The organism is Rouxiella sp. Mn2063, assembly GCF_049319665.1.
GTDB lineage: Bacteria > Pseudomonadota > Gammaproteobacteria > Enterobacterales > Enterobacteriaceae > JBMOUD01.
On the sequence record NZ_JBMOUD010000002.1, the window covers coordinates 57,672 to 115,342 of the forward strand.

Annotated in this window: 51 protein-coding genes (2 of these 51 cut by a window edge); 34 read left to right on the plus strand and 17 right to left on the minus strand. The window is 48.0% G+C overall.

Annotated elements, in window-relative coordinates; all coding sequences use genetic code 11:
* The 6 genes from ACL9RG_RS03665 to ACL9RG_RS03690 all read left to right on the plus strand — a co-directional run.
* Window positions 1-859, plus strand: the 3' portion of a protein-coding gene (locus ACL9RG_RS03665; RefSeq protein WP_422791235.1) for a pyridoxamine 5'-phosphate oxidase family protein. Its footprint begins 62 nt before the window's first position; 859 of the gene's 921 nt are visible here — the last part of the coding sequence; the start codon falls outside the window, past its left edge; the stop codon is at window positions 857-859.
* Between the two features lie 393 nt (window positions 860-1,252).
* Window positions 1,253-2,074, plus strand: coding sequence for a transporter substrate-binding domain-containing protein (locus tag ACL9RG_RS03670; RefSeq protein ID WP_422791580.1), 822 nt, complete (start codon window positions 1,253-1,255; stop codon window positions 2,072-2,074).
* A 14-nt stretch (window positions 2,075-2,088) separates the two neighbouring features.
* Entirely contained in the window at window positions 2,089-2,808 is a 720-nt protein-coding gene (locus tag ACL9RG_RS03675; protein WP_422791236.1) for an ABC transporter permease, read from the plus strand.
* A gap of 16 nt (window positions 2,809-2,824) precedes the next feature.
* On the plus strand, window positions 2,825-3,556 hold the full coding sequence (locus ACL9RG_RS03680) for an ABC transporter permease (RefSeq protein ID WP_422791237.1): 732 nt from the start codon (window positions 2,825-2,827) through the stop codon (window positions 3,554-3,556).
* A gap of 2 nt (window positions 3,557-3,558) precedes the next feature.
* On the plus strand, window positions 3,559-4,329 hold the full coding sequence (locus ACL9RG_RS03685) for an ABC transporter ATP-binding protein (RefSeq protein WP_422791238.1): 771 nt from the start codon (window positions 3,559-3,561) through the stop codon (window positions 4,327-4,329).
* Window positions 4,330-4,348: 19 nt separating this feature from the next.
* Window positions 4,349-5,857 carry an HAL/PAL/TAL family ammonia-lyase gene (locus ACL9RG_RS03690; protein ID WP_422791239.1) on the plus strand — a complete coding sequence of 503 codons (1,509 nt, stop codon included), beginning with the start codon at window positions 4,349-4,351 and terminating at the stop codon, window positions 5,855-5,857.
* A 14-nt stretch (window positions 5,858-5,871) separates the two neighbouring features.
* Here ACL9RG_RS03690 and ACL9RG_RS03695 read toward each other — a convergent pair whose 3' ends face one another.
* Window positions 5,872-7,245 carry a hypothetical protein gene (locus ACL9RG_RS03695; RefSeq protein WP_422791240.1) on the minus strand — a complete coding sequence of 458 codons (1,374 nt, stop codon included), beginning with the start codon at window positions 7,243-7,245 and terminating at the stop codon, window positions 5,872-5,874.
* A 469-nt stretch (window positions 7,246-7,714) separates the two neighbouring features.
* Here ACL9RG_RS03695 and pstS point away from each other — a divergent pair, with 469 nt between their 5' ends.
* The 5 genes from pstS (at window position 7,715) to phoU (ending at window position 12,306) form a co-directional block, all read left to right on the plus strand.
* The gene (pstS, locus tag ACL9RG_RS03700) at window positions 7,715-8,755 is read left to right on the plus strand and encodes a phosphate ABC transporter substrate-binding protein PstS (RefSeq protein WP_422791241.1); all 1,041 of its coding nucleotides are present in this window, start codon (window positions 7,715-7,717) and stop codon (window positions 8,753-8,755) included.
* Between the two features lie 99 nt (window positions 8,756-8,854).
* Window positions 8,855-9,811: a phosphate ABC transporter permease PstC gene (gene pstC / locus ACL9RG_RS03705; RefSeq protein WP_422791242.1), complete on the plus strand. Its 957-nt coding sequence runs from the start codon at window positions 8,855-8,857 to the stop codon at window positions 9,809-9,811.
* A gap of 1 nt (window position 9,812) precedes the next feature.
* Window positions 9,813-10,700 carry a phosphate ABC transporter permease PstA gene (pstA, locus tag ACL9RG_RS03710; RefSeq protein ID WP_422791243.1) on the plus strand — a complete coding sequence of 296 codons (888 nt, stop codon included), beginning with the start codon at window positions 9,813-9,815 and terminating at the stop codon, window positions 10,698-10,700.
* An 88-nt stretch (window positions 10,701-10,788) separates the two neighbouring features.
* On the plus strand, window positions 10,789-11,565 hold the full coding sequence (gene pstB / locus ACL9RG_RS03715; RefSeq protein ID WP_422791244.1) for a phosphate ABC transporter ATP-binding protein PstB: 777 nt from the start codon (window positions 10,789-10,791) through the stop codon (window positions 11,563-11,565).
* A 12-nt stretch (window positions 11,566-11,577) separates the two neighbouring features.
* On the plus strand, window positions 11,578-12,306 hold the full coding sequence (phoU, locus tag ACL9RG_RS03720) for a phosphate signaling complex protein PhoU (RefSeq protein WP_422791245.1): 729 nt from the start codon (window positions 11,578-11,580) through the stop codon (window positions 12,304-12,306).
* Window positions 12,307-12,374: 68 nt separating this feature from the next.
* Here phoU and ACL9RG_RS03725 read toward each other — a convergent pair whose 3' ends face one another.
* Complete coding sequence (locus ACL9RG_RS03725; RefSeq protein WP_422791246.1) at window positions 12,375-12,944, minus strand: NADPH-dependent FMN reductase; 570 nt, start codon at window positions 12,942-12,944, stop codon at window positions 12,375-12,377.
* Between the two features lie 229 nt (window positions 12,945-13,173).
* On the minus strand, window positions 13,174-13,896 hold the full coding sequence (locus ACL9RG_RS03730) for a hypothetical protein (RefSeq protein WP_422791247.1): 723 nt from the start codon (window positions 13,894-13,896) through the stop codon (window positions 13,174-13,176).
* 312 nt (window positions 13,897-14,208) lie between these two features.
* Here ACL9RG_RS03730 and ACL9RG_RS03735 point away from each other — a divergent pair, with 312 nt between their 5' ends.
* From ACL9RG_RS03735 to ACL9RG_RS03750, 4 genes are all read left to right on the plus strand, one after another.
* Window positions 14,209-16,125, plus strand: coding sequence for a methyl-accepting chemotaxis protein (locus ACL9RG_RS03735; protein WP_422791248.1), 1,917 nt, complete (start codon window positions 14,209-14,211; stop codon window positions 16,123-16,125).
* Between the two features lie 186 nt (window positions 16,126-16,311).
* Window positions 16,312-17,049 (plus strand): gluconate 2-dehydrogenase subunit 3 family protein, encoded by a 738-nt coding sequence (locus ACL9RG_RS03740; RefSeq protein ID WP_422791249.1) that lies wholly within the window; start codon window positions 16,312-16,314, stop codon window positions 17,047-17,049.
* Window positions 17,049-18,827: a GMC family oxidoreductase gene (locus tag ACL9RG_RS03745; protein ID WP_422791250.1), complete on the plus strand. Its 1,779-nt coding sequence runs from the start codon at window positions 17,049-17,051 to the stop codon at window positions 18,825-18,827. The genes ACL9RG_RS03740 and ACL9RG_RS03745 overlap by 1 nt, the downstream gene beginning before the upstream one ends.
* Before the next feature lie 14 nt (window positions 18,828-18,841).
* Window positions 18,842-20,134, plus strand: a complete 1,293-nt coding sequence (locus ACL9RG_RS03750; RefSeq protein ID WP_422791251.1) for a c-type cytochrome — start codon at window positions 18,842-18,844, stop codon at window positions 20,132-20,134.
* Between the two features lie 98 nt (window positions 20,135-20,232).
* On the opposite strand, the gene fabV is transcribed toward ACL9RG_RS03750, so the two are convergent.
* The 6 genes from fabV to rpmH form a co-directional block, all read right to left on the minus strand.
* On the minus strand, window positions 20,233-21,429 hold the full coding sequence (gene fabV / locus ACL9RG_RS03755; RefSeq protein WP_422791252.1) for an enoyl-ACP reductase FabV: 1,197 nt from the start codon (window positions 21,427-21,429) through the stop codon (window positions 20,233-20,235).
* 114 nt (window positions 21,430-21,543) lie between these two features.
* Window positions 21,544-22,908: a tRNA uridine-5-carboxymethylaminomethyl(34) synthesis GTPase MnmE gene (gene mnmE / locus ACL9RG_RS03760; RefSeq protein ID WP_422791253.1), complete on the minus strand. Its 1,365-nt coding sequence runs from the start codon at window positions 22,906-22,908 to the stop codon at window positions 21,544-21,546.
* 102 nt (window positions 22,909-23,010) lie between these two features.
* Complete coding sequence (yidC, locus tag ACL9RG_RS03765) at window positions 23,011-24,642, minus strand: membrane protein insertase YidC (protein WP_422791254.1); 1,632 nt, start codon at window positions 24,640-24,642, stop codon at window positions 23,011-23,013.
* A gap of 2 nt (window positions 24,643-24,644) precedes the next feature.
* Window positions 24,645-24,902 (minus strand): membrane protein insertion efficiency factor YidD, encoded by a 258-nt coding sequence (gene yidD / locus ACL9RG_RS03770; RefSeq protein ID WP_422791255.1) that lies wholly within the window; start codon window positions 24,900-24,902, stop codon window positions 24,645-24,647.
* Window positions 24,866-25,225, minus strand: coding sequence for a ribonuclease P protein component (gene rnpA / locus ACL9RG_RS03775; RefSeq protein ID WP_422791256.1), 360 nt, complete (start codon window positions 25,223-25,225; stop codon window positions 24,866-24,868). Before rnpA ends, yidD begins: the two co-directional genes overlap by 37 nt.
* A gap of 18 nt (window positions 25,226-25,243) precedes the next feature.
* The gene (gene rpmH, locus ACL9RG_RS03780; protein WP_005976668.1) at window positions 25,244-25,384 is read right to left on the minus strand and encodes a 50S ribosomal protein L34; all 141 of its coding nucleotides are present in this window, start codon (window positions 25,382-25,384) and stop codon (window positions 25,244-25,246) included.
* A 762-nt stretch (window positions 25,385-26,146) separates the two neighbouring features.
* Here rpmH and dnaA point away from each other — a divergent pair.
* From dnaA to ACL9RG_RS03850, 14 genes are all read left to right on the plus strand, one after another.
* Window positions 26,147-27,541 (plus strand): chromosomal replication initiator protein DnaA, encoded by a 1,395-nt coding sequence (dnaA, locus tag ACL9RG_RS03785; protein WP_422791257.1) that lies wholly within the window; start codon window positions 26,147-26,149, stop codon window positions 27,539-27,541.
* A 4-nt stretch (window positions 27,542-27,545) separates the two neighbouring features.
* The gene (dnaN, locus tag ACL9RG_RS03790; protein ID WP_422791258.1) at window positions 27,546-28,646 is read left to right on the plus strand and encodes a DNA polymerase III subunit beta; all 1,101 of its coding nucleotides are present in this window, start codon (window positions 27,546-27,548) and stop codon (window positions 28,644-28,646) included.
* A 150-nt stretch (window positions 28,647-28,796) separates the two neighbouring features.
* Window positions 28,797-29,906: a DNA replication/repair protein RecF gene (gene recF, locus ACL9RG_RS03795; protein WP_422791259.1), complete on the plus strand. Its 1,110-nt coding sequence runs from the start codon at window positions 28,797-28,799 to the stop codon at window positions 29,904-29,906.
* Complete coding sequence (gene gyrB, locus ACL9RG_RS03800) at window positions 29,906-32,320, plus strand: DNA topoisomerase (ATP-hydrolyzing) subunit B (RefSeq protein ID WP_422791260.1); 2,415 nt, start codon at window positions 29,906-29,908, stop codon at window positions 32,318-32,320. The genes recF and gyrB overlap by 1 nt, the downstream gene beginning before the upstream one ends.
* Window positions 32,321-33,812: 1,492 nt before the next feature.
* Window positions 33,813-34,406 carry a type 1 fimbrial major subunit FimA gene (fimA, locus tag ACL9RG_RS03805; protein ID WP_422791261.1) on the plus strand — a complete coding sequence of 198 codons (594 nt, stop codon included), beginning with the start codon at window positions 33,813-33,815 and terminating at the stop codon, window positions 34,404-34,406.
* A 63-nt stretch (window positions 34,407-34,469) separates the two neighbouring features.
* Window positions 34,470-35,171 carry a fimbria/pilus periplasmic chaperone gene (locus tag ACL9RG_RS03810; RefSeq protein WP_422791262.1) on the plus strand — a complete coding sequence of 234 codons (702 nt, stop codon included), beginning with the start codon at window positions 34,470-34,472 and terminating at the stop codon, window positions 35,169-35,171.
* Between the two features lie 180 nt (window positions 35,172-35,351).
* Window positions 35,352-38,006: a fimbrial biogenesis usher protein gene (locus ACL9RG_RS03815; RefSeq protein WP_422791263.1), complete on the plus strand. Its 2,655-nt coding sequence runs from the start codon at window positions 35,352-35,354 to the stop codon at window positions 38,004-38,006.
* A gap of 59 nt (window positions 38,007-38,065) precedes the next feature.
* Window positions 38,066-38,599, plus strand: a complete 534-nt coding sequence (locus ACL9RG_RS03820; RefSeq protein WP_422791264.1) for a hypothetical protein — start codon at window positions 38,066-38,068, stop codon at window positions 38,597-38,599.
* Between the two features lie 33 nt (window positions 38,600-38,632).
* Window positions 38,633-39,172, plus strand: a complete 540-nt coding sequence (locus tag ACL9RG_RS03825; protein WP_422791265.1) for a fimbrial protein — start codon at window positions 38,633-38,635, stop codon at window positions 39,170-39,172.
* A 70-nt stretch (window positions 39,173-39,242) separates the two neighbouring features.
* On the plus strand, window positions 39,243-40,253 hold the full coding sequence (locus ACL9RG_RS03830; protein WP_422791266.1) for a hypothetical protein: 1,011 nt from the start codon (window positions 39,243-39,245) through the stop codon (window positions 40,251-40,253).
* A gap of 483 nt (window positions 40,254-40,736) precedes the next feature.
* Window positions 40,737-41,168, plus strand: a complete 432-nt coding sequence (locus tag ACL9RG_RS03835) for a hypothetical protein (protein ID WP_422791267.1) — start codon at window positions 40,737-40,739, stop codon at window positions 41,166-41,168.
* Complete coding sequence (locus tag ACL9RG_RS03840) at window positions 41,165-43,165, plus strand: FKBP-type peptidyl-prolyl cis-trans isomerase N-terminal domain-containing protein (protein ID WP_422791268.1); 2,001 nt, start codon at window positions 41,165-41,167, stop codon at window positions 43,163-43,165. Before ACL9RG_RS03835 ends, ACL9RG_RS03840 begins: the two co-directional genes overlap by 4 nt.
* 120 nt (window positions 43,166-43,285) lie before the next feature.
* A complete protein-coding gene (gene yidA, locus ACL9RG_RS03845; RefSeq protein WP_422791269.1) occupies window positions 43,286-44,101 on the plus strand; it encodes a sugar-phosphatase in 816 nt (271 codons plus the stop codon).
* Window positions 44,102-44,250: 149 nt separating this feature from the next.
* Window positions 44,251-45,528 carry a DUF3748 domain-containing protein gene (locus tag ACL9RG_RS03850; RefSeq protein ID WP_422791270.1) on the plus strand — a complete coding sequence of 426 codons (1,278 nt, stop codon included), beginning with the start codon at window positions 44,251-44,253 and terminating at the stop codon, window positions 45,526-45,528.
* 21 nt (window positions 45,529-45,549) lie between these two features.
* Here the strand turns inward: ACL9RG_RS03850 and ACL9RG_RS03855 are convergent, their stop codons facing one another.
* The gene (locus ACL9RG_RS03855; RefSeq protein WP_422791271.1) at window positions 45,550-45,903 is read right to left on the minus strand and encodes a YceK/YidQ family lipoprotein; all 354 of its coding nucleotides are present in this window, start codon (window positions 45,901-45,903) and stop codon (window positions 45,550-45,552) included.
* Between the two features lie 416 nt (window positions 45,904-46,319).
* Between ACL9RG_RS03855 and ibpA the strand changes: the two genes are divergently transcribed.
* A complete protein-coding gene (gene ibpA, locus ACL9RG_RS03860; RefSeq protein ID WP_422791272.1) occupies window positions 46,320-46,730 on the plus strand; it encodes a small heat shock chaperone IbpA in 411 nt (136 codons plus the stop codon).
* Between the two features lie 188 nt (window positions 46,731-46,918).
* On the plus strand, window positions 46,919-47,350 hold the full coding sequence (ibpB, locus tag ACL9RG_RS03865; protein WP_422791273.1) for a small heat shock chaperone IbpB: 432 nt from the start codon (window positions 46,919-46,921) through the stop codon (window positions 47,348-47,350).
* 313 nt (window positions 47,351-47,663) lie between these two features.
* On the opposite strand, the gene ACL9RG_RS03870 is transcribed toward ibpB, so the two are convergent.
* From ACL9RG_RS03870 to ACL9RG_RS03900, 7 genes are all read right to left on the minus strand, one after another.
* Complete coding sequence (locus ACL9RG_RS03870; protein WP_422791274.1) at window positions 47,664-48,923, minus strand: valine--pyruvate transaminase; 1,260 nt, start codon at window positions 48,921-48,923, stop codon at window positions 47,664-47,666.
* A gap of 191 nt (window positions 48,924-49,114) precedes the next feature.
* Window positions 49,115-50,092: a glyoxylate/hydroxypyruvate reductase GhrB gene (ghrB, locus tag ACL9RG_RS03875; RefSeq protein ID WP_422791275.1), complete on the minus strand. Its 978-nt coding sequence runs from the start codon at window positions 50,090-50,092 to the stop codon at window positions 49,115-49,117.
* A 40-nt stretch (window positions 50,093-50,132) separates the two neighbouring features.
* Window positions 50,133-50,909 (minus strand): sugar phosphate isomerase/epimerase family protein, encoded by a 777-nt coding sequence (locus tag ACL9RG_RS03880; protein WP_422791277.1) that lies wholly within the window; start codon window positions 50,907-50,909, stop codon window positions 50,133-50,135.
* A gap of 220 nt (window positions 50,910-51,129) precedes the next feature.
* Window positions 51,130-52,164 carry a LacI family DNA-binding transcriptional regulator gene (locus ACL9RG_RS03885; RefSeq protein ID WP_422791278.1) on the minus strand — a complete coding sequence of 345 codons (1,035 nt, stop codon included), beginning with the start codon at window positions 52,162-52,164 and terminating at the stop codon, window positions 51,130-51,132.
* A gap of 136 nt (window positions 52,165-52,300) precedes the next feature.
* Entirely contained in the window at window positions 52,301-52,963 is a 663-nt protein-coding gene (locus ACL9RG_RS03890) for an OmpA family lipoprotein (protein WP_422791279.1), read from the minus strand.
* Window positions 52,964-53,253: 290 nt separating this feature from the next.
* Window positions 53,254-53,751, minus strand: a complete 498-nt coding sequence (locus ACL9RG_RS03895) for an N-acetyltransferase (RefSeq protein WP_422791280.1) — start codon at window positions 53,749-53,751, stop codon at window positions 53,254-53,256.
* Window positions 53,751-54,302 (minus strand): DNA-3-methyladenine glycosylase I, encoded by a 552-nt coding sequence (locus ACL9RG_RS03900; protein ID WP_422791281.1) that lies wholly within the window; start codon window positions 54,300-54,302, stop codon window positions 53,751-53,753. The genes ACL9RG_RS03895 and ACL9RG_RS03900 overlap by 1 nt, the downstream gene beginning before the upstream one ends.
* Before the next feature lie 979 nt (window positions 54,303-55,281).
* Between ACL9RG_RS03900 and ACL9RG_RS03905 the strand changes: the two genes are divergently transcribed.
* The 3 genes from ACL9RG_RS03905 to ACL9RG_RS03915 form a co-directional block, all read left to right on the plus strand.
* Complete coding sequence (locus ACL9RG_RS03905; protein WP_422791282.1) at window positions 55,282-55,926, plus strand: response regulator; 645 nt, start codon at window positions 55,282-55,284, stop codon at window positions 55,924-55,926.
* A 314-nt stretch (window positions 55,927-56,240) separates the two neighbouring features.
* Window positions 56,241-56,939, plus strand: coding sequence for a hypothetical protein (locus ACL9RG_RS03910; protein ID WP_422791283.1), 699 nt, complete (start codon window positions 56,241-56,243; stop codon window positions 56,937-56,939).
* 108 nt (window positions 56,940-57,047) lie between these two features.
* Window positions 57,048-57,671, plus strand: the 5' portion of a protein-coding gene (locus ACL9RG_RS03915) for a LuxR C-terminal-related transcriptional regulator (protein ID WP_422791284.1). Its footprint extends 15 nt past the window's final position; 624 of the gene's 639 nt are visible here — the first part of the coding sequence; it begins with the start codon at window positions 57,048-57,050; the stop codon falls past the right edge of the window.

Genomic DNA, 57,671 nt, shown 5'->3' on the forward strand with positions numbered 1-57,671 from the left:
GGTCGGTGGCAATATCTATTCGGCAATGCCTGACCAGCATCGCGAATTTTTCGCTGGACTGCGCTATGTGTTTGTCGGCACCCTTGATGACGAACAGTGGCCAGTTGCCACCGTATTTAGCGGCCCGCCGGGGTTTATGCGTACGCCTGACGCTGGCCACCTGCGGATTAGCGCCCGCCGTTGGGAGGAGGATCCGGCGCAGGCAGCGCTGGTGCCGGGTCAATCGGTGGGGCTGCTAGGGTTAGATTTTAGCAACCGGCGACGTAACCGTGCCAACGGAGTGATTAGCCGCACTGACAAAAATCGCATTGAAATTGCGGTGAACCAGAGTTTCGGTAATTGCCCCAAATATATTCAGGTTCGTGATTTGTCGGCGGTGGAGCCTGGCCCGGTCACTATTGAACGATTAGCTCATTTGGACGTGGCCGCGAGGGAATTAATCAGCCATGCCGATACCTGTTTTATCGCCAGCAGTTCGCAGGCGGAACTTGCACAGGGTGGCGTCGATATTTCTCATCGCGGTGGGCGGCCGGGATTTGTTTATCTGGCGGGCAATACGTTGTGGATCCCAGATTTTCGTGGCAATCGCTATATGAATACTCTTGGTAATCTATTGATACAGCCACGAGCGGCGATGCTATTTATTGATTTTGAGCGCGGGGATGTTCTGCATCTGCAAGGGACAACGCAAGTGTTGTGGCAGCAAAGCCCTGATAATCAGTGGGTCGAGGGAGCTGAACGCTACTGGCGCTTTGATATTGAACGCGCATGGCGATTCGTTAATGCTTTTCCACTTCGCGCTCAGAACGTCGACTACTCTCCCCATACGCTGGCTACTGGCCTGTGGACACCAGCGTAAAAACTAAAATAGTCTCCCCTAAGTAAAATCTTCGTGGGACGTTCTCGTCCCACCTTGCACACCGATGTTTTTTCTTATTGTCGTGAGCTCGCTTGCGCCGTCCATCTATTGTTTTCACTCGTCATGCACAAATTTTGTGCGTTGCACCAAAGAATTCATGTTTCTACCTGTATATACATCTCGATTTTCATATAGTGGTGATTGCATATAACATTTCCATAACAATAAAAATCATAACCAACTGATTTTAAATCAATAAATATTAATGTTGTTTCGCGAGTTCTGTTGGCATTTTTATTGCATTGGTTGTATAGACAAGTATTTATGATGATGCGGTTTTACGGAGGATGTATGAGAAATGAACACCAACGTACTAAATTAGTGCTACGCAACATGTTAAGCATTGCTCTGGGGCTTGGCCTGGCCTTTTCCGCGACAGCCAAAGAGTGGAAGTCCATCACTATTGCCACTGAAGGGGCTTACCAGCCTTGGAACATCACCTTACCGGGTGGAAAAATCGGTGGTTTTGAACCAGAACTGATGGATAACCTATGCCAACGCATGCAAATCAAATGCACCATCGTAGTGCAGAACTGGGATGGCATGATTGCTGGCCTGCAAGCCGGCAAATTTGATGTGATCATGGATTCCATCGTGATTACGCCAGATCGTGAAAAACAGGTCGATTTCACTATTCCTTATGCGTCGACTCCGGCCACTTTCGTTAGCCTGAAAGGTCAATTGCTGCCGCCGCCGAAAGCGGATGCACCGGCGCTGACTATTTCAGGTACTGCGGATCAAAATAAACAGGCGCTAGCTGCCCTGCGTACTGCGTTAAAAGGCAAAACCATCGGTATTGCTACCGGTAACGTCTATAACGCCTTCCTCGATAAATATTTCAGCGACATCGCGACTATTCGTCAATACAGCACCTCAGCAGATGCTTTCCTGGATTTGCAAACTGAGCGTATCGATGCGGTCTTGGATGATGAAACCATTTCGCAATCGATGATCACCAGCAAAGGCTATGAAAACCTTGATTACATGGGGCCGAAACTCAAAGGCACCGAGCTTGGCGGCGTTGAAGCCTTTGGTGTGAGAAAAAGCGATGCTGACCTGCGCGAGAAGTTGAACGTTGCACTCAAAGCGGCAATTGCCGATGGCACGGTGAAAACGCTGAGTGAGAAGTGGTTTAAAACAGACGTCACACCATAATTAAGGGGTTTGCCATGTTGTCATTATTTGGTTTTGGTGATGATGGTTGGTCATCCATGTTGCTGGCGGCGACGTTAACCACCCTGTTATTAACCGTCAGCGCCTTGCTTATTGGGGCCGTGTTTGGTGGCCTGGTCGCCTCTGCCAAATTATCCTCCAGCCGCATGCTGCGTGGTGTGGCTGAAGGGTATTCAGTGATCTTTCGTGGTATTCCCGAATTGCTGATTATTTATCTGTTTTACTTCGGCAGTTCAGGCGTCTTGACCGAAATTGGTAAATGGTTCGGCGCTGATGGCTTTATTCAGTTGCCGCCATTTTTTGTGGGGGCGCTGGCCATTGGGCTGATTTCTGGTTCCTATCAGGCCGAGGTGTATCGCGCTGCATTACTGGCTATTCCTCGTGGTCAAATTGAAGCAGGGATGGCGGTTGGCATGCCCAAGGGCCTGATCCTACGCCATATCACCATCCCTCAGTTGTTCCGCCTGGCGCTGCCCGGCTTATCCAACGTGTGGCAGATGAGCTTGAAAGATTCCGCGCTTATCTCAGTCACCGGGATTGTTGAGATCATGCGCGCCAGCCAGATGGCTGCCGGTTCAACCCGCCAGTATTTCACCTTCTTTGTGGCTGGTGCGGTGCTTTATCTGGTGCTCACCAGTTTTTCCAATGTCCTCTTTAACCGTGCTGAAGAGCGAATGAACCGTTCGCTCGCTCGTCAGCCGGGTAGCAGCAAATAAGGGCGGGAGAGAGATAATGATTGATATAACCTTTTTGACCAGTACTTTTCTCAAGTTGGCGGCCGCCGTGCCGACCACGCTGGGACTCTTTTTCTGCTCCTTTATCCTCGGTGGGATCTTTGCATTAGGGATTTTGGCGATGCGCCTAAGCCAATGGCGCGTTCTGCGTATGACCGCTAAAGCCTATATTCTGGTATTTCGTGGCTCACCGCTGCTGATTCAGTTATTCCTGATTTACTACGGTTTAGGCCAATTTGCCGTCATTCGCGAAAGCTTTATCTGGCCGGTGATCAAACAACCTTTCTTCTGTGCGATTTTCTCACTGGCGCTGTGTACTGCCTCTTATACGGCAGAAATCTTACGCGGTGCGAGACAGTCAATTCCGCAGGGTCAAATTGAAGCCGGTCTGGCCTGCGGTATGTCGCGCTGGTTATTGCTGCGCCGCATTATTGCGCCCATTACGTTGCGCTATGCGTTACCCGCTTACTCGACCGAAGCCATTCTATTGGTCAAATCTACCGCGCTTGCCAGCTTGGTTACCGTATGGGAAGTCACTGGCGTGGCACAAAAAATTATTCAGGAAACCTACCGCACTCTGGAAGTCTTTATCTGTGCGGCGGTGATTTACCTGCTGATCAACTATGTATTGATCAAAGCTTTCCAACTGCTTGAGCGTTACTTGTCGAAAAATGAAAGACCAACGCCTGCTACCGCTGTTGCTGAACCACAATCTGCTGAGAGGTCTTAACCATGACATCACCTGTTACGCTGTCGATGACGGATATCCGTAAATCCTTTGGTCATAACGAGGTGCTGAAAGGCATCTCTTTGGACGCTCGCAGAGGAGATGTCATTTCTATCCTTGGTGCCAGTGGTTCAGGCAAGAGTACCTTTTTGCGCTGCATTAATTTGCTGGAAACCCCTGATGCCGGCACGGTTTGGGTTGCAGGCGAAAAAATCGAAATGAAACCCCACGTTAATGGCCGCACCGCGGCTGCCGATCCTCAGCAGATTCAGCGCATTCGCGCCCGTTTGGGCATGGTGTTTCAGAGCTTCAACCTGTGGTCGCATATGACGGTGTTGCAAAACGTCATTGAAGGGCCGCTGCACGTGCTTAAACGTCCGCGCCAGGAATGTATCGAGCTGGCAGAAAAACTATTACAGCGCGTCGGCCTTTATGAGCGCCGGGCTTATTATCCATCACAGCTTTCTGGCGGCCAGCAGCAGCGTGTGGCGATTGCCCGTGCATTGGCGATGGAGCCGGAAGTCATGCTGTTCGATGAGCCTACATCAGCATTGGACCCAGAGCTGGTAGGCGAAGTATTAAAAGTGATCCGCAGTCTGGCAGAAGAGGGGCGCACCATGCTGGTGGTAACCCATGAAATGGGCTTCGCTCGTAACGTCTCTAACCGCGTGGTGTTTATGCACCAAGGCAATATTGATTGTCAGGGCGCACCGCAGGATCTCTTTGGCGCGCAGGCGTCCGAACGTTTTAGTCAGTTTATTTCAAGCCATCATTAAGAGAATGGGCATCGATAATATGAAGTCACAAGATATCGTTTGGGCAAGCCAGGCTCCGCGCTGGCAAGATGTGGCAGCCGTGGCGCGTTACCAGGCGCGCTTATCGCTGAGCGAGGAAGTGTGGGCGCGTATTCGTAATGCACGGGATATCGTCACGCGTATCCAGCAGCAGGGTGTGCGGGCTTATGGCATTAATACTGGGCTTGGTGCGCTGTGTAATATCATTTTGCCAGATGACCAATTAAGTCAGCTGTCGCGCAATACGCTAATGAGCCACGCTTGTGGCGTGGGTGAACCGCTGAAGGTTGAGCAAACCCGCGCGATTATGTGTGCTGCGGTGGCGAACTATTCGCAGGGCAAATCCGGTATTTCCCCGGTGCTGGTGCAAGGGCTGCTAGATTTGTTGAATCATGGCATTACGCCAGTGGTGCCTTCTCAAGGCTCGGTAGGTTACTTGAGCCATATGGCGCACATTTCCTTATGCCTGATTGGTATGGGTGAGGTGGATTACCAAGGGCAATGTATTGCGGCCAGCGCCGCGTTGCAGGCTGAAGGGCTGTCAGTTTGTCCACTGGCGGCTAAAGACGGCTTGAGTCTGGTCAACGGTACGCCATGTATGACTGGATTAACCGCGTTAGCGCTCGATGACGCGACTCGTCTGGCCGATTGGGCCGATGTGACCGGTGCGATGAGTTTTGAAGCCTTGCGTGGGCAAGTCGTGGCCTTTGACCCGGAAGTCCTGGCGCTGAAACCAAGCGCCAGTATTCAGTTGGTTGGCCAGCGCTTACGCCAAATATTAGCCGGTAGCCAGATTATTGCTGAGAGCGAAGGCATCCGTACCCAGGACGCGCTGAGTATTCGTTCTATTCCGCAGATCCACGGTGCCTGCCGTGACCAGATTAATTACGCGATTGGGCAAGTGGATATCGAGCTACGTTCAGCGACCGATAACCCGCTGGTCTTGGGCGATAGTGAAAACTGGCGCGTGGTATCGCAAGCTAACCCACACGGTGAAAACGTGGCGATGGCCGCTGACGCTTTGGCGATTGCTTTAGCCGAATTGGGCAGCGTGGCCGAGCGTCGCCTCGACCGCCTGATTAACCCGTTAGTGAGCGGATTGCCGCCGTTCTTGCTCAGCGAGCCGGGGGTAAACTCGGGCATGATGATCGCGCAATATGTCGCCGCCTCGCTATGTGGCGAGAACCGTCAACTGGCGCAACCGGCCGTATTGGATAACTTTGTGACGTCTGCATTGCAGGAAGATCATCTGAGCATGGGAACCAACTCGGCTATCAAACTGCTCAAGCTTATTGATAATCTCTACAATATTCTGGCGATTGAGTACTTGCTGGCTGCGCAGGCGTATGAGTTCTTTGATAATGAGAAACTGGCACCGGGTACGCGCCAAGTCTGGCAAGCCTTGCGCACTTTGGTGGCACCTTGGACGCAAGACCGCTGGTTAGCGCCAGAAATCAAAGCTACGGTGTCATTAATCAGACAGCAGGATGCATTGATTCCTGCTGCCTAATCCTATCAGGTGGGCTACTTAACCTTTTGGTTCAGGTCGCTCACCTGCTTTTCTAAAGAAGCAATCTGACTCTGACAACCTGAGTTGGTGCTATTTAAACTACTGATCTGCCCTTCCAGCGAGGCGATTTGGCTTTTATAGCCATCGCTGCTGCTACCTGAAGCGCTCAGCTGGCTTTGCAGCGAAGAAACCTGGCTTTGGTAGCTTTTACTTAAATCGCTCATTTGGCTCTGTAGCGAGGCAATCTGGCTTTTATAGCTATCGGCGCTGCTGGTGTCATTGGCCTTACTTTGCAGAGAAGCAATTTGGCTCTTATAGCTGTCGTTACTTTTACTCAGCTCATCCATCTGGCTTTGTAATGAAGCGATCTGGCTTTTATAGCTATCGCTGCCGCTGGTGTCATTGGCCTTACTTTGCAGAGAAGCAATTTGGCTCTTATAGCTGTCGTTGCTTTTACTCAGTTCGTTCATCTGGCCTTGCAGAGCAGCGATCTGGCTTTTATAGCTATCGCTGCCGCTGGTGTCATTAGCCTTGCTTTGCAGCGCGGCAATTTCACTTTTATAACTGTCATTGCTTTTACTCAGCTCGTTCATCTGGCCTTGTAATGAGGCAATCTGACTTTTATAGCTATCGTTACCGCTGGTGTCGTTAGCTTTGCTTTGTAGCGCGGCAATTTGATTTTTATAGCTGTCATTGCTTTTACTCAGTTCGTTCATTTGACTCTGTAGTGCGGCGATCTGGCTCTTATCGCTATCGCTGCCTTTTCCCGAGTCGTTGACTTTGCTTTGTAGTGCCGCAATCTGACTTTTATAGTCGTCATTACTTTTGCTTAGCTCCGTCATTTGGTTTTGTAATGCGGCGATCTGTTTTTTATCACCGTCACTGCTGCTGCCCGAGTCTTTCACTTTGCTTTCCAATGTGCCAATTTGGGTTTTATAGCCGTCATTACTCTTGGTTAACTCTGCCATCTGGCTTTGCAGTGTGGCTATCTGGTTCTTGTAGCCCTCATTACCCTTACTTGAATCGTCTATTTGCTTTTGCAGGGCAGCAATCTGCGTTTTATCGTCCTCCTTATTTTTACTCAGATCTTTTATCTGGCTTTGCAGCGTGCCGATCTCTTTTTGGTAGCTGTCCTTACCTTTACCTAATTCCTCAATCTGTTTTTGTAGTTCAGAAAACTGTTTTTGCGTGTACTCATTAATGCTTTTTATCTTGTCATTTATTTCCGAGGTGTTGTCTTTACTCAGGGTGTTTATCGACTCTTCCAGGCTTTTAATTCTGGCGTTTAATTTCGCTAAAGTATCATCGGTATTTTTTTGACCTTGTTTGATATCACTGTAACTAAAATTACTGATACCAAGCTGACCATCTATTTGTTTCAGAACCACAATATGATCCTGATCTCTAACGTTTAATGAATTTATTGAATTGCTGTTTTTAGCATAACTAATTGAACTGAAAAGAGTTAAAGCAAGGATGGGTACTAAAACGACTTTGTTCATCAGCGATTCCTTTGCTAAATATGAAGGGGGATAACACGCGAATGAATGTAGTTCATGGCATCTTTTTTAGTGTCAATTCTGTGAGGGAATGGGTAAATAATTTGCAAAGCCGCCTTAACACTTATTCTGGTGCTGCTTAACGCCGTAAGAGGAGGAGGGACTCGAGGCCTACTGGGGGATATTTGCGTTATGGATGATTTATGCCCGAGTTGATTAAAATGTGAGCTGTGTCATAAAACTGTCATATAACTACCATTTTACTGTCATCAAATTGTCCTATTTTCCTCGTGTGCCAAACTACTTTACTCAAGCTTCGACGCGAGTCGAATCAAATAATAACCACTAGGAGTGGAACATGAAACTGATGCGTACAACCGTCGCAAGTATTGTGGCAGCGACTTTTTCTTTAACAGCAATGTCTGCATTTGCAGCAACTAATTTGACAGGTGCAGGCGGTACTTTCCCAGCTCCGGTATATGCTAAATGGGCTGATGCCTATCAAAAAGCCACCGGTAGCCAGGTAAACTATCAGGGTATCGGTTCTTCTGGTGGTGTTAAGCAAATCATCGCTAAAACTGTAGACTTCGGTGCATCTGATGCGCCAATGAGCGATGCAGATTTGGAAAAAAATGGCCTGTTCCAGTTCCCAACCGTGATCGGCGGCGTGGTACTGGCTGTTAACATCCCTGGTATCAAATCTGGCGAACTGACGCTGGATGGTAAAACTCTGGGTGATATCTACCTGGGCAAAATCAAAAAATGGGATGACGCGGCAATTGCTAAACTCAACCCAGGCGTAAAATTACCATCGACTAACATCGCGGTTGTTCGCCGTGCTGATGGTTCTGGTACTTCTTATGTATTCACCAGCTACCTGTCTAAAGTTAACGCTGACTGGAAAAAAGACATCGGTGTTGGCACCACAGTTAACTGGCCTACCGGTCTGGGCGGCAAGGGTAACGACGGTGTTGCCGCATTCGTACAACGTCTGCCAGGCTCAATCGGTTATGTTGAATACGCTTACGCTAAACAAAACAACCTGACTTACACCAAATTGGTTGATGCAGATGGCAAAGCCATTGCTCCAACTGAAGCGGCATTCAGTGCAGCTGCGAAAGGTGCTGACTGGAGCAAATCCTTCGCTCAGGACTTGACCTACCAGAAAGGCGACAACGCGTGGCCAATCTCTTCTACTACCTTCATTCTGGTCTACAAACAGCAGCAAGATGCGACGAAAGGCGCTGAAGTGCTGAAGTTCTTCGACTGGGGTTACAAAAATGGCGCCAAGCTGACTACCGACCTGGATTACGCTGCGCTGCCACAATCAGTGGTTGATCAAATCCATGCTGCGTGGAAAAGCAATGTCAAAGACAGCAGCGGTAAATCGCTCTACTAGTCTGTGACTACCGGCTTGATATAAAGTATCTGTCTGCACACCTTGCCCTCTGGTTATTTTCTGCCCGAGGGCAAGTTAATCTGATAAGAAGAGAGTCGTATGGCTGAATATAAGCCGTCAATTAAAGCACCAGGAAAAAATGGTGACATCATCTTCGGCGCGCTGGTTAAACTGGCGGCGCTGATTACGCTATTGTTACTGGGTGGCATTATTGTCTCCTTGTTCATCGCCTCTCTGCCCAGCATGGAAAAATTCGGTTTTTCCTTCCTGTGGAACAAAACCTGGGATGTGCCTAACGAGCAATTTGGTGCGCTGGTTCCGATTTACGGCACTATCGTTACCTCAATCATTGCTCTGCTGATTGCTGTGCCGGTCAGTTTTGGTATTTCTCTGTTTCTTACTGAATTAGCACCTAACTGGTTAAAACGCCCGTTGGGTATTGCCATTGAACTGCTGGCGGCAATTCCAAGTATCGTTTATGGCATGTGGGGGCTGTTTATCTTTGCTCCGCTGTTTGCCACCTATTTTCAAGCTCCGGTAGGCGATGTGTTATCTAGCATCCCTATTTTAGGTGACCTGTTCGCAGGCCCAGGCTTTGGGATCGGTATTCTGGCCGCTGGTGTGATTCTGGCAATTATGATCATCCCTTACATTGCTTCGGTGATGCGTGATGTGTTCGAACAAACCCCGGTGATGATGAAAGAGTCCGCCTACGGGATTGGTTGCACTACTTGGGAAGTGATTTGGCGTATCGTTTTGCCGTTCACCAAAAACGGCGTGATCGGCGGCATTATGCTCGGTCTTGGTCGCGCGCTGGGTGAAACCATGGCAGTGACCTTTATCATCGGTAACACCTACCAGCTCGATAGCGCCTCGCTGTATGCACCGGGCAACAGCATTACCTCGGCGCTGGCCAACGAATTTGCTGAAGCGGCGTCTCCTCTGCATACCAGTGCATTGATGGAGTTAGGGCTGATTCTGTTTGTGATTACCTTTATCGTTCTGGCGTTATCAAAACTGATGATCCTGCGCTTAGCCAAGAAAGAGGGACGTTAAGATGACCACTCTGGATATGCAAAGTAATGACGCGTTGCTGATTTCACGCCGCAAACGTCAAGCGTGGCGTCGGCAGAAAAACCGTATTGCCTTGCTGTTGTCGATGGCAACGATGGTATTTGGCCTGTTCTGGCTGGTGTGGATCTTATTCACGACAGTAGTGAAAGGCGTTGATGGCATGTCACTGGCGCTGTTTACCGAGAATACGCCGCCGCCAAATACCGCCGGTGGTGGCCTCGCTAACGCCATTGCGGGCAGTGGATTACTGATTTTGTGGTCGACGCTTGTCGGCACGCCGCTGGGGATTATGGCGGGGGTTTATCTGGCTGAATACGGCCGTAAATCCGCACTGGCCGAAGTGATTCGTTTTATTAACGATATCTTGTTGTCTGCGCCATCGATTGTGGTTGGTCTGTTTGTTTACTCGGTGGTCGTTACCCGCATGGGACATTTCTCCGGTATCGCGGGCGTGTTATCACTGGCGTTGCTGCAGATCCCGATTGTTATCCGCACCACTGAGAATATGCTCAAGTTGGTTCCAGATAGCATGCGCGAAGCAGCTTATGCCTTGGGTACGCCGAAGTGGAAGATGATTTCGGCTATTACCTTGAAGGCATCAGTATCCGGGATTATCACCGGCGTATTACTGGCAATTGCCCGTATCGCAGGTGAAACGGCACCGCTGCTGTTTACATCGCTCTCCAACCAATTCTGGAGCACCGATTTAATGCAGCCTATTGCCAACCTGCCGGTGACCATCTTTAAATTTGCGATGAGTCCTTTCTCCGAGTGGCAACAGTTGGCTTGGGCAGGCGTGCTGCTGATTACCGTGTGTGTGCTGCTACTGAATATTCTGGCGCGGGTTATTTTCGCCAAGAAGAAGCAATAAACATTGAATGATGGCGGCAGCTAGCCGCCATCACATATTACCCGGCGTTGCTGATGCGGCGCGCGAAAGATAAAAGAGAGATGTCTTAATGAGTCAACAGCCAGACGCATCCAACACTAAGATCCAGGTCCGCGACCTGAATTTCTATTACGGTAAATTCCACGCGCTGAAAAATATCTCCCTGGATATTGCCAAGAATGAAGTGACCGCGTTTATCGGGCCATCGGGCTGTGGTAAGTCAACGCTGTTGCGTACTTTCAATAAGATGTATCAGTTGTATCCAGAACAGCGTGCTGAAGGTGAAATCTTACTCGACGGTGAAAATATTCTGGTCGATAAACAAGATATTGCCCTGCTGCGTGCCAAAGTTGGCATGGTGTTCCAAAAGCCAACGCCGTTCCCGATGTCAATTTATGACAACATCGCCTTTGGCGTACGCCTGTTCGAGAAATTATCGCGCACCGATATGGATGAGCGCGTGCAGTGGGCGCTGACTAAAGCCGCACTGTGGAACGAATCTAAAGATAAGCTGCACCAGAGCGGTTACAGCCTGTCCGGTGGTCAGCAACAGCGTCTTTGTATCGCACGTGGTATTGCGATTCGCCCAGAAGTGTTACTGCTTGATGAGCCATGCTCGGCGCTGGACCCAATTTCTACCGGTCGTATCGAAGAACTGATTACTGAACTGAAGTCTGATTACACTGTGGTGATCGTGACTCACAATATGCAACAGGCCGCTCGTTGCTCTGACCGCACCGCGTTTATGTATCTTGGTGAACTGATCGAATATAGCGACACGGATTCATTATTCACTTCTCCTGCCCGTAAGCAGACGGAAGATTACATTACTGGCCGTTACGGTTGATAGGAGCGAACCATGGATAACCTGAGCTTAAATAAACATATTTCCGGCCAGTTCAACGCCGAGCTTGAGCACATCCGTACCGAAGTGTTGGTGATGGGCGGGCTGGTTGAACAGCAGCTCACCGATGCGATCACCGCGATGCACAATCAGGATGCACAGCTGGCTCAGCAGGTGATTAAGGGCGATGACAAGGTCAATATGATGGAAGTGGCGATTGATGAAGCCTGTGTGCGCATCATCGCTAAACGTCAACCGACCGCCAGCGACCTGCGCCTGGTGATGGCGATTATTAAAACCATCTCTGAGCTGGAACGTATTGGCGATGTGGCCGATAAAATCTGTCGCACGGCGCTTGAGCAGTTCTCTAATGCGCACAAGCCATTGCTGGTCAGCCTGGAATCACTAGGCCGCCACACGGTGCAAATGCTGCATGATGTATTGGATGCCTTTGCTCGTATGGACTTGGACGAAGCGGTGCGTATTTACCGTGAAGATAAAAAAGTCGATCAGGAATACGAAGGTATCGTGCGCCAACTTATGACGTACATGATGGAAGATCCGCGTACCATTCCTAGCGTGTTGACTGCGCTGGTGTGTGCCCGTTCTATCGAACGTATCGGTGACCGCTGTCAGAATATCTGCGAATTTATTTTCTACTTCGTTAAAGGCCAGGATTTCCGTCACGTTGGCGGTGATGAACTGGATACCTTGTTGGCTGGCGATAAAAAAACCAAAAGCTAATAACGGCCGCTATGCGTGACGAGGAAGTGTCGAAATGTCGCCTCTTCCTCGTCACGATGTTTAAAATGTTACTTGCTGACTCGCTCGGCATAAGCGGCGAACGCACCCAGCTGCCCGGTCAGAAAATCTAACGTCCCTTGCTCGATGACTTCTCCAGCCTGCTCATCCACTTTAGTCTGAATCACTCCGCCCATAAACTCTGGCTTATTCATTACCATCGCATCAAGGAAGACCAGAATCTGGCGCAAATGATATTGGCAGCGTGCCCCACCAATTGGCCCCATTGAGCTGGTCTGGATCAGTACCGGTTTACCTGCCAGCGGCTGTTCAGGTACGCGAGAAATCCAGTCAATGGCGTTTTTTAGCCCACCCGGCACCGAATAGTTATATTCCGGGGTCACAATAATGACGCCGTCAGCTTCGCGGATTTTTTTTACGATTTCTTCAACGGCTGCCGGGATCCCTTCGTGTTGCTGAACATCCGCATCGTACAACGGAATGCTGCCAATAGAAGGCAGTGCTTCTATGGTGATGCCTTCTGGTGCGAGTTTAGGCAATGTACGAGCAACCATCGCGTTGTAAGAGGCTTTACGCAGGCTGCCTAACAGAGTAACGAACTTCAGTGGTTTAACTGACATACAAAACTCCTTTTATGGACGAAATCTGGTCGAGGTGTGGGTGAGGCTCAGTTGAGTTCGGCTAAACTGAAAATGATGAACCCTGGCTAATAACTGCGTTTCGCCAACGTGGCGTGGCTTAAAAAAGACTTTTGCTGACGATTTCTTATTTTAGTCGAAAAATGACCTTAACTTGAAAATCTCCGCGGGCTGCGTGTTTATTTAGCGGAGTGCTTCTTCTACAGCGTATTTATTTGGCCGGAGGGAGACTGGTCAATTTCATAAAATGGGGCGAGTCATTCTGTTGCTGAGGGGAGAGAATTTGCGTGCGGATAAACCCCTGAGCAGGAATATATTGCCAACACAGCAGTGTGGAGAACGCCGGAGCATGCGCACAGGCCCAGGTTAATGCGCCATCGATATCACTCATTACCTGGACGTCTGGAAGAATACTGGATCGCAAACGCCCCGATGCTGGGTGCAGTGTTAATGTGTTGGTGCTGCTTTCACTTTGACCAAGTAATTTGAGGGCGCTTTGGCGAATGCAGTAAAGTTGTGAGGTCGATTCAAGCGGATCATTTTGCATAGAAATCCACATTTGCTCGACCGCTGAAAGCGGTGATTGTTGCGAGTCAGCTTGTGCTCGGTGAGCATGTAATATCTCAAGCTCTAAACCAACATGGCCTTCACTGCTTAACATCACGCCAATGGTAGTGCCCGCTGAGGCGAAGGTGAAATTGGGGAGATCAGAAGAGGCAAAACTGCTTTTGCCGTTCGGTAAGGTGATGATCTCCGGTAATGTTGGAATACCGTAGAGATAAAACATCATCTCAGCCAATAAAATCTGGCTGTTCAATAGCGTTTTGCGCAGTTTAGGTGCGGTATTGTTTGCTGCTAAGACGACATCTTTAGATAAGCGATGAGTATCAGGTTCTGCTTCCGTTACGTTCCACCGAACAAAATGACACGCCATTGTTCACTCCATGATTAATGGTTTGTACGAGTATTCTAGTCTTCTTAATAATAACATTAAGATAGCCCATCTAAAACCATATCGCCTCTTCTTTAGCGCTGATAAAGTGTCACTCTACGCTTACGTAATATTCGAAAATATTAAATATACCCATAAGATTAATCTGGTTATATTATTGTGATTTAATATAGGATTATTATTAGCTTACAAATGTATGAACAAATATTGGACATCTCTATAAAGAAAGAACAACCAGATGCCGTTAGTAGTTAAGCAGTGAATCCGCTGCTTTGCCTGCGAGTATCGTGAAAAATGCTAAAAACAACGCAATCACGTTTTATCACGTTGATCAGCTTATTTTTTCTTGCGCTGATTATTGTTACGTTCATCGTGATCCAAATTTTTGTCTCACCAAAACTAAAACAATCTGAAAGCACCTCCGTTTCATCTCAAGTCAGTAATAGTGCAGCAGAAGTTGATGACCGCCTGAATAAAGTCGAATCACAAATGCGCAGTATTACGCAAAGTGTTGCGCTAATGGATAGCGACACAATCAACCATCTGTTGCCTGCATTAGTTGACCAATATGGGGATAGTAATGTGTTTGGGGGCGGGATATGGCCGCTGCCAAATCAACGCGATCCTGCCAAGATAAAGTTCAGTACTTTTTTTGCGCGTAATAGTAATAACCAACTGACTGAAAATACGTTTTGGAATAGTGCGGATTCCGCTAATTATTTCGAACAATCCTGGTTCCTTGCTGCTTCAAAAGGGGATAAAGGGCAATGTATATGGGCGCCTGCTTATACAGATAGCGCCAGTGTTGAACCACGTACTAACTGCGCAATGCCAATTTATAAAGGCGAGAAACTTTGGGGCGTAGCCACTATTGACGTGACCGTTGGTTTCTTCAATAAATTAGTCGCTGATATGGAAAAGCAACTGAAGGCGACAATTTACATTGTTCAGCAGGACGGCACTATCGTTGGTGCTAGCCATCAAAGTGATGAAAAATTGCCGAAATTGAGCTCATTGGGTGCTAACTCCGCCTTGGCTGCACAAATTCGGACAATGCTTGATCAAGTGAAGGACAGGTCTGATTTCTCGAAGGACAATAGTAATCAGGTTGCCGATTACGACAATGATGGCACCAGCCATACGATGTTTATCCATAAGATTAACGGTCCTTGGTTTATCGCCACCGATATGCCAACCAGCCAGCTTCTGCATCGTACGAACAGTATTTTAGCCAGTCTGGCATCGGTACAAATCCCGATGGTATTGCTGTTGTTCATTTTGCTGATTGTGGCAATCAAAGTGTTCATGCGCCAGTTAACGGGGTTGAATGCCAATATTCGTCGTTTATCAGAAGGTGGTGCCGATTTAACCCAGCGTTTGCCTGCCAGTAAAAGCCCAGAATTTAACGCGGTTAATGAGAGCTTTAACGGTTTTCTGGCCTTCTTACAGTCGATTCTCAAACAAGTAGGTGATAGCAGCCTGGCGATTGCGTCGGCTTCCAGGCAAATCGCCAGCGGTAATCTGGATTTATCGGCCAGAACCGAAGAGCAGGCCAGCTCGATTGAGGAAACTGCCGCGTCTATGGAGCAGCTAACCAGCACGGTAAAACAAAATGCTGGCAATGCTGAAAGCGCCAACCAGCTCACGCTGGATGCGTCCGGCGTGGCGGCAAAGGGCAGTAATGTCGTTAAGCAGGTCATCGATACTATGGGATCGATTACCCAATCGTCGAAGAAGATTGTCGATATTATCAGTGTGATCGATGGTATTGCTTTCCAGACCAATATTTTGGCGCTCAATGCGGCGGTTGAAGCAGCGAGAGCTGGCGAACAAGGACGTGGATTTGCGGTAGTCGCGGCCGAAGTGCGTAATTTGGCTCAACGCTCGGCAACTTCTGCTCGCGAGATTAAAAAGCTGATTGAAGACTCTGTTGCTGATATCTCTTCTGGTAGCCAATTGGTGGCAACAGCGGGGAGTACCATGGAAGAGCTGATGCGCGGCGTAAATAATGTCGCCACGTTGATGAATGAAATTATGTCATCGAGTCAGGAACAGAGTTTGGGTATTGAGCAAGTGAACGTCGCTATAACCCAACTGGACAATACCACCCAGCAAAATGCCGCTTTGGTAGAGCAAGTTTCCGCCGCCGCACAGGCGATGCAGGAACAAACTCAGCAGCTTGAATCTGTCGTCGCCGGTTTCAAAATTTAGCATCGAACCGCGTAGCTAATTTGAGCGAAAACCCCCAAACCCGGCGTTCTTGCCGGGTTTATCGTAATATCCCGAGAGCAAATAAGTAACAAGAAATAACCCTTGAGCAATAGGGCACAACATATCAACAAACCATTATTCTTTGTGTGGTAATTGTTCTCCTCTTACCGCCATTGGAGATATGGAATGTCTGATAATACCCCTCCCTTTTCATCACCTCGTCGCACCTCATCACGGCGTAATTTCCTAAAGAAAACATTGATGATGGTGCCGTTGGCTGCTGCGGGCAGTAGTACTTTGGTACTAAAACCACAAAATGCCAACGCTGCTGAAGGTGTCTCACCTCACTATGTGCCACTGTTTTTTAATAATGAGGAGTGGCTATTTCTATTGCAGGCTTGTGAGCGGTTGATCCCCACCGATAGCAACGGTCCGGGAGCGGTTGATCAGGGGGCGCTGGAATATATCGATAAGCAGATGGAGTTGCCTTATGGCCACGCAGGATTGTGGTATATGCATCCCCCTTTCGTCGATGCCAAACCAGAAATGGGCTATCAGTCAAAGCTCACGCCACGTGACACCTATCGCCTGGGTATCAAAGCGGTGAATCAACACTGCCAGCAGCGATTTCAGAAAAACTTTGCCGACCTTAGCGCCGAACAGCAAAACGCATTATTGATTGAACTGGAAAGCGATCGCCTGACTTTTCCTGATATCAGCGGTAAGGCTTTCTTCGACCAACTGTTGGCCAATACCAAGGAAGGCTACCTGTCTGATCCGATTCACGGTGGCAACCAGAGCCTGGCCTCGTGGAAATTGATTGGTTTTCCCGGCGCGCGCGCTGATTACACCGATTGGGTGGATAAGCCGAATCAGGTTTATCCATTAGGGCCGGTGAGTATTTTCAGCAAAAGGAACTTGTAATGAACATCATAAAAAAGAAACCGGTTGATGTTGTCGTTATTGGTTTGGGTTGGTCCGGTTCAATTATGGCGATGGAATTGGCCGAAGCCGGATTAGAGGTTGTCGCGCTTGAGCGCGGCGAGCAACGCGATACTTACCCCGATTTTGCTTTCCCGCGTATGGCCGATGAGCTGACATATGGCATTCGCTTGAAGCTATTTCAGCAAGCGGCTAAAGAGACGGTCACGGTGCGCCATACCTCGGCCGAATTTGCGGTGCCTTATCGCCAGTTCGGCGCTTTTTTGCCGGGCAACAATGTTGGCGGCGCGGGTTCGCACTGGAACGGTATGCATTGGCGCGCGCTGCCAACCGATTTGAAAATGCGCTCCACGGTGATTGAACGTTACGGCGAGAAATTTATTCCAGCAGATATGACGGTGCAAGATCATGGCGTAACTTACGAAGAACTGGAGCCATTCTTCGATAAGTTTGAGAAGGTTTGCGGTACTTCAGGCCAGGCGGGGAATGTGCAGGGCAATATTATTGCTGGCGGTAATCCTTTCGATGGTCCGCGACAGAATCAATTCCCAACGCCACCACAAAAGCAGCTTTATTCCGGCAATTTATTTGGCGCAGCGGCTAAATCCCTGGGATTTCATCCTTTTCCTGGGCCGGCGGATAATTTATCTGAATCTTACGTCAATCCTTATGGCGTACAGATGGGAGCCTGTAACTATTGCGGTTACTGCGAACGTTTCGGGTGCTTCAACTATTCGAAATCTTCACCACAAACCACCATTCTGCCCGCGCTCTATCAGAAGAAAAACTTCACGCTTCGTACCCGTTCACAGGTCGTCAAAATCAATACTGACTCCAGCGGCAAAAAAGCGACGGGAGTGACCTATATCGATGCGTATGGTCAAGAGATCGAGCAACCGGCTGATTTGGTGATCCTCAGCGCCTTCCAATTGCACAACGTGCGTCTGCTGCTGCTTTCTGGCATTGGTAAACCTTACGACGTGAAAACCGGTGAGGGCGTAGTCGGCAAGAACTTTGCCTACCAGATGAATAGCGGCATGTCGTTATTCTTCGATAAAGACCGCCATTTTAATCCGTTCATCGGTACCGGCGCGATTGCCACCATCATCGATGATTTTAACGGTGAGAACTTCGACCATTCCCAGCTTGGTTTTATTGGCGGTGCGTATATTTCGGCGGGCAATAGCGGTGGTCGGCCTATCCAGCAAATGCGTTTGCCAACCGGCACGCCGAATTGGGGCGGCCCTTGGAAGCAGGGGATTAAAGATAGCTATCTGCATTCGATGGGGATCGGTTCTGAAGGGTCGGTTATGCCTTATAAGCAGTGTTATTTGGACCTGGACCCCACCTATAAAGATGTGAATGGCTATCCGCTACTGCGTATGACTTTTGACTGGCAGGATAACGAATACAAAATGACGGATTATGTTACCGGCAAGATGAAAGACATTGCCAGGGTGATGAACCCTAAGATGCTGTCTGTCAGCCAATTGAAGCCCGGCGATCATTTCGACGTTAGACCTTACCAATCTACGCATATTACCGGCGGGGCGATCATGGGGGATTCACCGAAAAACAGCGTGGTGAATAAATACCTGCAAAGCTGGGATGTGCCCAACTTGTTTGTCCTCGGCGCATCATGTTTCCCGCAAAATCTGGCTTATAACCCCACCGGTATGGTTGGGGCGACGGCCTATTTTGCCGCCCATGCGATCAGAACTCAGTATTTGGCTAACCCCGGCCCACTTATTCAAGCTTAATCAGGATGAATATCATGCAGCAGTCAACGAATGACGCATTGCGGCGTCGCTGTGGGTGGGCGTTAAGTCTGGTCGCACTGGTTTTTAGTTCATGGACAATGGCGGCTGATGAGGCCGCCAGCATCAAACATGGGGAGTATCTGGCCCATGCGGGGGATTGTGCCGCTTGCCATACCGCACCTAATGGTGAGTTGTACGCCGGTGGATTGAAAATGACGACACCGGTTGGCGCGATTTACTCGAGCAATATTACCCCGGATCAAAAAAACGGGATTGGTCGCTATACGCTGGCTGACTTCACCCAGGCGCTGCGAAAAGGCATAGCCAAAGATGGGCGGCATCTCTATCCGGCGATGCCGTATCCGGCTTTTAGTAAAATCAGTGATAGCGATATCGGCGATCTTTACCAGTACTTTATGCACGGCGTGCCGGCCGTTGGCCGTGAAAATCAGCAGAGCGATATCGCGTTCCCACTGAATATGCGCTGGCCGCTGGCGGTATGGAACCGGCTATTTTTAGATAAAGGCCGATATCAGTCCGATCCGCAAAAGAGCGCAGAGTGGAATCGCGGTGCTTATTTGGTTCAGGGATTGGGGCATTGTGGCGCCTGCCATACGCCGCGCGGTATTGCTTTTGAAGAGAAAGCTTTGGATCAACATGACGCGGCCTATTTGTCTGGTGGGACGCTGGAAGGCTGGCATGCGGCCAATTTGCGCGGTGATTTGCGTAGCGGATTAGGGACCTGGTCTGTCGATGATATTAGTCAGTTCTTACAAACAGGACATACCGCTAATACCGCGGCTTTTGGATCGATGGTGGCGGTGATACAAGACAGTATTCAACATTTGAATGATGGCGACCGCCACGCCATCGCGGTATATCTCAAATCACTGCCGGAAAGCGGTCGGGAGCCGAAACCACAATATAATGCGCAAACCTATCAGGCGTTGTCGCGAGGTGACGTATTGCAGCGTGGCGCGCAGACTTATCTTGATAACTGTGCAGGCTGCCATTTAACAACCGGCAAGGGCGAGAAAAATGCCTTCCCGCAACTGGCGCAAAACCCAGTCATCACCAGCGATGATCCTTCGTCACTATTGCAGGTGATTTTACGCGGCTCGCGCGCGCCGCTTACCCAGCAGAGCCCAACCGGATTAACCATGCCAGGTTTCGCCGAGCGTCTGAATGACCCGCAGATTGCCGATTTAGCCAATTTCATCCGTAACGGCTGGGGCAACCAGGCACCACAAGTCTCGATATCACAGGTAAGGGAGATGCGTAAATTGACTGAGCCGGTGAAGAGGTGAATGGGGGTTTTTAGGTGGTTTTTGGCATCATAAAAAAATCCCCGGCCTATCACAGGCCGGGGATTAACTGATTCATAAAGCGCTTTATACAGAGCCGATTAACCTTGGATCAGATTAGGGATCTGTACGTCTGCTTTAACGTCGGCGTCGTAATCTACGCCGTCGATGCTAAAGCCGAACAAGTTCAGGAATTCAGTTTTGTAGCCAACGAAGTCAGTCAGCTCATCGATATTGTCATTGGTGACTTGATCCCAAAGCTCAGCAACACGGTCTTGTACTTCTGGTTGCAGTTCTTTGTAGTCGGCACGCAGGCGGCCTTCGGTATCGGTGTGTGGCGTGGTGCCGTACAGGCTATCTTTGTACAGACCGTAAACCTGCTCGATACAACCTTCGTGGGTGCCTTTCTCTTTCATCACTTTAAACAGCAATGACAGGTACAGAGGCATCATTGGGATAGCAGAGCTTGCTTGGGTAACAACGGCTTTCAATACAGAAACGCGCGCGTCGCCGCCGTGGGCTGCCAGGTTTTTGCGAATATCCAGCACCTTTTTGTCCAGGTCTTTCTTCGCTTCACCGATGGTGCCATTCCAATAGATGTCGTGGGTGATTTTTTCGCCCAGGTAAGTAAACGCAGTGGTGGTCGCACCTTCCGCCAGCACGCCAGCTTCTTGCAGCGCATCGATCCACATCTGCCAGTCTTCGCCGCCCATTACTGCCACAGTACCCGCGATTTCTTCTTCGTTGGCTTGTTGCAGCGTCAGCTCTTTGACCACTTCTTTATCGGTATCCAGACCACGGAAGGTAACGTCTTTACCGATTGGCTTCAGCGTTGAGCTCATCAGCTCGCCGGTTTTTGGGTGCAATCTTTTTGGCGCAGCCAGGCTGTAGATAACCTGATCGACCTGGCCCAAATCACGTTTGATGATCTCGATTGTCTGTTGTTTGATAGCATCAGAGAAGGCGTCGCCGTTGATGCTTTTAGCATACAGGCCTTTCGCTTCGGCAAACTTATGGAAAGCCGCAGTGTTGTACCAACCCGCGGTGGCAGGTTTAGTTTCTTCGCCAGCGCGTTCGAACATAATACCCAGAGTAGATGCGCCGCAGCCGAAAGCGGAAGTGATACGCGCAGCCAAACCGTAACCAGTAGATGCACCGATAACCAGCACTTTTTTAGGGCCGTTAGCGATAGTCCCTTCAGCGGTGACGTAATCAATTTGGTTCTTAACGTTTGCTTCACAGCCCGCAGGATGTGCGGTAACGCAGATAAAGCCGCGTACACGTGGTTTTATGATCATGAAAACCTCATTTAATTATCTTGGATATATACCCAACAATTTAACGTTGCGGGTATAGAACGTAATAGCGTTAACGCCGAGATTGTACTCGATCTTCAGGCAAGTTAACGCCTGTCATTTACCAATACAGAAACTGGAGAAGATTCGGCCCAACAAATCATCAGAGCTGAACTCGCCGGTGATCTCACTTAATGATTGCTGGGAGAGACGCAGCTCTTCCGCCAGCAATTCACCGGCCCAGGCACCAAGCAGTTGATCTTTCCCCTGCAATAGATGCTGCGCCGCCTGCTCAAGAGCTTGCAGGTGGCGGCGGCGGGCCAGGAAGCCGCCTTCCATATTGTGATTGAAGCCCATTTTTTGCTTCAAATGGTCACGTAATACGTCGATACCTTCGCCGGTTCTTGCCGACAGACGAATAAGTGAGTGACCATTTACTTCCTCTTCGCCTAGCGTCTCGCCTGTTATATCGGCTTTATTTCGTACAACAACGATCGGTAACGCTTCTGGTAAGCGAGCAATAAACTCTGGCCAGATTTGTGCAGGCTCGGTGGCTGATGTGGTAGTGCCATCGACCATAAATAGCACAATGTCAGCTTGTTCGATCTCATTCCATGCACGTTCGATACCGATACGTTCAACTTCATCGGTAGCTTCGCGCAACCCGGCGGTATCAATAATATGCAATGGCATGCCATCGATATGAATATGTTCACGCAGCACGTCGCGCGTCGTCCCGGCAATATCGGTGACAATTGCGGCTTCTCGGCCTGCTAATGCATTGAGTAAGCTAGATTTTCCGGCATTTGGCCGCCCGGCAATCACCACTTTCATCCCTTCGCGCAGCAGACTGCCCTGACGCGCTTCGGCGCGCACGTTATCGAGGTCAACAATCACCCGATTCAAGGCGGCTTCAATTTTACCGTCCGACAAGAAATCAATTTCTTCATCTGGGAAATCGATCGCTGCTTCGACGTAGATTCTCAGGTTAGTAAGTGCTTCCACCAAATGATGGATCCGCTGAGAAAATGCCCCTTGCAATGAGTTGACGGCGGAACGGGCTGCCTGTTCAGAACTGGCATCGATCAGGTCGGCAATCGCTTCGGCCTGTGCCAGGTCGAGCTTGTCATTAAGGAATGCACGCTCAGAGAACTCACCCGGGCGCGCAATGCGCACAGTGTTTAACTGTAAAATACGTTTTAACAGCAAATCGAGAATGACCGGGCCGCCGTGGCCCTGCAATTCCAGCACATCTTCACCGGTAAAGGAGTTTGGGCCGGGAAACCACAGCGCGATGCCTTGATCGAGCGTACTGCCGTCGATATCGCGAAATGGCAGATAGTCGGCATAGCGTGGTTTTGGCAACTTACCCAGCACTTCCTGAGCCACCAGGCTGGCGGCTTGCCCTGAGATGCGCAAAATGCCAACGCCACCGCGCCCTGGGGGCGTGGCTTGGGCAACAATGGTATCTGATGTGCTCATACTGTTTAGGCCTTTGCTTACAAGATTATGGGGCTTCATCTAAAAAAGAAGGCGGTCAAATGACCGCCTTCTCAATTATGCACTGAGTCTTATCAGCGCAAATTATTTTTTCTTCTTATCGCGGCTGTGCAGACCACGTTTTTCCAGGCCGCGGTAAATCAGCTGCTGCTGGAGGATGGTCACCAGGTTACTGACGATGTAGTACACCACCAGACCAGACGGGAACCACAAGAAGAACACAGTGAAGATAACCGGCATGAAGGTCATGATCTTCTGCTGCATTGGGTCGGTCACGGTGGTTGGCGACATCTTCTGAATGAAGAACATCGTGATACCCATCAGTACTGGCAGGATGTAGTACGGGTCCTGCGCAGACAAGTCATGGATCCACAGAGCAAACGGCGCATGACGCAGTTCAATCGAGCCTGACAGCATGTAATACAGCGCCAGGAAGATTGGCATCTGGATAACCAGCGGCAGACAGCCACCCAACGGGTTAACTTTTTCGGTTTTGTACAGCGCCATCATTTCTTGGCTCATGCGCTGTTTGTCATCACCGATACGCTCGCGCATTGCCGCCAGTTTTGGCTGCAACATACGCATTTTCGCCATCGAGGTATATTGCGCACGGGTCAGTGGGTACATGATACCGCGCACGATAAAGGTGATAACGATAATGGAGAAGCCCCAGTTACCAATGAAGCTGTGGATAAACTTCAACAGTTTGAACAGCGGCTGCGAGATAAACCACAACCAACCGTAATCAACTGCCAGGTCAAGATGCGGCGCGATGGCAGCCATTTTGTCCTGAATTTCTGGGCCTACCCACAGAGTGGAAGCAACTTGTTGCTGCGCACCTGGTTGCACAATAAACGGTGTGCCGGTGAAACCAATGAAGGAAACGCCGTTGTCATCGCGGGTATAGAACTTGTTAGTATCTTTGCCTGCTGGGATCCACGCGGTTGCAAAGTACTGCTGCAACATCGCGACCCAACCACCTTGAGTGGTGACATCCAGACGCTCGCTCTTATCAAACGCATACTTCTGGTATTTGTCGTCGCTTGAAGAGTAAGCCGCGCCACGATAGGTATGCAGAGCAAAGTTATTGCTCCCCGCATCGCGATGCTTAGGCAGGTCAATAGTTTGCTTCAACTGACCGAACATGGTCAGAGACAGCGGTGCTGCGGTGGTATTGTTAATGTTGTATTCAACATTGACCGCGTAAGCGCCACGTTTAAGCACGAAAGTTTTGGTATAAACGGCACCGTTATCCGCTTTGAACGTCAACGGAATGCGCAATTCAGCCTGGCCATCGGCCAAGGTGAAGCTATCCTGGCTGACGCTATATAAAGGACGTGCGCCGTTTTCAGGATTGTCCGGGCCATTTTTGCCTGTCAGACCGCTTTGTGCCTGATAGACGAAAGAAGGGGTAGTTTCCAGCAACTGGAATGGTTCAGTTGAACCCAGTTTGGTTGGGTAAGCAGTCAACAGAGCCTGCTCAACATCACCACCACGGGTATTGATGGTCAAGTCGAGGACATCGGTTTTAACCGTAATGAGTTTGCCCTGTCCGCTTCCAGCAAGAGTCTGGGTAGCAGCATCGCCAGTAGCAGTATTCGCGGTTTGCGTGGTTTGGTTGGCTGGTTGCGGAGCGTGGTCCGTCTGCCAGGCCTGCCAAATCATGAAAGACACGAACAGCAGAGCGATGAGAAAAAGATTGCGTTGCGAATCCATCGTTAGTGGTCTCTGTTATTGTCGGTTTTCGGCGGTACGGGATCATCACCACCTGGGTTCAAAGGATGGCATCTTAATACGCGTTTCAAAGTCAACCAACTACCTTTTATCATGCCGAAACGACCGATAGCCTCAATACCGTATTGAGAACAGCTCGGTTGAAAACGACAATGTTGCCCAAGCAATGGACTGATAACCAGTTGATACCCACGTATCACGGCAATCAGGATGCGGGAGCCTGCCGGCAATGTCGACGCCATAGTTTCTCCAACGCTTCCGTCAGTGCACGGTTGTCGAGATCAGCAACACCTTTCTTTACCAACACCACAAAATCCATAGGCGGCAGCGCATGTTGTTTCAGCCGGAAGCTTTCGCGGGTAAGGCGTTTGATCCGGTTGCGTTCATGAGCGCGTTTGACATGTTTTTTGGCGACAGTAAGACCGATGCGGGGATGCCCCAGCTCGTTCAGGCGGCCGAGGATGGTAATTTGCGGCGTGCCAGCCCGTTGTGGCTGCTGAAAGACGAAAGTGAAATGACGGGGAGTTAACAAACGTAACTCCCTGGGAAAAGCGAGCTTACCCACTAAACAGGTTAGCTTTTATTACTTAGAAACAGACAGACGAGTACGGCCTTTCGCGCGACGGCGGGCCAGAACCTGACGACCATTTTTGGTTGCCATACGAGCACGGAAACCGTGGCTACGGTTACGCTTCAGTACGGACGGTTGGAAAGTGCGTTTCATGGCGATTTCTACCTAAACTTAAATTAATTGACTTCACAGTAAACGCGTAGGCTGACGACCATAAAATGACCGATGCCCTATTCGCAATTCATAAAGAAGCGGGATTGTAGTAATTGTACAGTCCTGAGTCAATTCAGATTGCTAAAATTTGGCCAGTTGTTTACCAGATTTACCCGTGGTCGGCGCTTAATTCCGTCAAGTTTTATAACGTCAGGAACACAGGCATCACACGTAGGGCTGTGGATTATACGGACTCTCTAATAAATCGCAAGGATCATGCCTTGATCCTTATCGAGCGATCCTCCGATCCTTCCTCATTGCTGGCCTAAGAGTCCGCTTATTTTTTAACAGTAGCTTGTTTAAGGCCTGCTAAATATTTTAGGATCGACTACGCTTATCCACTTGTGTTTCTAGCCTGTGGATAAAAAGGATCAAAACTGTCAGGAAGGGGAGGATCTCTTCCGCGCTTTTTGCTATGATCCGTCATTCCGATCGAGATCCTAGGTCGGAGATACAACGGGTGACTTCCGTATCGTCTTTCTACAGATAAAAACAAGTTATAGATAAACCAGTTGTTGATAAAATCGTAATAGATAAAACCGAATAATCGGTTCGCACGTTGTTCGATCCTGCTGACAGGGCAGCTCGTAAACTTCTCCTCCGCGTATGAAATCAAGCCGGGCGGGGCGTGTGCCTATAATCATGATTCGAAAAATATCCTGATCCTTTTCTTTTTTTGGTCTTGTTCGAGTGGAGTCCGCCGTGTCACTTTCGCTTTGGCAGCAGTGTCTTGCCCGTTTGCAGGATGAGTTACCTGCCACAGAATTTAGTATGTGGATACGCCCATTGCAGGCGGAACTGAGCGACAACACGTTGGCGCTGTATGCACCTAACCGTTTTGTCCTCGACTGGGTACGAGACAAATACCTAAATAACATTAATGGGCTGCTTAATGATTTTTGCGGCTCAGATGTTCCTTTATTACGTTTTGAAGTCGGTAGCAAACCTCTGGTACAGCGCGCCAATGAAACCGTCACTGCGACAGTGAGTTCACCGGCAGAGGCGCGAGTATTGCCTCGCGCTGCGCCTTCGCGCCCAAGCTGGGATAGTTCACCTGCCCAGCCGGAGCTTTCTTATCGCTCTAATGTGAATCCCAAGCACACTTTCGACAACTTTGTTGAGGGTAAATCGAACCAGTTGGCTCGTGCAGCGGCGCGTCAGGTCGCTGACAATCCGGGCGGTGCTTATAACCCGCTGTTTTTATACGGCGGCACTGGCTTGGGTAAAACGCACTTGTTGCACGCGGTCGGCAACGGCATTATGGCGCGCAAAGCCAATGCCAAAGTGGTTTACATGCACTCTGAACGTTTTGTGCAAGATATGGTGAAAGCCTTGCAGAATAACGCCATTGAAGAGTTCAAACGTTACTATCGTTCGGTTGATGCACTGCTTATCGATGACATTCAATTCTTTGCCAATAAAGAACGCTCTCAGGAAGAGTTTTTCCATACTTTCAATGCGTTGCTAGAAGGTAACCAGCAGATCATTTTGACCTCGGATCGTTATCCTAAAGAGATCAATGGCGTTGAGGATCGTTTGAAATCCCGCTTTGGTTGGGGATTGACCGTAGCGATCGAACCACCTGAGCTGGAAACCCGCGTAGCGATCCTGATGAAAAAAGCTGACGAGAACGATATTCGTCTGCCAGGAGAAGTGGCGTTCTTTATTGCCAAACGTCTGCGTTCTAACGTGCGTGAGCTGGAAGGGGCGTTGAACCGTGTTATCGCTAACGCCAACTTTACCGGCCGTGCGATTACTATCGATTTTGTTCGCGAAGCGCTGCGTGATTTATTAGCGCTACAAGAAAAGCTCGTGACTATCGACAATATCCAGAAAACGGTAGCCGAATATTATAAAATCAAGGTCGCTGACCTGCTCTCTAAACGGCGTTCCCGTTCGGTCGCTCGCCCGCGCCAGATGGCGATGGCGCTGGCCAAAGAGCTCACCAACCACAGCCTGCCAGAAATCGGCGATGCGTTCGGTGGTCGCGATCATACAACGGTGTTGCATGCCTGCCGTAAAATCGAGCAGTTGCGTGAAGAAAGTCACGACATCAAAGAAGATTTCTCTAACTTAATCAGAACATTATCTTCCTAGCGCTATGAAATTTATTGTTGAACGTGAGCATTTGCTAAAACCGCTGCAACAGGTCAGTAGCCCGCTGGGTGGACGACCAACGCTGCCTATCCTTGGCAACCTGTTATTGCAGGTCACCGAGGGATCGTTGTCGCTGACCGGGACCGACCTGGAAATGGAGATGGTGGCGAAAGTGGCCCTGTCCCAGCCCCATGAAGTTGGCGCAACCACCGTACCTGCGCGGAAATTCTTTGATATCTGCCGTGGATTGCCTGAAGGCGCAGAGATTTCTGTCGCGCTTGATAGCGATCGCATGTTGGTGCGCTCTGGACGCAGCCGTTTCTCGCTGTCTACTTTGCCAGCGACCGATTTCCCTAATCTTGATGATTGGCAGAGCGAGGTGGAATTCACCTTGCCGCAGGCAACGTTGAAACGTCTGATTGAGTCGACACAGTTTTCAATGGCTCATCAGGATGTACGCTACTACCTCAACGGCATGCTGTTTGAAACCGAAGGTGAAGAGCTGCGCACCGTAGCAACCGACGGCCACCGTCTGGCCGTTTGTGCGATGCCAATCGGCCAATCATTACCGTCGCATTCGGTGATCGTGCCTCGTAAAGGGGTGATGGAGCTGGTGCGTCTGCTCGACGGCGGCGAAAACACGCTGCAATTACAGATTGGTAGTAACAACATTCGTGCCCACGTTGGTGATTTTATCTTTACGTCCAAGTTAGTTGACGGACGTTTCCCTGATTATCGCCGCGTATTGCCGAAAAACCCTGATAAAACGCTGCAAGCTGGTTGTGATTTGCTTAAGCAGGCATTTGCTCGCGCCGCGATTTTGTCCAACGAGAAGTTCCGCGGCGTGCGTTTGTATGTCAGCCATAATCAGCTGAAAATTACCGCCAATAACCCAGAGCAGGAAGAAGCGGAAGAGATCCTTGATGTGGCCTATGAAGGGACAGAAATGGAAATCGGCTTCAACGTCAGCTACGTGCTAGACGTGTTAAATGCGCTTAAATGTGAAGAAGTGCGTTTACTGCTTACCGACTCAACTTCCAGCGTGCAGATTGAGGATGGGGCCAGTCAGGCAGCCGCCTATGTCGTCATGCCTATGAGACTTTAAAACGGGCTACCTTACTTGCCAGTTTGAATTCGGGCAGTGCTCGCACTCCTCACGTACTGATGTACGCGCCGGGGGCTGTGCGCTGACTGTATCCAAACTGGCTGCGACGCCAACGCTCTTGATTGGGCGATGATTAAGAAATTGGTTTACATGGCCCTAACGCGCTTACTGATTAAAGATTTTCGTAATATCGAGGCGGCGGATTTAGATTTATCGCCCGGTTTTAATTTTCTGGTAGGGCCGAACGGTAGCGGTAAAACCAGTGTGCTTGAAGCGGTATATACGCTCGGGCACGGTCGCGCGTTTCGCAGTTTGCAAGCGGGGCGAGTGATTCGCCACGAACAAGATGAGTTTGTGCTACACGGCCGTATTGATGACGGTGGTGAGCGTGAGCAGGCCGTTGGTTTGAGCAAAAGTCGTCAGGGCGATAGCAAAGTGCGCATTGATGGCACTGATGGCCATAAAGTCTCTGAACTGGCGCAAATGCTGCCTATGCAGTTGATTACACCCGAAGGCTTCACTCTGCTTAACGGCGGGCCGAAGTTCCGGCGGGCGTTTCTGGATTGGGGCTGTTTTCATCACGATCCCGGTTTTTTTATCGCCTGGAGCAACCTACGACGGTTACTCAAGCAGCGCAATGCTGCGCTGCGTCAGGTAACACGCTATGCGCAAATCCGCGCCTGGGATCAGGAATTAATCCCGTTGGCTGAGCGTATTAGCGAATGGCGGGCAGCTTATAGCGAGGCAATCGCCGCTGATATCAGCGCGACTTGCACGCAATTTCTGCCTGAGTTTGCCTTAAGTTTCTCTTTCCAACGTGGATGGGATAAAGAGAGCCATTATGGCGAGCTGCTGGAGCGGAATTTTGAACGCGACAGAGCCTTAACTTACACCGCATCAGGCCCGCATAAAGCTGACTTCCGTATCCGTGCTGATGGCACGCCGGTTGAAGACTTATTATCGCGCGGGCAACTAAAACTGCTGATGTGCGCGCTGCGTTTAGCGCAGGGTGAGTTCCTCACCCGACAAAGCGGGCGGCGTTGTCTATATCTTCTTGACGATTTTGCCTCTGAGCTGGACACCGGCCGTCGCCGGTTGTTAGCCGATCGCCTGAAAGCCACCCAATCCCAGGTTTTTGTCAGCGCAGTAAGCGCCGAGCAAGTTGCCGATATGGTGGGTGAAAATGGCAAGATGTTCCGCGTGGAACAGGGTAAAATAGCCGTTCTATCACAAGGACTAAATATGAGCGAGAAACGTTGATGTCGAATTCTTATGACTCCTCAAGTATCAAGGTATTAAAAGGGCTGGACGCGGTGCGCAAGCGCCCGGGCATGTATATCGGCGATACCGATGACGGCACTGGTCTGCACCACATGGTATTCGAGGTTGTGGACAACGCTATCGACGAAGCCCTTGCTGGCCACTGTAAAGATATTCTTGTCACTATCCATGCCGATAACTCGGTCTCTGTTCAGGATGATGGCCGCGGTATTCCAACCGGTATCCACGAAGAAGAGGGTGTGTCTGCTGCTGAGGTCATCATGACCGTGCTACACGCCGGCGGTAAATTTGACGATAACTCTTATAAAGTTTCTGGTGGTTTGCATGGCGTTGGCGTCTCGGTAGTTAATGCGCTGTCTGAAAAGCTGGAATTGACTATTCGTCGTGAAGGCAAAGTGCATGAGCAAACTTACGTGCACGGCGAACCACAAAATCCATTGAAAGTCGTGGGCGAGACAGAACAGACCGGGACAACCGTCCGTTTCTGGCCAAGTTTTGCTACCTTCACCAATCACACCGAATTTGAGTACGACATCCTGGCTAAGCGCCTGCGTGAGCTGTCGTTCCTTAACTCCGGTGTGTCGATCCGCCTGCAAGACAAGCGTGGCGACAAACAAGATCACTTCCACTACGAAGGCGGTATCAAAGCTTTCGTGGAATATCTGAACCGTAACAAAACCCCGATCCATCCAACCGTGTTTTACTTCTCAACGGTAAAAGATGATATCGGCGTAGAAGTTTCTCTACAGTGGAACGATGGTTTCCAGGAAAATATCTACTGCTTTACCAACAACATCCCACAGCGCGATGGTGGTACGCACTTGGCTGGTTTCCGCGCCGCCATGACCCGTACGCTGAATGCTTACATGGATAAAGAAGGCTACAGCAAAAAATCCAAAATTAGCGCAACGGGTGATGATGCCCGCGAAGGCTTGATTGCTGTCGTTTCTGTTAAGGTGCCGGATCCTAAGTTCTCCTCACAGACCAAAGATAAACTGGTCTCCTCTGAGGTGAAATCAGCGGTTGAAACCCTGATGAACGAAAAGCTGGTTGATTACCTGATGGAAAACCCGAGCGACGCTAAAATCGTTGTCGGTAAAATCATTGATGCAGCCCGTGCGCGTGAAGCGGCACGTAAAGCGCGCGAAATGACCCGTCGTAAAGGTGCGCTGGATTTAGCTGGCTTGCCAGGCAAACTGGCTGACTGTCAGGAACGCGACCCGGCCCACTCCGAACTGTACTTAGTGGAAGGGGACTCGGCGGGCGGTTCGGCTAAACAGGGCCGTAACCGTAAGAATCAGGCGATTCTGCCGCTGAAAGGTAAAATTCTTAACGTTGAGAAAGCGCGTTTCGACAAGATGCTTTCTTCGCAAGAAGTGGCCACGCTGATTACCGCGCTCGGCTGCGGCATTGGCCGCGACGAATACAACCCGGATAAGCTGCGTTACCACAGCATTATCATCATGACCGATGCCGACGTCGATGGTTCGCACATTCGTACGCTACTGTTGACCTTCTTCTATCGTCAGATGCCAGAAATTGTTGAACGTGGCCACATCTTTATTGCTCAGCCGCCGCTGTATAAAGTGAAGAAAGGCAAGCAAGAGCAGTACATCAAAGATGATGAAGCGATGACGCAGTATCAGATTGCTATCGCGATGGACGGGGCAACGCTGCATACCAATGCCCATGCGCCAGCCTTGTCTGGTGAAGCGCTGGAGAAACTGGTTGCTGAACACTATAGCGTGCAGAAAACCATCGATCGTATGGAGCGCCGTTACCCGCGTGCGTTGCTAAACAATCTGATTTATCAGCCAACGCTGGGCGAAAGCGACCTGACCGACCAAGCGAAAGTACAAAGCTGGATCGAGCAGTTAGTCGCCTTACTCAATGAGAAAGAGCAGCACGGTAGCAGCTACAGCGCTATCGTTCGTGAAAACCGCGAGCGTCAGATCTTCGAGCCTATCCTGCGTATTCGTACTCACGGCGTAGACACCGATTATGATCTCGACTTCGAGTTTATCCACGGTGGCGAATATCGCCGTCTGTGCACACTCGGTGAGAAGCTGCGTGGTTTGATCGAAGAAGATGCGTATATCGAGCGTGGCGAACGCCGTCAACCGATTGCCAGCTTCGAGCAGGCGTTGGAGTGGTTGGTGAAAGAGTCACGCCGTGGCTTGTCTGTGCAGCGTTATAAAGGTCTGGGAGAAATGAACCCAGAGCAGCTGTGGGAAACTACCATGGACCCAGAACAACGTCGCATGCTGCGCGTCACGATTAAAGACGCGATTGCTGCCGACCAGCTGTTCACCACCTTAATGGGTGATGCGGTAGAGCCTCGTCGTGCCTTCATCGAAGAGAATGCCCTGAAAGCAGCAAATATCGATATTTAATATCACGTTAAGTGATATGCGATAAAAGCCCCGCTTCACAGATGTGAAGCGGGGCTTTTTTTATCCATTTTAAGATGGATGAATAACAACTGATTCGTTAAGTTTGATGGAAAGCTACTTCTTTCCTGGTGTTGATCTAGTCTTTGGTTTGCCATCTTTTGACCTTCAATAGCGCATCTTGTCGGCCAAGTGAACGGATGCAGGCCAGGGGAAATCGGCCAGGACGGCCGATTTAGGTTGAACAATCAGGGATGATTGTTGAAACCGACCCGTCCGGCCAAAGCAGTGAACGCGGGAAGTCGCCAGCGACCCGGAAAGCTAAGCGCAGGCGTAGGATGCAAGGGTTTTCGCCCTAAAACCCTTGCCGGGCGCGTTCGGCAACGCTGACATATTAATACGTAGTGATAAGCGACCGAATTTGCGCAACGCTTACATAATCAGTCCAATAATGACCAGATGATGACGTGGCAATGGAGCTCAAAATATTTATTAAATATTTTGAGCTCCATTATTACACATTCCAATAATATGGTTTTTAATAATAAAACTTATACAGTTATAATTATTATTTATTCTTGGTTGGTACGTGAAGATATAATGATTTTTTAGCGGAAATATAGAAAAATTTACAATGTAAGGAAAGGGTAAAATATCTATTTTTAATATACTTCTAGGAATAATCCCGCTTGCTTTATAGGAAAAGATAAAATTTTTTGTTATATAGTAACGACCCGTTATTTAGTTATTTTGTTTTTATAAAACAAATATTTAAGTGATTAATTCCTTTTTTATTAATAGGTGAGAACTATTGATTTATTGGTTATTGAATGGTATTAACTTCTTTTAATTCATTATAGTGATGTATAGACTTTCTTATATTGATTCACCGCAATAAATTATCTTTTAAATTGTGGTCAAGTCTTGTGTTGATAACGGATTTTTTGATGCACATATTTCAATCCCAATAAGCTTTTTGTTACATGAATTGAAATGGATGATGATTCTTACACTAAGGCACCAATCTTGCTTTGAAGAAAAGAGCATTTCACAGGTTTTTGCATTGTTTTTAAAAACAATGTGTCGAGCTTGTGGGGTTAATGGTTTTCTCTAATTAATCTTGATGCGATTTTTAAATACCTTCAAAAGCATATCATCACCTAAAATAAGTTGAGTTATATCACACTCGCGTAAAAGTGCCTTCATTGACTCTTTTAAGGCGGAGAGATGTGCTACTTATTTTCATCAAGTCGATCATTAAAGTAATGAGTTTTTTATCGTTTTTTAATGATGTTAGTTAATGCTCCATTACAGCTGAGCTGTAATAGAGGGATGGCGTATTTTATACGTCATAACAGGGAGCTAATTATTGACGAATATTGGTGTCTTCGGCCAATTTCTTCAGTGCCTGCAATATCTATTTTTTAGATTTTAACCTATCGCCATGTCATGAAAATGATATGGGTTATACATCGTAATTCAGGAAAATATTTTAATGGACTTTATTAATAAAAAAACTTCTTTCGCGGCAGTTCTACCTTTGCTTTTCTGTGTATCAACAGCTGCAGTTGCTGATGATATTCCCGCACCAAAAGATTCTGTTACTGTTGATGGCGGCGTTGTGCATTTTACCGGTCAAATTGTTAATGCGCCTTGCGCTGTCGATAACGATAGCTTGGGGCAAACTGTTGAGTTGGGACAATATAAAGCCTCTAAATTTACTGACGCAGGCCAGACGTCTGAAGCCAAGCCTTTTACTATTGGTCTTACCGACTGTAGCGTTGATGTTTATAAAAAAGCGTCAATTACTTTCTCTGGCCCAACCGATGCGGGCAAAAATAATATTCTTGCGCTGGGTATGACTGACGAATCTAATACCAATACTGTAGTGGCTAAAGGCGTTGGTATTCAAATTCTCTCGTCTGGTAAAGCGGTGGCGGTTGATGGTTCAACGCCAGCTCCTGCACAAAACCTGCAGGCAACGGGTAAAAATAAACTCTATTTTACCGCACAATATATCTCGACAGATAAAAATGTAAGCGCTGGTCTGGCAAACGCTAATGCCGATTTTACTGTGACTTATCAGTAATCTGAGTTCGCCAATCATTGCCTTTGGCATGATTGGCGTCACCTAACCAAAGAGAAGGTTATCATGTCATTATTCACCTTAAAGAAAACCGGCCTGGCTTTGCTGCTGGCTGTGACATCTCTTGCATCGAGCCATTTATATGCCGGTGGTATCGCTTTAGGCGGAACGCGGATTATCTATCCACAAGATGCAAAGCAGACCAACGTTTCTATCCAGAATACCTCTGATAAATCGACGTTTCTTGTTCAGTCTTGGGTGGAAGACGCGCACGGGAAAAAAAGTAAGGATTTTATTGCCACGCCTCCGCTTTTTGTCAGTGGTCCGAAAAACGAGAATACACTGCGCCTGATGTATACCGGGAAGATTTTGCCCAAAGATCGTGAGAGCTTATATTATTTCAACGCCAAAGCTGTCCCTTCTGCTGATAAAAAAGCATTGGAAGGAAAGAGTGTGTTGATGCTAGCAGCAATAACTCGAGTTAAGCTTTTTGTTCGCCCTGATGGATTAACACCGAGCGCGGATGCTGCACCTGCGGAGTTAAGTTTCCACAAACAGGCTAATAAGTTAAGTATTACTAATCCGACTCCTTACTACATTACAGTCACTGAGTTGAAAGTTGGAAACCATAAATTATCTGATGTGATGGTTGCACCTAAAGATAAGACCACGGTTGCATTGCCTGCTGGTGTTAATGGTCCAGTGACTTTCCACACTATTAATGATTACGGTGCAGTGACACCTGAAGTTAAAGCAGTAATGAAATAACATAAATATCATCCAAATAATTTCGGATCATTAATTTATAGCAATTAAAATCCGTCTGATTTTTTTGGTAATCAAATACTCAATATATCTACCGTTTAATTCTCTTTAAAGGGGAATGGCTGAACTCATCTGATGGGTAAGATGGCTGACGATATAATTCCAGAAGTAATAAAATAAATCATGTTGAAACTGCAAAAAAACAGTCAATGTTTACGTGCCAAATTAATACCGTCGATAGCATTCATGTTGTCAGGTTTTTCATTTGATCTACATGCGGAATTATATTTTAACCCAGCACTATTATCGGGCGATCCGCAGGAGGTTGCCGATCTCTCACGCTTTGAGAAAAATGGCAGTCAACAACCCGGCAGTTATATTGTCGACGTTTATCTCAATAAGGCGTTTATTTCCTCTAAAAGTATTAATTTTCTGGTGCGTGATGAGGTTGAGGAAACCGCCAGTCAATCAGTTTCAAAGGATGCACAGCCCGGCATTGAGACGACAGAAAACGTGGCGATGGATAATACCGGGCTTACCGCCTGTATTACTACTCAGGCACTGGAAAAGCTTAATGTGAATACGGCGGCATTCCCTGAATTGGCCGCACTTGCAGCAGATGAATGTGTCCCCTTAGGGACAATGATTCCCAGGGCATCGACCACCTTTGATTTTCAAAAAATGCGTCTGGATATCAGCATTCCGCAGGTGGCGATGAAAACTCAGGCGCGTGGTTATATTCCACCGGAACAGTGGGATCACGGCATCAATGCCGCCTTATTTAACTACAGCGTTAGCGGTGATAGCAGCAAGGGCAAAGAGGGTGAGAGTGACCGTTACTATTTAAACCTCAATAGCGGATTGAATCTGTCGGGCTGGCGGCTGCGTGATTACAGTACCTGGAGCCGGTATAGCAGCGACTCTCGCAGTTTTCAGCAGTGGCAGCATGTCAAAACCTATCTTCAGCGAACCATTGTCCCGCTGCGTAGTGAATTGACGCTGGGTGATACCTCGACCAGCGGTGAAGTATTCGAAGGCTTTGGCTTTCAAGGGATACAACTGGCCTCGGATGACAATATGTATCCTGATAGCATGCGAGGCTTTGCCCCGGTTGTACGCGGTATAGCCAGCAGCAATGCCAGAGTCAGCATTCGCCAGCGTGGTTATGTGATTTATCAGGCCTATGTCGCGCAGGGGGCATTTGTCATCAATGATATTTATCCCATGTCCTCTAGCGGTGATTTAGAAGTCACGGTAACGGAAGCGAATGGCAGCAAGCAGATATTTACCGTGCCCTATTCTTCGGTACCGATTTTGCAGCGCGAAGGACATGTTAAATATTCGGTAACGGCGGGAAAATACCGCAGTGGCAGCGATCAGGATGATTCACCGACGTTTGCGCAGGGCACTCTGGTTTGGGGGACTCCGCATAATACGACGGTATATGGCGGTGCCCAATATGCAGATAATTACCGCGCCTTCAATCTTGGTGTGGGGCTGAATTTAGGGACATGGGGCGCGGTTTCGGCGGATGTAACGCATGCTGATAGTACCTTGGCCGATGGCAGTCAGCATCAAGGGCAGTCGCTGCATTTTCACTATGCGCGTTCGTTAAATTCGCTTGGAACCACGTTTCAGCTAACGGGTTATCACTATTCCACTCAAGGATTCCATACCCTGGCGGAAACCGCCAGAAAACGCATGTCTGGTTGGGATACTGAAAATAGTCATGAGGATGAACCACAGGCTCGTCCGTCATATGCCGATTACTACAATTTACATAACACTAAGCGTCAGCGACTCGAGGCGAATGTCTCGCAGCGATTGGGGCGTTATGGCTCGGTGTATTTACTCGGTAGCCGTCAAACCTATTGGAACAACAGCAGTGCTAATAATTCATTGCAGGCGGGGTTTAGCAGCAGTATCGGCCGCGTAAGTTATAGCCTGTCTTATGGTTATCGTCGTATTACCGGCCAGCCGCGTGCCGATCAAACGGTCGCCTTGACGCTTTCTCTACCTCTGGACAGCTGGTTTGGCGATCGCGACAGGTTGTCAGTGCATCATCCGGTTTACGCCAACATCAACACCAGTCGTGACAACAACGGCACAACGTCGCAGCAAGTCGGCATCAGCGGTACTTGGCTTGATGATAACAATCTGAGCTGGAACGTGAGCCAAGGCCGAACAAGCCTCGGTGGCGAAAGCGGCAATGCTAACCTCAATTATCAGGGCGCCTACGGCAATAGCAATGTTGGCTACAGCCACAGCAGTCATTATCGCCAGGTTAATTATGGTTTATCCGGTGGCATCGTTGTCCATGGTGAGGGTCTGACGCTGAGTCAGCCTTTGGGAGATACCAACGTGTTGGTTGCGGCACCAGGAGCAGGCAATGTGGCGGTGGAAAATCAAACCGGAGTTCATACCGACTCGCGAGGTTATGCGGTCTTGCCTTACGCGATGGTTTACCGCGAAAACCGCGTGGCTCTTGATACGACGACGCTTGATGATCATACCGATATCGAGGGTGCGGTGAACCGCGTGGTTCCCTCGCGAGGGGCATTAGTGAAGGCTGATTTCAAAACCCGTGTTGGCCTGCGCGTATTGATGACCTTGACTCATAACGGTAAGCCTCTGCCATTTGGTGCCACCGTCACCAGTGGCGAAAGCGGCAGTATTGTTGGTGATGACGGCCAGGTTTATTTATCAGGGCTACCGCTGAGCGGAAAACTGCAAGCGCAGTGGGGTAAAGACGCCGGTCAGCAGTGTGTGGTCAGTTACCACTTGCCGAAAAAAGCAATCGAAGAAACCTTGATACAAATAGCAGCAGACTGTCGGTAATGCCTCTTAATAAAGATGAGAAGCGTGTTTTACCCGGCAGCATACTCAATGGAATGGTGATGAATAGATTAAAGGAAAGGCTGAAAATTATTGTGCTACGCAGCAGCCTGTTGCTGGTTTTCACGTTAGCTACTGCGTTAACGCATGCTGCGGGTCATTCGGCAAATATGACGCTGATGGTCAGTGTTGTGGCTGATTGTAGCTTTGATATGGCTTCGACATTAACTATGCCCGACTTACCAATGGGCAAACTGAGCGGTCGAGGTGCGGGCGATAAACTGGCTGATTATAAATCGACTTTACTGCTCAAAGCCTCGTGTAACGGCACCCAAAAATACAAATATACCTTTAGCCCCGCCATTAAAGGCGGTAGTTGCATCGGCACAGATACCGGTCATCTGAATTATTGTCTCAGTATTGATAACACGGATGTCGACTTGTCTGCGGGCAGTGCGGTGTATGAAGTCACTCAGGCCAGCGATCGCTTCGATGATGCCGAAACGCTGGTGACGGTTATTCCCCAAGTGGGTGAGGTATCGCCAAAGCCCGGCACTAATACTGCGGTATTGACCGTGACCATTGAGCCTTCGTAAAAGGCGTAAATACCTAGACATGAGAATCTCCTTATGAAGATAACCAGAAAGGTTATTGCCAGTCTTCTGACCATGGCAATGGCAGGGATAAATGCGCCTTTAGCCTTAGCGTCAAGCGAGCCGGTATCGGTGACGATCAGCGGAAAAATTATTGCTAACACCTGCACGTTGGATAGCACATCGGTCATTGTGCCGTTGGGGTCTATTGCGCTGCGCGAGCTGCAAACGACGGGTAAAACATCTTCGCTAAAAAGTTTCCATCTTGATCTGAAAGAGTGTGGCGATGCGGCAAAAAGCGTCAATGTCACGGTGAAAGGTATTGCCGATGAACAGAATTCCCAAGCGTTGGCGCTAACGTCGGCTGGCGATTCAGCCGCTCAAGGCGTGGCTATTTACTTGCTGGATAAAGACAAAAATATTATTCCCGTCAATGACGCAGCATTAGCCACATATAACCTGGTAACGGGTAATAAAAATACGCTGCTGTTTTACGCTCAATATGTGGCGACTACGGACAATCCGCGAGCCGGAGAAGCCAAGAGTTCAGCGTCAATCTACTTAGATTACCAGTAGCCGCCCCTCCCGCCGCTTGTTAACGAAACAGGCTCAACAGATTCAATAATTCGATAAAAAACAAAATAATATGAACATGTTAAACATCATCTCTAACCCGAACTTTTTCCGCCTTATTATGCTGATGCTTTTCGGCAGCCTTGTTCCAATCAAAGCGTTCGCGACACCTTGTCTTTACCAGGCAGGCAAGGTCGATTATCACTCCAGCGTGATCTCCTTTTCACAAACGCAGAATGGCCAGATTTTTGGGGCCGGTTCGGTTGATGGTACGCACAGCGCATCGCGAGATTTTGGCTGTGCTGAGGGCAACGAGTCGGTTCAGGTGTGGATGATCCCTGAAAAGTCAGGATTTTTAGAAAGTCTTCCGGTGACCGTCGCGATGGAAGTATTTGTCGGGGTTGGCGAAAATTATGAGCGTAAAAGCTGGATACGCCGTGACCGTGGCTTTTTTGTCGGAGATAACCGATTCGATGCCGAACAAATCAAAGTCACTATCAGCAATCCCACCGGTAAAGATTATGTTTTTGATTCACCACAGCCAATCGGTACCGCTTATCTTTGTCTAGGTACTTCGAGTAGCGATATTGGGTTCGATTGCAGTGCTAATAATAATCATGCCGGATTTGTTGAAATAACCGGGCAAGGAACGATCCCCGCTTTATCTACTTGTTCTATCTCTGTACCGGCAACGCTAGATTTTGGTGCTGTCTCCCTTAATAAACTAAAAAATGGTGAGACTTCATCTAAAACTGCGGGTATCACAACCCATTGCCAAGGGACTTCTGGCTATACGGTGCAGGTTAAATGTGGCAATTACTGCGAGTCTAATGGCCGAGATCTGACTACCGCTGACGATAGGGCGATTGCCTGGCCAATGAAATATGAAGGTAGCGATGTGAGTATGGATGGGGCGGCGGGTATTTTAGGGTTTGAAAAACATCATCCTATCGCGCTGTCCGAGGGGCAAACTGACACGCATGAATTAACGGTGGGAATGATGTTAAACCCAAATAGAGAGCAGGAAAGCATAGAGGCTAAGAAATATCAGTCCGTGCTGACGGTGACAGTTTCACCTGACTAGTATGCGACATATTAGATAAATAAAAGCGGCGTTTCTGTTAATTAATTGGTTATTGGGCATAACATAATTAATGGCGTTTTTACTATTTCTTAGTCAGGCTTTGAAAATACCGTTCTGGTTATTGCCTAACGTTGGGCAATCAAGGGAAGTACGGTATAGTGGGCTTGAAAATAGACATTGTCTGGTTTATTTTCACCGCTAGCCTGACGTAAATTCCTTAGAAAATAGTTTATTTTAAAACTATGATTGTGGACTTTATTGTTAATAATCATAGGTTTTGTTGTGGTGTTTGGGCTGCGTGAATATGGATATTTTTATCATGTTTGAGAATTTAACTCGAACCATGGGTGCAATGAGAATGATGATTGAATATCCAATTTATAACCATATTTAGTTATGTGAGTAGATAAAAAATCATGTTGTTAAAATGATTTTTTATTTTAACAAATAATAGCCAGGATATTACTCCAAGTGAGACCAAGGATGAACAGCAATATAACGCGTAATTTATTGACAACAGTGAGCATATTATTTTGTGCGACGCTGGCTGGCTGCGCATTACAAAAGCCTAAGACAAATGTTGTACCGACAGAACAAAAATATGTTTCTCCACCGACACAGAGAGAATTAACGGTACAAACGAGCACCGATCCTGAAACTCGCCGCTTACAGCAATGCCAGCAAGAGTTGGAGGCGTTAAAAACTATCGCTCCGGCTACCTACACTGTGCAAAAACATGAGTTTGACCGCATCATGTCTGGCGCCGCTCAGTACGCCGGGATCCGCCAAGATGTTAATGGCGACACGCAAGGCGCGGTTGACGCGCTCTATCATTACAAAGCGGCACGTTTATGCGCCACGATTGGCCAAGCGGTGCTGGATTCACTGTCTAATCGCGGGGAATTGTCTAAATGATAGAACGGCGTCCACATTGGTGGTTGCCGGTTGGTCTAGTCGCAGTAATATCTCTGCCTTCATATGGAGCTGATAGCAGTGTTCCTGCCTTGTTGCAGTTTGCAGAACATTATCAAAATCCTAAAGCAGCGCCTGCCAGACCTCTGGCCGAGACTAAAGTACCACCGGCACCGGTGATAAAACCGGTTGAAAGTGACACCATTAAGAAATTACATCAACTCGACGCAAATTTGCGGGTGAATTTGCGTAAAAAAGAGCAGCAACTGCAACGTCAGCAGGCTGAGATCAACGCGTTACAGAGCAAGCTAGAAGCATTAAAGCAGCGGCCCGCGGAGCCGGTAGCAGCAGAGCCTAAAGCGGATGTCGCCGGTGGGCTTACGCAGTTGATTCAAGGTGTGCGTAAAGGGTTCCAGCGTCCGCCGGATCAACAAAAAGCTGCCGATCTCTTGCGTGTTGCTCAACAAGAGCGTGCCCAAGCCCTTGCTCAAGCACAACAGGCGAAACAAGATAACCAGTCATTAAGGCAACGGTTAAGTCAGTTGCAGTCCAAAACTGACAAGGATGTCGCGATATCGCAAGATAGCGCAGATAAAAGGATTCAATCTCTAAGCCATCAATTACAAGACCTACAAACACAGCGCCAGCAGACACAAGAGCAATTAGCAACGGCCTTGAACAGTGCCAAACAGTCTCAGCAAGATAATCAGGCATTACAACAACAGTTGAGTGATCTGCAATCGAAAGCCGATAAAGATGTCGCTACGGCAAAAAATGGTCTGGAAACGACTCAAAAGTCCTTAAGTAAAGAGCTGCTGGATGCGCAAACGCAGCAGCAACAGACAGCCGAACAACTGGCCGCGATGCAAAAAGAGCATCGACAGGCGCAGGCTGATGCCAAGCAAGCACAGCAAGATGTTCAGGCATTACGCCAGCAGCTAACGGTATTGCAATCTAAAAGCGATAAGGACGTGGTTGCCGCCCAAACGAGCCTGGAAAAAAATACCCAGTCCCTGACAAAGCAGCTGCAAGAGGTACAGAAGCAGCAGCAACAGAGCGCAGAACAGCTGGTGGTGGTACAAAAAGAACGTGCGCAGGCGCAGGCTGATGCCACGCAGGCACAGCAAGATGCTCAGGCGTTACGCCAGCAGTTGGCTGAGCTGACAGCTAAAGCTGATAAAGATCTTACCGCATCGCAAAAAGGGTTGGAGTCCACGACAGCCTCTCTGAATAAGCAGTTACAGGATGTCCAACGGCAATTACAACAGTCGGCAGACTTGCTGGGCGAGAAAGACAAAACCTTGGCGCAGTTTGAGAAAGATATCCAAGGGCTAAAAGGGCAGCTCACGCTATTACAACCTGATGTCAAAATGGTCACGCCGAAGGATAAGCAATCCTATGCGGCAGGCGTCGCCTTAGGTCGAAACGTGCTGGAAGTTCAGGCAGAACAAGCCAGTATTGGCGTACCAACCGATCGCAAGCTGCTGTTGTCTGGCATCGTTGACTCCTTTAACGGTAGCTATAAGTTGGCACCTGATGCTTTAACCAAAGCGATGCGTGACACCGATAAGGAAGTATTCCAGGCGAAGAAAAAGAATATGACCCGACAGAAAACGATGAGTGAGAGCTATCTTTCTAAATTCAGCAAGAAGAAGGGGAGCCAGAAAGCGGATTCTGGGTTCTGGTATCATATTGATTATCCTGGCGATGATAATATTCCAGAGGGTGCCGTACTTGATGTGGTCGTACAGGAAAGCTTGACCGACGGTACGATTATTCAGGATATGGACGTTAACGGTTCGGTACTGTCACAAAGTATTGACCGCTATCCGCCATTGTTCCGTGAGGCGCTTTCTAAACTGAAGAATCATGGTTCGATCACTATGGTGGTTCCGCCAGAACTGGCATACGGTGATAAAGGTTATCCACCAAAAATCCCACCGAATTCCACGATGGTTTATGTGGTGCGTATCGTCGATGTCATCCCCGCGAAAAAGTAGCCACTGATTCTCGTTATTCAAATCCATAGCGCTAATACTGGCTGTGGATTTTTTTTAGGCTGGCTTTCGCGCTTGTGTTCGCGCTAGCATTAAAGCAATCACTCAACTTCCGAGGATGTTATGGCTATTGAATTAATCGCAATTGATATGGATGGCACGCTGCTCAATCCGCAGCATAACGTGACACCCGCAGTAAAGCAGGCGATTGCTGCTGCCAGACAAAAAGGTGTTCATGTCGTACTGGCAACAGGGCGGCCATATGTTGGCGTAGAAAACTATCTCATTGAGTTAGACCTGCAACAGCCGGGATGCTATTGCATCACCAATAACGGCGCGGTTGTGCACAATGCTGAAGACGGCAGTAGTTTTGCCGAAGTGACACTTTCTTATGACGATTATATCTATATCGAGAAGTTGGCAAGAGAGCTGGGAGTCAGTTTCCAGGCGCTTACCCATCATGATCTCTATACGCCGAATGCGGATATTAGCCGTTATACGGTGCACGAAGCACAACTAACCGGCATGCCATTACATTTTCGTACCCCAGAACAGATGGATCCAACATTACGTTTCCCTAAAGTGATGATGATCGACACGCCTGTTCTCCTTGATCAAGCCATTGCGAAAATCACGGCCGAAGATAAAGCGCGTTACACCATCATGAAAAGCTCTCCATACTATTTGGAAATTCTTGATAAGCGCGTTAATAAAGGCCAAGGCGTGAAAATGCTGGCAGAAAAACTGGGTATCCCACGCGAAAACATTATGACGCTTGGCGATCAGGAAAATGATATCGCTATGTTGGAATATGCCGGTACCGGCGTGGCAATGGGCAATGCTATTGATAGCGTTAAAGCTGTCAGCCAGTTTGTGACTAAGACCAATATGGAAGATGGCGTCGCTTACGCGATTCAGAAATTTGTTCTGGACGTATAAATTTTAGCTGGACCTAAGCGGCCTGTTAGCCGCTTTATTTTTTCCTGCATTCTCTCTCCTTCGACTCTCCTTTATCGTCGCCGCCACGTGCCAAATAGATTACTCTGACGCCATCGCTATCAGCGGCGAGAAGCCGGGGGAAATAGGCCGTGAAGGGTGAACAACAGTTAACGTTTGATGCGCGTGGACATCAACTGACCAACATTAATGTCTGGACTGCCGATAGCCAATGGCTCGTGTATGACGTGCGCCCACACGGCGGCTCTTTTAGCGGTGAAACCATCGAACGGGTGAATGTCAGCAGTGGCGAAGTGGAAGTGTTATATCAGGCTGAGCACGGCGCTCATGTCGGTGTCGTCACCGTCAGCCCGGAGATGCCGCCCCGCTACGCATTTATTCATGGCCCTGAGCACCCGGATGAACAATGGCATTATGATTTTCATCATCGGCAAGGTGTCATTCTTAGCCCGCCAGCACCGCAGCCGTGCAATCTTGATGCCATGGATATTACGCCCCCCTTTACCGACGGTGCGCTGCGTGGTGGTAGCCACGTGCATGTCTTTAGCCCGGATGGGTCGCGCCTGAGTTTTACCTACAACGATCATCTGATGCATGAGCTGGATATTACGCGGGACTTACGTAACGTTGGCGTGGCGCTCGCCTCGCAGCCAGTCGTGGTCGATAAACAGCACCCGCGTGAATATGACGGCAGCCATTTTTGTGTGCTGGTCAGTCAAACGACCTCGACGCCACAGCCGGGTAGTAACCAGATTAACCGCGCTTATGAAGAGTGTTGGATTGGTCAGCAGGGATATATCAACGCTGAGGGCGTTCGTCAGCGTTGGGCGCTGGCTTTTATTGGCGATACATTGTCGCCACAAGGTGAGAAGCTGCCAGAAATTTTTGTGGTCGATTTACCTGAATCTGACGATGAATATCGTATTGCAGGAACAACGCCGTTGGCCGGAACGACAACGGAACTGCCTGCACCGCCAAAGGGCGTACAACAGCGGCGCATTACCTTTACCGGCGATCGCGCATTTCCCGGTATTACGCTGCAACCACGTCACTGGCTGCGAGCATCGCCAGATGGTAGCCAAATTGCCTTTTTAATGGCTGATGACGCGGGTATTGTGCAGCTGTGGACGGTTTCTCCCAATGGAGGAGCTCCGCAGCAAATCAGCCATGCACCAAGCTCCATTCAATCGGCTTTCAGCTGGCGAGCCGATGGCAAAGCGCTGGCGATGGTGTGTGATAACAGCGTGATGCTGTTGGAGCTTGCGACCGGTGAAATGCGGCGGTTGACACCACGAACTGAAGTGGCGCCATGCGCAGAAGCCGTGGTCTTTTCACCTGATGGTCATTTAGTGGCTTATATGCGCACTATTGCAGGATTCGCCCAGCTATTTGTCACGCAGGCTGGGTGAATCATGACGAGGTGAATGACGTTATTGGCTGGCTGTCATTGGCGGGACATGATCAATGTCTACGCCATGGCTCAGCGCCAGATTATGTTGTTCACTGGCCTCAATACGTTGGCGCGTATTGATTGTACCTCTGCGATAGTAATCATAAGGCAGCAGCAAGGTATCTAACACTGCGCTAAACGGCAGATCCAGCGCAATAAGCGGCGTCATGGCCCAGCTTGTCTCATCGCTTTTAATCATATTTACGTCTGAACGAGTGCCGGGATAATACCCTTCATCGCCCCCGGTATGACTCATCACGCTTGAACAACCGCTCGTGACTACAAGCGCACCGCCTGTCATCGCCATTAATGCTAACCATGAAAATTTAGTCATGTTAACCCATCTGTTTGCAATCAGATTGAAGACCTCTGCTGTTGGCGGAGTGGTGCTGCCGAAGGTGCAAGCAATGTCATTCAATCAAAAAATTCACCGTACCTGTTAAGGCTCGGTGGAAGTCGCCTCATTAAATTGTAAGTGATGAGACGGAATTCGCCTGTTATTTACTGAATTTATCAACGAATTATCACTAACAACATCAAATGACATCCCGATGAATTTTATACCCATCACAACTTTTTTTATTGCGGTGGCTTGAAATTTTTACCATTGCCACCATTTTTACTGTACGGCGCGATAAACGCCTTACAACGTAATAAATGAATATGCCGTCAGGATATTCCGCGTTGTCGACCTGTCCTATTAGGAAGGTAAATTCACAATCCTCGCTGCATTTATTAGGAGGCAGTTTTATGCGTACTTTCGATCTTTCTCCACTTTACCGTTCTGCTATTGGTTTCGACCGCCTGTTTAATTTGATTGAATCAGGCCAAAACCAAGGTGGCGGTTATCCCCCATACAATGTTGAGCTGGTGGATGAAAACCACTACCGCATTGCTATTGCTGTCGCAGGCTTTGAGGAGTCTGAGCTGGATATCACCGCGCAAGACAATATGTTGCTGGTGAAAGGGGCTCATGCCAACACAGCCGCCGAACGCACTTATTTATACCAAGGCATTGCCGAACGTAATTTCGAGCGAAAATTCCAACTGGCTGAACATATTCAAATTAAATCCGCCAACCTGGCTAATGGCCTGTTGTATATCGATTTAGAGCGCGTGGTGCCAGAATCATCTAAACCTCGACGTATCGATATTCGCTGATTAATTCAGACAAGTAAAAACGAATAAAGTTTATACCCGTCATACTTCAAATTGCAGGGTTGTTGGCTGTTCTCAGTTACCGCCTGCTTGCACTTTGAAGTCTATTGATTAAAGGCTCGCCGTTAGGGAGCTGCAACGTCACGGATTTATTTCGTGGCACTATCTCGCTTCATAGAAGGAGTTACATTATGCGTAATTACGATATTTCCCCACTTCTGCGTCAATGGATCGGCTTTGATAAACTTGCCAGCTCAATGCAAGGCGGCGACCAGGCTTATCCTCCGTACAATATTGAGAAATCAGACGATAACCATTATCGCATCTCATTGGCATTAGCCGGGTTCAAACAAAGTGAACTCAATATTGAGGTCGAAGGGCCGCGTTTAACAGTGAGCGGTACGCCAACGCCAACGGATGCAAAAGTGGAATATTTGCATCAAGGGCTAATATTCAAAGCCTTTAGCCTGAGCTTCACGCTGGCTGAGCATATGCAGGTTTCCGCCGCTGAATTTGTTAACGGCATCCTGCATATCAGCCTGGTAAGAGAAGTACCTCAGGCGCTGCAACCACAGAAAATTGCGATTGGGCAACAGCCACCGGCGCTAGAAGATAACGCCTGATAACTCAATATTTTATAAATGAATGAGTTAAAAATCAGTTTGTTATGAGTCTATGACGGATTGAGCGTAAAAAACCGGAATGAACCTCAGGGTCTTCCGGTTTTTTTATATACCCGTCATACTTCAAGTTGCAGGGGTGTTGGCTGCTCTTGTTCGCCCCAGTCACTTAGTTATCTAAGCTCCTGGGGACTATGAGCCTCTTCCCTGAGGCTCAGCCTAACGGCCCAGCGCAAGCGCTGTTCAAATCGGTTCCTGACCGATTTGTCTCTCGATTGCCGCCTACCTGCATATTGACGTTTCTTGGGTATAGCTATTATTTGGCGGCGTGCTCGTTATGCGCGCGTTCGATCTCTTCGGCCAGGACTTTAACGCCTTGTTCGATAAGCGCTTCATCCGGCACATAGTTCATACGCATGCACTGGTGAGTATGCGGCCAAGGATGCTCAAGACCTGGGAAGAAGTAGTGGCCTGGTACCATCAATACGCCGCGTTGTTTTAAGCGCTGGTACAAGATTTCAGTGCTGATCGGCAGGTCTTTAAACCATAACCAGAGGAAAATCGCCCCCTCTGGTTTATGGATCAGACAGCGGTCTTCTGGCAGATAGCGGCGCAACGTAGCAATCGTCTGTTTTACGCGCTGCAAATAGAAAGGCTTGATGACGTCCTCCGACAGACGCAATAAATCACCACGCTCAATCATTTCATTGGCGATTGCCGGTCCGGTACTTCCCGGAGACAGACTGATGATGCCGTTCATATTGGTAATCGCAGTAATGATTTTCTCATCGGCGATAACAATACCGCAGCGTGAACCCGGTAGGCCTAATTTTGACAGGCTCATGCATAAAATAGTGTTGGCATTCCACAGCGGTGTCGCTTCACTAAAGATGATGCCAGGGAAGGGAACACCATAGGCATTATCAATCAGTAACGGCACATTGTGTTGTTGAGCCAATGCATCTAAACGGATGAGTTCTTCATCGGTTATCACGTTGCCGGTGGGGTTCGTCGGCCGTGAGACGCAAATCAGGCCAATATCTTCGCCGATATGTAAGTGGTCAAAATCAACGTGATATTTAAACTGGCCCTCTGGCAGCAGTTCGATATTAGGTTTGGCGGAAACAAACAGGTCTTCGTCGAGTCCTGCATCGGCATAGCCCAGATATTCTGGTGCCAGCGGGAACAGAACTTTGCGCGAGGTACCGTCGGCACGCTGACCGGCAAACAGGTTAAATAGGTAGAAGAAGGCACTTTGGCTACCATTGGTCAGCGCAATGTTTTTTGCGTCAACCTCCCAGCCCAATTCTTTACTCAGCAGTTTGGCCAATGAATGGCGCAACACATCTTTGCCTTGCGGGCCGTCGTAATTACACAATGCTTCGGTGAGTTTGCCCTCTTCCAGCATTTCCCCGAGTAGCTGCTGAAAATACGCTTTCATAGCAGGGATCTGGGCTGGATTGCCACCACCGAGCATCACTGCACCAGGTGTACGCAAGCCTTCATTTAAATCGTCCATTAAGCGAGTAATACCGGTATATCGGGTAAATTTATCGCCGAAAGCAGAGAATGTCATAAGTCACTGTGTATGTTATCGGAATGTGGCGTTCACCATAACGCACTGAGTTAGTGCAGTGCAATCGTAGTACGGTGACTTGTTATTTTTATGTCGTTATTGCTTTAGTCCATTGGAGGCTGAGGCGGACATCCTTGCCCGCTCAGTACTCTTTATTCCGCTCAATACTTTCTATTAACTTCTTCTTAATACTATTTTTTTAGCACTTCTGGGTTTACACAAAACTCTTTCACTTCGCCGGTCAACGCCGCAATCAGGTTGTCTACTGCGCATGCGGCCATCGCATAGCGGGTTTCATGCGTTGCGGAGCCAACGTGCGGTAGTGCTACCACGTTTGGCATTTTCAGAAGAGGTGAATCTTTAGCGACCGGTTCTTGTTCAAATACGTCCAAACCGGCGGCGTGGATAGTGCCGTTTTGCAGGGCAGCGATCAGCGCCTGCTCATCGATAACCGGTCCGCGACCTGCGCTGATCAAAATAGCGCTAGATTTCATCTTGGCAAATTGCTCTTTGCCGATCAGATGGAAAGTTTCATCACTCATTGGCAAGATCACACAGACGTAATCAGACTCTTGCAGCAAGGTATCCAAATCGCATTTACGTGCACCGAATCGGGTTTCCGCTTCTTTATGTTGGCTGCGGGCATTATAAAGAATCGGCATATCAAAGCCGAAGTGCGCGCGTTGCGCCACCGCCAGACCAATGCGGCCCATGCCAACAATGCCCAGCGTTTTATGATGAATATCGACGCCAAACCAGCTTTCACCTACGTTTTCATTCCATTCGCCATTTTTAACCCGATTAGCTACCTCTACCACGCGGCGAGCAGTAGAGAGTACCAGCGCCATAACGGTATCAGCGACGGTGTCTGTCAGCGCGGTCGGTGTATGCATCAATGGGATAGCGCGGCGAGTCAGTTCTTTAACATCAAAGTTATCGTAACCGACGGAAATGGTTGATACGCCGCGCAGGTTCGGCGCATGGTCAAGCAGCGCTTTATTAATGGCTCCACCGGAACCTAGCAACCCTTCGGCTTGCTGCAAAGCTTCTAATACCTGCGGACGATTTTCCTCGGTGATCCCATCGAACTCGACAATAGAGAAACGTTGCTCCAGGCGTTTATGTAGATCGGCAGGAAGTTTTTTATACAAAACAATAGACGGCTTCATGACTTACTCCAGTAAGCTAATAGGGATAACAACGGTGGCATCACCGTGCATCATGGCGTAATAGGTCAACGTAGTGACGAGTGATGGCGGTCAAGTCTTCGCCCTCTAGTGGAAATTCAATACCACGCGCTACATTACCAGGTAAAGCGGCGAGTACTTGCTGCCAGCTTCCATCGCTGTCATCCAATGCGACGGCATGGAGCTTGCCATTTTTGCGATGAGCCGCTTTGACATGAACATAGCCAACGTGTTTGGCCAAGCGCGTCGCTGCGGCGAGAGGGTCTTGACCCACCCAGAGCCAGTTAGCCATATCAAACGTCATCGACACTGGCAGATGCGAGGCTTCAGCGGCATAGAAGAAGGCATTGAGCAGCGAAAGAATGCCGCAGTCAGAAGTCTGGTCGTTCTCAACTACGACGTCGAGGTGTGGATAGCGCTCTAACAATACTTTCAGCGGGGTTAAGTCTTCCCCTACGCTGAAATAGCCCAAAGCGACTTTTAATTTTCGTGCGCCTAGTTGATGAGCCTCTGATAAGAAGCGTGGCAGATTGGGGTTTACCTCGCCTCCAGCGACAAACAGTAACTCGGGAACGGAATAAAACGAGAATAACTGATGTTCTCTGATTTGCGATCGCAATATTTCTAGTTGGTCTATTTCCGCATCAGTCATCAGCTCACGACGTATCTCAATGCCCTCAGCACCTGACTGCGCGACAATGGGTAATAACGCCTTTTGTCCGCCAAGCTCTCGAACCTTATCCTGTCCATAGGCCGCTGCAACCACAACGATTTCCGCTACATCAGGTTTATTGTTCATACGCATTTTCCTATAAGAACTCGTCTTAAGCCTACCCATTAGCGCTATTTAATTTGCGCTTTAACAACCGTTATTACGGTATATGGAACCGGTACCATAAAGAAGTCTAGCGATGAAAAAACATGATCTTGCTCACGAACAACCGCAACATTCTTTGGCACGCATAACATCAATGATTTTAATGTATCAATGTATGGAGCGGGCCTGTACGAGTAGCGGTTTATAAGGTGCGGGTTGAACCGCGGATCACCAGTTCACCTGAGAAAGTATGTTCACGAATAGGCGCGTTGTTACCCTGAATACGTTCTACCAGTTGGCCGAGTGCGGTGCGGCCCATTTGATAAGTCGGCTGGCGTAATGTCGTGATACCAACGCCTGCCAATTCCGCCCATTCCAGATCATCAAAACCTACCAGGCCAATATCTTTGCCCCATTCTAGGCCAATGCGCGACATCGCTTTGGCGATGAGCAATGTGAGAGCACCATTAACTGAAATCACCGCTTTACGTTTATAAGGGTGGCGAGCAACAAATTCACGTAGCACTCTTTCCAACTCAACGCTGTCGGTTAGCAGCACCTCGGCCTGTTCGGCTGTTTTATCCGCATGGCGCTGCATACATTTTAAAAAAGTGTGCAGGCGATCAAAGCGAGTATTCACAGTGATCGGTTCGCTTAAAAACAGGACTGCCTCAAACCCTTGCTCCAACAAATGGTGGGTTACTTCTGTTGTGGCTTTGGCATTATCCAGCCCGACCATATCACAGCTAAAATGCGCGACTTTACGGTCGATCAATACCATCGGCATCGCCGCTTGTTGCAGTGTGGAGATTGCATCTTCACGCATACCAACCGCATTTACCACGATGCCATCGACACGATAACTGCTCATTAATTGCAGATAATGTTGTTCCTGATGCAGCTCATTATTGGTATTACAGACCAATAACGTTAAGCCTTGTTCACGGCAGGCTTCTTCTACGCCGCGCATCACTTGAACTGAATAAGGGTTGGTTATATCGGCAATGATTAAGCCAATCAGACGAGTCTGACCACTTTTTAGGCTGCGAGCCATTTGGCTAGGTTGATAGTTGAGTAGGGAGATAGCCCGTTCAATCCGAGCTTTCAGGGCGTCAGACAGCAAATGCTGTTCCCCGTTTAAATAACGGGAAATACTGGTTTTTCCGGTTTTAGCCGCGCTCGCTACGTCTTTGATCGTGGCGCGTGTCGCTGGAACTGACCCCGTATTTTTACTCACTTTCCATCCTCGTTTGTACTTTGTGCTCAGGAGACTAGCACACAGGATGTTGTGGCTGCATTAGTGGGTGAGTTTTTCGGGAGATAACGCAAGGTTGGCTAAAGCGTTATCACGCTTTAGCCAATGATGGGCAAACTTACTGCAGCGGGCTAAGCGTAATCTCAACGCGGCGGTTTTGTGCTTTGCCTTCGGCGGTGCTGTTAGAGGCGATCGGATTATCCGGGCCAGCGCCTGAGGTGTGAACACGGCTGCCGTCGACGCCTTGGGTGATCAGTGCGCTACCTACGCCATCGGCACGTTGCTGTGACAGACGCATGTTCAGATCGCGAGTACCGGTGCTATCGGTGTAGCCGATAATGTTAACAGCGGTTTTCGGATACTCTTTCAGCACCATTGCGACACCGGTCAAGGTATTCGCACCAGCAGGCTTCAAGGTACTGCTGCTGCTATCAAAGGTCACATTATTCGGCATGTTTAACACGATATTGTCGCCCTGACGAGTGACGCTAACACCGGTGCCTTTCATTTTGTCACGCAGTTTAGACTCCTGCACATCCATGTAATAACCCGCACCACCACCTAATGCGGCGCCGGCTGCAGCACCAATCAAGGCACCTTTGCCGCGATCGTGTTTCGATGAAGATAACATGCCGACGCCTGCGCCCAGCACGGCTCCAAGTCCTGCACCAATGCCGGATTTGCCCGCTTCAGATTCTCCGGTATAAGGATTGGTAGTACAGGCTGATAATCCCATAGTGATACACAGTGCACTGGCAACAACCAAAATACGTTTACTCATTTATTCTTATTTCCTCTAGATAATTTCTGCTGGGGCAATCGCTTGAACGTTGCGTAACATCCACAACGTGGTCATCACAGAATCTGCGAATTATGACCTGAGACAGAAAAAAATGTTCCGTACAAAAAGGTGTCAAAACATAAAGAATTGCAACGCAGCGACAAGTATAACTAGCGCAACTACAGCATAAACAGCTGCCTCGGTGCTCTTTATGCGAGAAATGCGCAAACTAAGCACTAAGACAAATCTGTCTTATTTATGGGCTTGACGGTTTGTTTATTTTTGCTGATTTAGCGCGCGTTTTGCCAACGCATAACCCAGGTGGGCAGCTTGGTGCCGGGGTGCTGCGTCTCTTTTACGACGCTAAAATTTTCTTTGTGATAAAAAGCAACCGCGCGGAAATTTTGCTGATAAACCTCGAGCAGCAGGGAAGGGTAATGGTATTTCACTTCGGCCATCAACTGTTGGGCAACGCCTTGCCCATATACGGATTTTTCGACAAACAGCGCGGCGACAAACTGGGAATTAAGCAGGCTGATAAAACCGATGAGCTTGCCACTTTCTTGATGGCAAGCTACCCAAGTATTAGCTGACGATACGAGGGTATCTCGCACCATGGCTGCACTTTCAAACCAATAGGTCGCGGCAATAAACGGATGTGCATCAATAGATGCCTGCAGCCACAACAACATCAGTGGTTCTATATCAGCAGGCTGTACCGGGCGTATCACATGTGGAAAAGTAATATGTGATACGCCCGCTGGCGTAACAGCCTTTGGCTTACTCATTATTGATGGCTGCTGCAATAAGTTTGATGATCGTTCACCATGCCGCTGGCCTGCATAAAGGCATAGCAGATTGTTGAACCGATAAATTTAAATCCGCGCTTCTTTAGCGCCTTGGACAGTGCGTCCGAGAGCTCAGTTTTAGCCGGAACTTCTTCAGGGCTGCGTGGGCGATTAATGAGTGGTTGATGATTGACAAATTGCCAGACGAACTGGGCAAAATCTTCACCGGAAGCTTCCATTGCTAAATAGGCGCGGGCATTGCTGATGATGGCCTCAATCTTTCCTCTATGGCGAATAATCCCGCTTTCCAACACCAGTGTATCAACATCCTGTCCGGTCATCTGGGCAACACGTTGTGGATCAAACTGGTGGAAACAGCGACGATAATTCTCCCGCTTTTTAAGCACGGTAATCCACGACAGCCCGGCTTGTTGGCCTTCCAGGCAGAGCATTTCAAACAATTCGCGGCCATTTTTTACCGGTACACCCCATTCTTGGTCGTGATATTCAATATAAATGGGTTCTTCAGATACCCAACTACATCGTGCCATCAGATGCTTTCCTTTTACCCACTTGAGCTTGTTTGATTATCTTGTGCTTTCTACTCTGTGATCGCAATACTGCACTAAGTAGAAATATTTACTCATATTAGCAAGTGTTCATATTTACACAGAAGTTAGGATATATATTTCTTGTTTAAGAATTTTCCTGTTGGAAATTAAATTTGTTATTAGATTTTTTTGGCTATAAAAACAAAATCATATGATGTTAGTCTTTTGTAAATGAAATGAATGAGGCTTCCTTTATAAGAAAACCAAGGTGTAAATAGTACGACTGTATGATTTATTTTTTCATTATGTACTTTATTTTATTGGTTTTTATACGGCAACGTTAATCATCTTGGTTAGTTGGTGCATGTGGTATTCTTCTCGGATTATGTCTCTAGTTTTTCCAGGCTACTGAGATGATGCCAAATATCGTGATCTAAAGCGGGGAGAATGCGTATTTTGCTGTTATTTAATATCAAGTTAAGCGGTGTGCAGGTATCTCCTCAACAGTAAGTAATAAAATTACTATCTAAAAATCGCGACTATTATTCCAGAGCTGTATTTTGCAATTTATTGATTTTTATGATTAATTTATTATTTAATTAATGATGTAGATTAAATGCATATAAATTAACTTATCGTTTTTTAGGTGGTGATAATCTTTGGTAATATTATTTCAAATTGTTACGTCACGCATGATGCATTATTCTTAACTCAAATAAAGTCTGTTTCAGTGTTCAGAAATGGATTGAGATGGGGCGAAAAGTGCTTTATCTATATTGATTAACTGAAAATTTATTTCCTTAATCTAGCGGGCTGTTATAGTGTCAACATAAGGATTAATGGCATGGCTAGGTCACGGTTGACGGGTATTAGGAAATGTTTTTTAATTTACTAAATTAATTTTCAATGCCGCTTAACGTCATTTGACCTTCGATCCATGCACTGGTTTTCATTCATATATTTAGTGGGACCTAATGTTATGTGTAAAAAGACAACCATCGCTATTTCAGATGACCATCCTCACATCTTAAATTCGTTGCAACATACCTTTTCTTCGTTGCCTGATTTTGAGGTAACGAATGAATCGAAGTATGGTAACGAATTACTAAAAAGACTAACGGATGATCCCACCGATATTGCTATAACAGATTTTGCAGTAAGCAATAATGATAGTGCTTTGGATGGATTTGAGAAGATTAAGCAAATTCATGAGCAAGCACCAGGTGTGAAATTAGTACTGCTAACCTCGCAAAGGAACTCTGCCATTCTCAATAAAGCGTTAGATTATGGCGTTAGTGCGATCGTTAGTAAAGTTGATGATATTGAAGAAGTTGTTTCTGCCTGCCGCCACGTAGTCGAAGGCGAATCTAGCTATTTATCGCCGACGATACGCGCACTCAGAGATGCCAATCGTGTTGACGGTAATAAGCGAGCAATATTAACACCTAAAGAAATGGAAGTGGTAAGACTCTTCTCTTCAGGATTCTCCTTGTCAAAAATTGCCGAAAGACAAAATAGGACGATTAGTACCATATCAACTCAAAAATATAACGCTATGCGTAGGCTCGGTATATCATCGAATACAGAATTGATTCGATATGCTTATAGTCAAGGCCTTATTTAATCGCTAATACCCGATCGCTTATTTTGCTGTCATAGGTGTCTGGGCATCCGTGTTAAATTGTAATGCATGACATTATCATGAGGCGTTTCGCTGATTTTGATTAATGTGGCCATATAGCAAGAGTCATTGAAGTTGCATTAAGGCGGCCAGGAAATACGGCTCGATAAACTCGAATTATGTTATTGATTCAGTGGCGAGCATGGCCAATATAAACGCAACTTCAAGTATGATGGATATGGTATTATTTAATCATCCAGCGAACATCATGAGTATTTAAAAAACTTTGCGAACGAATGGCAAGGAGGCGCTTATCTATGTCTGCTATTAGTACATTTGAACGTTTATCAGTTAAAAATGAAAATATATCTTCTTTTATTAATATGAATAATAAAAGTGAGCATTTCATTTTAATTAATGAGCAATATTACCCTAATGAAATTGCGATACGCTTATCTTTGCAAAAGTTAGGGTATCAATTACAAGATGTCATCAGCGTTGATAAAGTTGATAACCTATTACAAGATAATTGTGATTATGTGGATTTAATCATTATTGGTATAAGCAGAAAAGAACCGTCTCTTATTGATAAGCTCCAGCAAATTTTTAATTTAACCAAAAAGGGAAAGCGTGTTCTGGTGCATTGCCAATCTGGCGAGCGAATGTTTTGGGGACTATTGGTTTCACTAGGCATCAAGGGGGTGATTCTGGATTCAGAATCGGAAGAGGAATTTGCTAAGCTTATTTTTAATTTAGTACAGGGAAATGTTGCTTATAGTACTGAGGTGCACAAACTTATCGGTTCCCAGAGTTATAAGATGCTATCACCTGTTGAAGGGCACCTTATTTTAGATCTTTTATCAGGTAAACGTGTAACAGATATCGCGCGAGTTAATGGCCGGGATGTGAGAACGGCATCTGCGCAAAAAATCAGTGTAATGAAGCATCTTAACATCCATGATGACGGTGAGTTGTACGCGCTGGGCGGCATGATGACTTGCCATTTGGGACAATAAGAGAAACGCTTTTATCGGATAGTTTTGTTCTGGTAGGCAAGCTTATACCCTGCAACTTGAAGTATGACGGGTATATACCATTATTCATTGCAGCAAGGGAGAAGCAAGATGCGGCAACGTTTGGCTATTATGCATGGGAGTCCAATGACGCGCCTCGGTCTGGTTTCAATGAGTGTTGCACTTTCTCCCGGCGCTGAAGTTGTCTGTAATGTAGAATCGATGAGGGCTTTACTTGCGTCAGTATCCGTACATCATGTTGATATGATTATTACGGATATCTCAGGCAAAGGCGAAGGACCGCTTAGCGGTTATAATGAATTATTTAATTTAAAAAAATCTCAACCAGGTTTATTTATTATATTACTCACGGCCTGTGAGAATTATTTTATTTTGAATCGCCTCGTCGAGGCAAAAAATATTGCTATTATCGCTATTGATGAACCCAGTGCTACCTTGGAGATACTATTAACACGCGCGTTAGTTGGGGAGGAAGTGTTAAGCCCGAGAATTCTCGAACTTCTCAATAGACTTCCGCAGCCGATGAATCGTTTGAAAGATATCCTGACTCATAAAGAACGGATGATCTTGGATTATATCTTGCAAGGATATAGTGTATCAAAAATTGCCAAACTCGTTGTTAAAAGTGTAAAGACAGTCAGTGCGCAGAAATTAAGTTTAATGAGTAAGCTTGGAGTCAGTAGTGAAGTTGAGCTATTCGCCAAAACGTCAATT

Bases quoted from the DNA above. Each gene is read 5' to 3' on its own strand.
- ACL9RG_RS03670 (WP_422791580.1), top strand. From the start codon at position 1,253: ATGTTAAGCATTGCTCTGGGGCTTGGCCTGGCCTTTTCCGCGACAGCC.
- ACL9RG_RS03675 (WP_422791236.1), top strand. From the start codon at position 2,089: ATGTTGTCATTATTTGGTTTTGGTGATGATGGTTGGTCATCCATGTTG.
- ACL9RG_RS03680 (WP_422791237.1), top strand. From the start codon at position 2,825: ATGATTGATATAACCTTTTTGACCAGTACTTTTCTCAAGTTGGCGGCC.
- ACL9RG_RS03685 (WP_422791238.1), top strand. From the start codon at position 3,559: ATGACATCACCTGTTACGCTGTCGATGACGGATATCCGTAAATCCTTT.
- ACL9RG_RS03690 (WP_422791239.1), top strand. From the start codon at position 4,349: ATGAAGTCACAAGATATCGTTTGGGCAAGCCAGGCTCCGCGCTGGCAA.
- pstS (WP_422791241.1), top strand. From the start codon at position 7,715: ATGAAACTGATGCGTACAACCGTCGCAAGTATTGTGGCAGCGACTTTT.
- pstC (WP_422791242.1), top strand. From the start codon at position 8,855: ATGGCTGAATATAAGCCGTCAATTAAAGCACCAGGAAAAAATGGTGAC.
- pstA (WP_422791243.1), top strand. From the start codon at position 9,813: ATGACCACTCTGGATATGCAAAGTAATGACGCGTTGCTGATTTCACGC.
- pstB (WP_422791244.1), top strand. From the start codon at position 10,789: ATGAGTCAACAGCCAGACGCATCCAACACTAAGATCCAGGTCCGCGAC.
- phoU (WP_422791245.1), top strand. From the start codon at position 11,578: ATGGATAACCTGAGCTTAAATAAACATATTTCCGGCCAGTTCAACGCC.
- ACL9RG_RS03725 (WP_422791246.1), bottom strand. From the start codon at position 12,944: ATGTCAGTTAAACCACTGAAGTTCGTTACTCTGTTAGGCAGCCTGCGT.
- ACL9RG_RS03730 (WP_422791247.1), bottom strand. From the start codon at position 13,896: ATGGCGTGTCATTTTGTTCGGTGGAACGTAACGGAAGCAGAACCTGAT.
- ACL9RG_RS03735 (WP_422791248.1), top strand. From the start codon at position 14,209: ATGCTAAAAACAACGCAATCACGTTTTATCACGTTGATCAGCTTATTT.
- ACL9RG_RS03740 (WP_422791249.1), top strand. From the start codon at position 16,312: ATGTCTGATAATACCCCTCCCTTTTCATCACCTCGTCGCACCTCATCA.
- ACL9RG_RS03745 (WP_422791250.1), top strand. From the start codon at position 17,049: ATGAACATCATAAAAAAGAAACCGGTTGATGTTGTCGTTATTGGTTTG.
- ACL9RG_RS03750 (WP_422791251.1), top strand. From the start codon at position 18,842: ATGCAGCAGTCAACGAATGACGCATTGCGGCGTCGCTGTGGGTGGGCG.
- fabV (WP_422791252.1), bottom strand. From the start codon at position 21,429: ATGATCATAAAACCACGTGTACGCGGCTTTATCTGCGTTACCGCACAT.
- mnmE (WP_422791253.1), bottom strand. From the start codon at position 22,908: ATGAGCACATCAGATACCATTGTTGCCCAAGCCACGCCCCCAGGGCGC.
- yidC (WP_422791254.1), bottom strand. From the start codon at position 24,642: ATGGATTCGCAACGCAATCTTTTTCTCATCGCTCTGCTGTTCGTGTCT.
- yidD (WP_422791255.1), bottom strand. From the start codon at position 24,902: ATGGCGTCGACATTGCCGGCAGGCTCCCGCATCCTGATTGCCGTGATA.
- rpmH (WP_005976668.1), bottom strand. From the start codon at position 25,384: ATGAAACGCACTTTCCAACCGTCCGTACTGAAGCGTAACCGTAGCCAC.
- dnaN (WP_422791258.1), top strand. From the start codon at position 27,546: ATGAAATTTATTGTTGAACGTGAGCATTTGCTAAAACCGCTGCAACAG.
- recF (WP_422791259.1), top strand. From the start codon at position 28,797: ATGGCCCTAACGCGCTTACTGATTAAAGATTTTCGTAATATCGAGGCG.
- gyrB (WP_422791260.1), top strand. From the start codon at position 29,906: ATGTCGAATTCTTATGACTCCTCAAGTATCAAGGTATTAAAAGGGCTG.
- fimA (WP_422791261.1), top strand. From the start codon at position 33,813: ATGGACTTTATTAATAAAAAAACTTCTTTCGCGGCAGTTCTACCTTTG.
- ACL9RG_RS03810 (WP_422791262.1), top strand. From the start codon at position 34,470: ATGTCATTATTCACCTTAAAGAAAACCGGCCTGGCTTTGCTGCTGGCT.
- ACL9RG_RS03815 (WP_422791263.1), top strand. From the start codon at position 35,352: ATGTTGAAACTGCAAAAAAACAGTCAATGTTTACGTGCCAAATTAATA.
- ACL9RG_RS03820 (WP_422791264.1), top strand. From the start codon at position 38,066: ATGAATAGATTAAAGGAAAGGCTGAAAATTATTGTGCTACGCAGCAGC.
- ACL9RG_RS03825 (WP_422791265.1), top strand. From the start codon at position 38,633: ATGAAGATAACCAGAAAGGTTATTGCCAGTCTTCTGACCATGGCAATG.
- ACL9RG_RS03830 (WP_422791266.1), top strand. From the start codon at position 39,243: ATGAACATGTTAAACATCATCTCTAACCCGAACTTTTTCCGCCTTATT.
- ACL9RG_RS03835 (WP_422791267.1), top strand. From the start codon at position 40,737: ATGAACAGCAATATAACGCGTAATTTATTGACAACAGTGAGCATATTA.
- ACL9RG_RS03840 (WP_422791268.1), top strand. From the start codon at position 41,165: ATGATAGAACGGCGTCCACATTGGTGGTTGCCGGTTGGTCTAGTCGCA.
- yidA (WP_422791269.1), top strand. From the start codon at position 43,286: ATGGCTATTGAATTAATCGCAATTGATATGGATGGCACGCTGCTCAAT.
- ACL9RG_RS03855 (WP_422791271.1), bottom strand. From the start codon at position 45,903: ATGACTAAATTTTCATGGTTAGCATTAATGGCGATGACAGGCGGTGCG.
- ibpA (WP_422791272.1), top strand. From the start codon at position 46,320: ATGCGTACTTTCGATCTTTCTCCACTTTACCGTTCTGCTATTGGTTTC.
- ibpB (WP_422791273.1), top strand. From the start codon at position 46,919: ATGCGTAATTACGATATTTCCCCACTTCTGCGTCAATGGATCGGCTTT.
- ACL9RG_RS03870 (WP_422791274.1), bottom strand. From the start codon at position 48,923: ATGACATTCTCTGCTTTCGGCGATAAATTTACCCGATATACCGGTATT.
- ghrB (WP_422791275.1), bottom strand. From the start codon at position 50,092: ATGAAGCCGTCTATTGTTTTGTATAAAAAACTTCCTGCCGATCTACAT.
- ACL9RG_RS03880 (WP_422791277.1), bottom strand. From the start codon at position 50,909: ATGAACAATAAACCTGATGTAGCGGAAATCGTTGTGGTTGCAGCGGCC.
- ACL9RG_RS03890 (WP_422791279.1), bottom strand. From the start codon at position 52,963: ATGAGTAAACGTATTTTGGTTGTTGCCAGTGCACTGTGTATCACTATG.
- ACL9RG_RS03895 (WP_422791280.1), bottom strand. From the start codon at position 53,751: ATGAGTAAGCCAAAGGCTGTTACGCCAGCGGGCGTATCACATATTACT.
- ACL9RG_RS03900 (WP_422791281.1), bottom strand. From the start codon at position 54,302: ATGGCACGATGTAGTTGGGTATCTGAAGAACCCATTTATATTGAATAT.
- ACL9RG_RS03905 (WP_422791282.1), top strand. From the start codon at position 55,282: ATGTGTAAAAAGACAACCATCGCTATTTCAGATGACCATCCTCACATC.
- ACL9RG_RS03910 (WP_422791283.1), top strand. From the start codon at position 56,241: ATGTCTGCTATTAGTACATTTGAACGTTTATCAGTTAAAAATGAAAAT.